This window comes from Pseudonocardia hydrocarbonoxydans, assembly GCF_006539565.1.
Lineage (GTDB): Bacteria > Actinomycetota > Actinomycetes > Mycobacteriales > Pseudonocardiaceae > Pseudonocardia > Pseudonocardia hydrocarbonoxydans.
In genome coordinates this window covers 1-54293 of sequence record NZ_BJNG01000012.1, presented here as the reverse complement: position 1 = coordinate 54293, position 54293 = coordinate 1, and the positions used below count along the sequence as shown (strand labels likewise).

Below are 54293 nucleotides of genomic sequence, written 5' to 3'. Positions count from 1 at the left end.
TCGAACTCCCGCGCCGCCCGCTCCACGTTCTTCCCCCACGACCCGAGCAGCATCGGCGGCACCCGCGACGGGGCGGGGCCGAGGTCGGCGTCGGCGTCGCGCCCGTGGGTGACCAGCTCCCGCACCCGCCCCACGTTCTCCCGGAAGACCCGGAAGCGCGTGGCGTGGTCGCGGCCGAGCGTAGCGAAGTCGACGGCGGTCGACCCGGGGCTGACGCCGAGGGTCAGCCGGTCGCCGCACACGGCCATCAGCGAGAGCACCCGGTGCGCGAGCTCGGCGGGATGGTGCAGCGGGATCTGCACGGTGGCCGTGCCCAGCTCCACGCCCTCGGTGACGGCGGCGGCCACCGCCAGCGTGACGAACGGGTCGGGCACCAGGTAGCCGCGCCCGATGACCTGGTGGATCCACAGGCTCTCGAAGCCCGCCCCGGCCAGGCGCCGCGCCCACTCCGCCGTCGGCGGGGGCGGGCCCGGGGACAGGTGGGCCAGCGTCGCGCCGAGCCTCATGTGGTGCGCTCGGCGGCGAAGCGGGCGTACCAGCGCAGCGCGTCGGGGTCGTCGACGGAGGCGATGTTGGCCGCCTTCTCCAGCGGCCGCCCGCTCAGCAGCTTCTTGATCGGGACCTCCAGCTTCTTGCCGCTCAGCGTGTGCGGCACGGCCGGGGCCTGCACGATCTCGTCCGGGACGTGCCGGTTGGTCAGGCGGGTCCGCAGGGTGGTGACGATCTTCTGCTTCAGCTCGTCGTCGACGGCGTGGCCATCCGCGGGCACGACGAACAGCCCGAGCCAGTACGCGTCGTCGGGCAGCTCCAGGCCGATCACCAGCGTCTCGGTGATCTCCGGCAGGGTGTCCAGCACGTCGTAGAAGTCGCTGCTGCCCAGCCGCACGCCCTGCCGGTTGAGCGTGGAGTCCGACCGGCCGTGGATGGAGATGCTGCCGTCGGCGTGCATCGTCACCCAGTCGCCGTGGCGCCAGACGCCGGGCCAGGTGTCGAAGTAGGACTCGGTGTAGCGGGTGGAGTCGGGGTCGTTCCACAGGTGCACCGGCATCGACGGCATCGGCTGGGTGATCACCAGGTCCCCCACCGCGTCGACGACCGGCTTCCCGTCCTCGTCCCATGCCGCGCAGTCGACGCCCGCCAGCACGCCGCCGATGCGGCCCGCCCGGACCGGGGTGTACTCGTTGGCCCCGACGAACGCGCCCGAGATGTCGGTGCCGCCGCTGGTGGAGTCGATGCGCAGGTCGTCGCCGACGTTCTCCATGATCCAGTGGTAGCCGGCCGGGGGCAGGGCCGAGCCGCTGACCATGACGTGCCGCAGGCGGTTGCGCGGTGGCACGGCCCCGCTGTTCGCCGTCGCCGTGATCACCGCCGCGCCGATGAGCATGACGTCGGCCTCCGTGCGGGCCGCGACCTCCCACACCGCGTCCGCCGGGAAGCCGGGGCTGCCCTCGTACAGGACGATGCCCGCGCCGTGCATCAGCGTGTCGACCTGCATGTTCCACAGCGCCCATCCGGTGGAGGTGAACGCGAACATCCGCTCCCCCGGCCGCATCCCCGCGTAGAGCCCGGCCCACTTGGCGCCCTCGAGGGTGATGCCGCCGTGGCCGTGCACCAGGCCCTTCGGCAGGCCGGTGGTCCCGGAGGTGAACAGCACCCACAGCGGGTGGGAGAACTCGACCTGCTCGAACTCCGCGGGCGCGTCGGTGGCCAGCAGCTCCGACCACGGCGTCGCGCCGTCCGGGGCGGGCCGGTCGAACACGTAGGGCACGTGGACGACGTGGCGCACGGTCGGGAGGTTCGCGCGCAGCTGCGCGACGACGTCGCCGCGGTCGATCTCCCGGCCGTTCCAGTGGTAGCCGTCGGCGGCGATCAGCACCGTGGGCTCCAGCTGCGCGAGCCGGCCGATCGTGCCGTCGGCACCGAAGTCCGGGGAGCAGCACGCCCACACCGCACCGACCGCGGCGGTGGCCAGGCAGGCGATCACGGCGTGCTCGGTGTTGGGCAGGTAGGCACCCACGCGGTCCCCCGGCCGCACCCCCGCCCGGCGCAGCCACCCGGCCGCCGCGGCCACCGAGCGCCGCAGCTCGGCGAAGGTGATCTCCCGCGCGGGCGTGCCGCCCTCCCGCACGCACACCAGCGCCGCGTCGGCGTCGGCGCCGCGACGCAGCAGGTGCTGGGCCCAGTTCAGCCGCGCCCCGGTGAACCAGCGGGTGCGCGGCATCTCCTCGGCGGTGCGCACCTCGGTCCACGGGGCGGAGAACTCCACCCCGAAGTACTCGACGACGGAGAGCCAAAACCGGCCGACGTCCTCCACCGACCAGGCGTGCAGGGCGTCGTGGTCGGGGAAGGGCCGCCCCTCGCGCTCCTCCAGCCGGTCGAGGAAGGCGCGCAGGGCGGAGCCCTCGATGCGGGCCTGCGTCGGGGTCCAGAGCGGGTCGGGCTCGTGCGGCGTCGCACCGGACGGGGTCATGGTCCGAACATAGAGGCGGCGGACGGTGACGAGCACCCGGTCGGCGGTGCCGTTGAGGCTCCGTTGAGATCCACATGAGGTCGGATTGAGGTGGCCGGAGCAGACTGCGTGCCGGTGGTCACAGGAGCCTGTTCCGGCACGCTCCCGCACGCCGTGACCCGGCCAGCCGATCGTCAGCCAGGACCCGCACTGCCCGGAGCCGGGAACGCTCGACGACGAGAACCCGAGGAGGCTTTACCCCATGAAGCTCGCTCTGTACCTGCCGAACTTCCGCGACGAGGTGACGGTCAAGGAGATCGAGGACCTCACCGCGCTCGCCGAGGACCGCGACTTCGACTCCGTGTGGACGCTGGACCGGGTGTTCGTCCCGGAGTCCTCCGACCGCGGTGAGCTGCAGCACCCGTTCGGCATGATGGACGGCCTGCCCAACGGCCTGCCGGTCGTCGCCCGCGGCAAGTGGCTCCAGGGCTACCCGCTGCTCCCCTGGCTCGCGGCGAAGACGTCCAAGATCCGGTTCGGCATGAGCATCACCAACACCCCGTTCCGCGGCCCGGCCGTGCTCGCCACCGAGCTCGCCACCATCGACCAGCTCTCGGGCGGGCGGCTCAACGTCGGGGTCGGCTCCGGCTGGATGCCCGAGGAGTTCGCCGCGTCCAGCGTGCCGCAGCTGTTCCCGCGCCGGCACGCGCACGTGCGCGACACCCTCGAGATCATGAAGGGCATCTGGGAGAACGACGTCTACGAGCACCACAGCGAGTTCGCCGACTTCGAGCCCGGCGGCTTCGGCCACAAGCCGGTGCAGACGCCGCTGCCGATCTTCTTCTCCGGCCTCAAGGACCCGAAGCGCTCGGCCAAGCGCATCGCCAAGTACGGCCTCAACGGCTGGATCGGCATCCAGGACACCCCCGAGGACATCAAGCGCTGGAAGGGCGAGATGGAGCGCGAGCTCAACGAGCTCGGCCGCGGGTTCCCGGAGGGCTTCGAGATGTCGACGATGATCTGGACGGTCATCACCGACGAGCCGCTCGACCAGAGCGACAACGGCAAGGTCACCAACCTGCTGGCGGGCACCGCGCAGCAGATCGAGGACCGGCTCAAGGCCTACAAGGAGGCGGGCCTGACCATGCCGCTGATCTGGCCGCCGTTCCGCGACGTGCCCACCTCGAAGACCATGGACGACCTCAAGCGGATCAACGACGAGATCCTGCCCAAGGTCAACGCCAGCTGAGTCCCGCACCCCCCGGGCCGGGCCCCGCACGCCGTCACGGGTGCGGGGCCCGCTCGCGTCGGGGGGGTCAGCCGGCCGAGGCGGCCCAGCCGGTCCAGGCCGACACCGCGATGGAGACGACCGGCCCGCGCGGGCGGCGGGCCACGTAGGCCGGGTAGCGGGCTGCCAGCGCGTCGACGGCCTCGTCGTCGGTGTCGAGGACCGTCGCGGTGCCGTCGGCGCGGGCCCACCACAGCCGGGACCAGTCGTCGTCGTAGACGTCGACCAGCAGGCACACCGCGGGCTGCGCGGCGATGTTGTCCAGGCGCCGCAGGCGGGTCGTCGTCTTCGGCTTGTCGTCGACGACGAACACGACCCGCTCGCCGAGCACCGCGAAGGTGACCGGCACCAGGTGCGGCACGCCCCGGGCCGAGACGGTGGCGAGGCGGGCCACGCGGGAGGCGGCGAACCGCTCCCGGGCCTGCTCGGCGGACAGCCGCATCAGCCGCGGCCCGGTCGTCGGCTCATCGGGCACCCCCCACCGCGGACGACCTGCCCGCCCCGGGAGGCTACAACGCCGGGCGCTGGTCGCAGGCCCGGCGGGCGCGGTCGTGCAGCCCGGCCAGGACCCGGACCAGCGGGTCGGCCGCGTCCTGGTGCAGCAGCCCGATCCGGGCGGCCTCCACGAGCCGGTCGTCGCACTCGACCGGATCGGGCTCGGGTGCGGCGCGCTCCGCATCGCCGGGCATTCACGGACCCCTTCACCGTCGGCCGACTCGTTCGGGTGATCACACGATAACGCTGCGCTGCACGTCCCGCACACCGGACGGTCCCCGGCCGGACGCCGCGGCGGCGGCGCGGCTACGGTCGGGCCCATGAGTCGTCCGAGCAGCCGCGTCGGCCGGTACGTCCGGATGGTCGCCCAGCCCGGGCAGGGGCCGGCGCTCGCCGACACCCTCCTGCGCGTCGCCGACGGCCTGCGCGACGCCCCCGGCTGCGAGCTGTACATCGTCAACACCTCGCCCGACGAGGCCGACACCGTCTGGGTCACCGAGGTGTGGGCCGACGAGGCGGCGTCGGACCGCGCGCTGTCCGGCGAGCTGGGCGAGGTCGGCATCGGCGACGTGCTGGGGCTGCTGGCCGGGCCGCCGGAGCTGGTGGACCTCACCCCGCTCGGCGGCGCCGGCCTGCCGCGTCAGTAGCGCCGCTGCGCAGGGTTGCCCCCGGGCGATCAGGCGTCCTCGCGCTCCTTCTTGCGCGACGCCTTGAGCGAGCCCGGGTGCGCCTTGGCGGTGGGGTCGCTCCTGGTCTTGATCAGGCTCGCGACCGTGACGACGACCAGCACCACCACGATCACGACCAGGCTGACCGGCGTGGAGATCTCCGGGACGTCCGGGGAGATGTCGACGTGGGCCCAGTGCAGGATCAGCTTGACGCCGATGAACGCCAGGATCACCGCGAGGCCGGCCGAGAGGTACACCAGCCGGTCGAGCAGGCCCTTGACCAGGAAGAACAGCGCCCGCAGGCCGAGCAGCGCGAAGGCGTTGGCCGCGAAGACGATGTAGGGCTCCTCGGTGACGCCGAACACCGCCGGGATGGAGTCGAGGGCGAACAGCAGGTCGATGCTGCCGATCGCGATCAGGACGATGAACAGCGGCGTGACCATCCGCCGCCCGTCGACGCGGACGACCAGCTTCCCCTCGACGTACTCCTCGGTGACCGGCAGCAGCCGGCGCGCGGCCTTGACCACGCCGTTGTCCTCGATGTCGGGGTCCTCGTCGCGGTGCCGGAACAGCTGCACGGCGGTGAAGATCAGCAGCAGCCCGAACAGCAGGAACATGAACGAGAACAGCGACAGCAGCGTGGCACCCAGGGCGATGAAGATCGCCCGCATGATGAGGGCGAGCACGATGCCGAAGGTCAGCACCTTGTGCTGGTGCTCCTCGGGCACCGCGAACGTCGTCATGATGATCACGAAGACGAACAGGTTGTCGACCGAGAGGCTCTTCTCGACGATGTAGCCCGCGAAGTACTGCGTGCCGAAGTCGCTCCCGTAGCTCGCCATGAACCACAGTCCGAACGCGACGGCGACGGCGATGTAGAACACCGACCACGCGGTGGCCTCCCGGAACCCGACCTTGTGCGGTCGCAGCGCGGCCAGGATCAGGTCGAGGGCGAGCAGCCCGACCACGAGCCCGATCGTGACGCCCCAGGTCAGCCCGGTGATCTCCAGCACGGCGCCCTCCTTGGCCGACCCTTTACCGTCGGTGAGATTACCGGGTCGTGGCGAAGACGCCATCAGGGAAGCAGCCGGCGGCGAGCAGCGCCCGCACCAGCACCCCGCCGATGTCGCCGAGACGGGCCGCCCCCTCCGCACCGAGGTGCTCCCAGGGGCCCGCGCCGAGCCGGTCGGTGTCGCTCTCGATGCCCTTCCGCAGGGCCGCTCCGCCCTCGGTGAGCGCCCCGTCGGAGGTGAGCAGGCCGCGGTCGGCGAGCCCGGCGACGGCGCCGTCCCACTGCTCCTGCGACCAGCCCCTGCTGGCCATCGCGAAGGAGGTGACGAACCCGCGACCGGTGGCGGTGTAGGTGACCAGCGCCTCCAGCCCGGACAGCCCGGCCCCGGAGAGCACCGCGATGTGCCCGTCGCCGCGGTGCTCGCGCAGGATGCTCAGCGCGTGCCACAGCACCAGGTGCGGCACGGTCGGCCACTCCAGGTCGAGGTGCCCGGCCGCGAGCGGGCGCCCGTCGACGGCGCAGGACTCGGCCGCCTGCCGGGCCAGCGCGGCGGCCTCGGCGACCTCCAGCGACGCGACGACCTCCTCGCCCAGCATCCGGCGCAGCGCGGCGTCGGCGGCGGCGAAGCGGGCCGCGACCAGGGACTCCGGGCTCGCGAGCGTCCAGGCGTCGGGGATGCTGCGGGCGACCAGCGTCGGGTTGAAGTTGTAGAAGGTGGCTGCCACGACCCCCGGCCCGACCGCGCCCATCGGCGCCGCGCGCCCGGCGAAGTAGCTCATCCGCCCCGGCTTCAGCCCGGCCGCGGTGAGCAGCTGCTCCGTCTCCGGCGCGAAGTAGATCATGGCGTGCAGGGGCTCGAGTGCGCGCGCGAGGCGGCCGGAGTCGCGGATGTCCACCGCCGGACCGTACCGGCAAGATCGACGTGAGTGATCCGCGGCCGAACCGGGTAGTCCGGCGCGGACCGTTTCCCGATCTTCCCCAGGAGGCTCACACCATGGCACTCGACGACTCCGACATCACCACCACCGACGGCTCCGGCACCGAGGGCCCCGCCGACTCCGGCGCGGGCCAGGGCACCCCCGGCGTCAGCGACGGCGGCGCGGACGGCGGCGCCGACTCCGGCGCCGAGGGCCCCGCCGACTCCGGCGCGGGCGAAGGCACCCCCGGCGTCTCCGACGGCGGCGCGGACGGCGGCGCCGACAGCGGTGCGTGAGCACGCCTCCGTCGACGCCGGGCGCCCCTCCGCGGGCCGCCCGGCGTCGGCGCTGTTCCGGGCGACCGGCCTGGAGCCGGCCGCGTTCGCCGACCGGCACTGGGGCCGGGCGCCCCTGCTGACCCGCGCGGCCGACGCCGGGTCCTTCCGCGACCTGCTCGACCTCGACGGCGTCGACGAGCTGCTGTCCCGGCGCGGCCTGCGCACCCCGTTCCTGCGGCTGGCCCGCAACGGCTCCGTCGTCGGCTCGTCGTCGTTCACCGGGCCGGCGGGCGTGGGCGCGGAGATCGGCGACCAGGTGCGCGACGACCGGGTCGCCGCGCTGTTCGCCGACGGCGCCACGGTGGTCCTGCAGGCGCTGCACCGGCTGTGGGCCCCGGTGACCGACTTCGCGACCCGGCTGGGCGCCGAGCTCGGCCATCCCGTGCAGGCCAACGCCTACGTCACCCCGGCGGCCTCGCGCGGCTTCTCCGCCCACTACGACGTGCACGACGTGTTCGTGCTGCAGCTCGCCGGCACCAAGCACTGGACGGTGCACGCCCCCGTCCACGACGACCCGCTGCGCGACCAGCCGTGGAACGACCACGCCGCCGCCGTCGCCGCCAGGGCGCGCGACGCCGAACCCGTGATCGACACCGTCCTGGAGCCGGGCGACGCGCTGTACCTGCCGCGCGGCTGGCTGCACTCGGCCACCGCGCAGGGCGAGGTGTCGGCGCACCTGACCGTCGGCGTGCACGTCGTCACGCGCTTCGCGCTCGTGGAGGCGCTGACGGCGCTGGTGGCGGGTGACCCCGCGCTGCGGGCGTCGCTGCCGCTGGGCCTCGACGTCGCCGATCCCGACGCCCTCGCCCCGAACGTCGACGCCGTGCGCGACGCGCTGGTGGACGCGCTGGGCCGGGTGCCCGTCGCCGACGTCGCGCGGCGCGTGCGGGCGCGGGTGTGGGAGGGCAACCGGCCCGAGCCGGTGCGGCCCGTCGCGGGTGCCGCGTTCGCCGCCGGCCTCGCCGTCGGGGACGCCGTCCGGCTGCGTGCCGGGCTCGGGCACCGCGTCGTCGACCGCGGCGACACGGTCGTGCTGGAGCTCGCCGACCGCGAGATCGCGCTCCCGGCCCGGACCGCTCCCGCGGTGCGCGCGGTGCTCGACGGCGGGACCCACCCGGTCGGTAGCCTGCCGGACATGGACGGGCCCGATCAGGTCGTGCTGGTGCGCCGGCTGCTCGGGGAGGGCGTGCTCGTCCCGGCCACCCCGGGATGACGCGCTGCTCCGACCTCGCCGCCGGGGACGCCCGGGAGGGCACCGCGCCCCCCGGCGAGCGCTGGTTCCTCGTCGAGCACCCGGGGCCGTGGGGGCGGGTCGCGTTCGCGCAGTCCGGCCTCGATCCCGCGGTCGTCACCGCCCTGGACGCCTGGGCGCGCACCGCGCGCGGGCGGGTGCTGCTGATCCGGCGCCCCGGGAGGCGGTCCGCGGGCGGGCCCCGGCGCTGGTTCCGCGTCGACTCCCGGCCCGGGCACGAGTCGGTCCGCACCGGCACCGTCACCGACGACGCCGGCCTCGTCGACGCCCTCTCCGCCCCCGGCACCGCGCATCCGGAGCCGCTGTACCTGGCGTGCGTGCACGGCCGCCACGACACGTGTTGCGCGGTGCGCGGCCGCCCGCTCGCCGCCGCGCTGGCCGCCGTCGAGCCCGACCGCACCTGGGAGTGCTCGCACGTGGGCGGCTGCCGTTTCGCCCCGGCGCTCGTGCTGCTCCCGCACGGTTTCGTCCTCGGCGGGACCTCACCGGCGCAGGGCGTCGCGGCCGCGGCGGGCTACGCCGACGGGGTCGTCGACCCCGCGTTCCTGCGCGGTCGCAGCACCGACCCGCCCGCCGTCCAGGCCGCGCAGCACCACGCCCGGCTGGTCACCGGGGCCCGCGGCGTCGACGCGCTGCGGGTCGTCGCCGTCGACGCCCCGGGCACCGGGCGCTGGCGGGTGCGGATGGCCGGGCCCGACGTCGAGGTCGAGCTGACCGAGCGCCGCGTCGACCCCGGGCGCCCGCTGACCTGCGCCGCCACCGCCCCGGGGTGGATGCGCGAGTTCGACGTGCTCGCCCTGCGGTCCTGAACGGCGCCGTGCGGTGGTCAGCTCAGGTCCGCGCGCACCGCCGCCACCGCCTCGGTGTCCAGCAGGCCGTGCTCGGCGGCGTGCTGCGCGATCTGGATGCTGTCGTCGGCGGCCAGCATCGGCACGCCCAGCGCGGTGATCTCGGCGGCGAGGGCGTCGATCTCGTCGTTGCGGCCCAGGTCGAGGCCGGTGACGCGGCGGATGTAGACCCCGGCCACGCGGTCGGGGAACTCGCGGGCGATGTCGCCGTAGATCTCCGGGTCCTCCTGGCCGCTGTCGCCGATCAGCACCAGCCGCAGCTGCGGGTGCTCGTCGAGCAGGCGGCGCACCAGCGCAGGCTTGTGGGCCTGCGCCCCGATCCGGAACAGGCCCGTGTGCGAGGGCCCCCAGTCGGTGAGCAGCAGCGGCCCCAGCGGGAAGCCGCGCATGGAGACGAACTGCAGCAGCATCTCGTGCAGGTTCCACGGGCTCGTCGACACGTAGAACACCGGCCGCTCCGGCTTGCCCGGCTTCGCGACCAGCGCCCGGTACAGCGCGGCCGCGCCGGGCAACGGGGTGCGCTCCTCGACGTCGGTGAGCAGGGTGGCGCGCAGGAAGTCCAGGCCGCGGGTGAGCCCGGTGTGCAGGATCGTGTCGTCGACGTCGCTGATCACGCCCACGTCGACCGCCGGGTCGACGAGCAGCACCCGCGCGGTGGCGCTCGCGCCGTCGGGGCCGGACAGGCCGATCTCCAGCCACCCCGGCTCCACACCGGAGAGCTCCAGCTCGTGGTCGACGTATCCGTCGCGGTTGGTGCGCACGACGACGTCGCCGCCGGGGGCGTGGATCGTCACCTCCGCGCGCGGCACCTCGACGGTGAGGAAGCGCGCGAGGCTCACCCGCAGGGTCGCGCGGCGCGAGCGCGGCGACGGCGTGGTGTCCCCGATGGCGACGGCCGGGGCGGACGGCTCCACCGCGGCGCGGCGGCCCAGCACCAGCCGCGCCCCGACCCGCGCGCGGGCGGTGGTGCCGTGCCCGATGAACGGGATGATCACCGGGTGCCGGTGGCCGCCGATCCGGGCGCCGGTGGCGATCCCGGCCTCGACGACGTCCTCCAGACGCAGCAGTGCGTAGGTGAACTGTCTGCGCCAACTCCGTGCCGTCACCCCGTCACCGTATCGGCCGCGGTTACGCTCGGCCGTGTGCGAACCGCGCTGCTCGACCTCGACGGCACCCTCGTCGACTCCGCCGCCCTGATCACCGAGCACCTCAGCGCGGCCCTGGCCATGCTCGGGGTCACCCGGACACCGCGCGAACTGCTCCCGCTCGTCGGCCCGCCGTTCGAGACCGCGCTGCCCGCGCTCGGCCTCACCCCGGAGCAGACGACCGCGGCGATCACCGCCTACCGCGCCACCTACGACGCCGTCGCCGCCACCGAGACCCCGCTCTACCCGGGCACCGTCACGCTGCTGGAACGGCTCGGTGGCCTGCGGCTGGCCGTCGCCACGTCGAAGCCGGAGCCGGTGGCGCGGCGCATCGTCGCGGGGGTGGGGATCGAGGCGCACTTCGTTCTCGTCGGCGGGGCGGACCAGCCGAACGGGCGCCTGGGCAAGGCCGCCGTCATCGGGTCGGTGCTCGACCGGCTGGGCCTGGACCCCGCGCGCGAGCCCGTCGTCATGGTCGGCGACCGCCACCACGACGTCGACGGGGCCGCGGAGTTCGGCATCCCGACGCTCGGCGTGTCGTGGGGCTACGCGCAGCCCGGTGAGCTGAGCGGGGCGGCGAAGGTCGTCGGCGGCGTCGACGAGCTGGTCGACGCCCTGACCGGCGACGCGCACTGGTCCACCACCTGACCCCCGCGAGTCGGGACATCCGTGCGCCCGAGTCGGGCCGTCCGTGCGCGGATCAGTCGGCGGGGGTCTGGACCCAGCCGTAGCTGCGGTCGACCGCCCGGCCCCAGTTCGCGTGCTCGCGGCGGCGCAGGTCGGGGTCCATGGCGGGCTCCCAGGCGGCGGCGCGGTGCCAGTTGGAGCGCAGCACCTCGACGTCGGACCAGTGCCCGACCGCGAGCCCGGCCGCGTACGCCGCCCCGAGCGACACCGCCTCCGAGCCCAGCGGCCGCTCCACCGGCACGTCGAGGACGTCGGCGACGAACTGCATGAGCAGGTGGTTGGCCGTCATCCCGCCGTCGACCTTGAGCCGGGTGACGGTGACGCCGGAGTCGAGGTTCATCGCGTCGACGACCTCGCGCGTCTGCCAGCCGGTGGCCTCCAGCACGGCGCGGGCGAGATGGCCGCGGTTGATGAACGAGGTCAGCCCGACCATGACGCCGCGGGCGTCGGGATGCCAGTGCGGCGAGTACAGCCCGGAGAAGGCGGGCACGATGTAGCACCCGCCGTTGTCCTCGACGGTCTCGGCGAGCGTCTCGATCTGCGCGGCGGTGCCGATCATGCCGAGCGAGTCGCGGAACCACTGCACCAGCGAGCCCGTCATCGCGATCGCGCCCTCCAGGGCGTAGACGGGCCGCTCCCCCAGCAGGTAGCCGACGGTCGGGATCAGCCCGTGCGACGACTCGGCGATCCGCTCGCCGGTGTTCATCAGCAGGAACGCGCCGGTGCCGTAGGTGCACTTGGCCTCGCCGGGTGCGAAGCAGGCCTGGCCGACGAGCGCGGCCTGCTGGTCGCCCAGCGCGCCCGCCACCGGCACCCCGGGCAGCACCGCGGTGCACACCCCGTACACCTCGGCGTTGGAACGGATCTCCGGCAGCATCCGGCGCGGCACGTCCAGCACGTCGAGCAGCGGGTCGGACCACTCCCGGGTGCGCAGGTCCATCAGCATGGTGCGGCTGGCGTTGGTGACGTCGGTGACGTGGGCGCCGGTGAGGTTCCAGATCAGCCAGGTCTCCATCGTGCCGAACAGCAGGTCGCCGGCCTCGGCGCCCTCGCGCGCGCCCGGCACGTGGTCGAGGATCCAGCGCAGCCGCGGACCGGCGAAGTAGGTGGCGGGGGCCAGGCCGCACAGCCGCGTGATCATCGGGGCGTGCCCGTCGTCGACGAGGCGGGCGACGATGCCGTCGGTGCGGGTGTCCTGCCAGGTGACGGCCCGCGAGATCGGGACGCCGGTGTGCCGGTTCCACACCACGGTGGTCTCACGCTGGTTGGCGATGCCCAGCCCCACCAGGTCGTCGGGGGTGAGCCCGGCCGAGCGCAGTGCGGCGGGGACGACGCGGCGCACGTTGCGCCAGATCTCCGCGGCGTCGTGCTCGACGAGCCCGGGCGCCGGGTAGTGCTGGCGGTGCTCGCGCTGGGCGACGGCGAGCATCCGGCCGGAGCGGTTGAACAGCAGACAGCGCGTGGAGGTCGTGCCCTGGTCGATCGCGGCGACCACCCGCTCCCCCTCACCGGGCACCCCGGGACTCGGGGCCGGGATCCGGGGGACTCGCGGGGGTGGCCCGCGAGTCCCCCGGATTCCGTGGGCGAGTCCGGGCCGTCACGGCGTGCCCTCGACGAGCGACGCGGAGATCTCCCGGGCCGCGGTCACCAGGTGCACCGCGACGGCCGGGCGCAGCTCGCCGCCGAGCCCGAACAGCTCCTCCACCGGCCCGACGACGGCGATCGCTCCCGCCACCAGCCCCCCGCTGCCCCGCAGCGCCGCGGCCGCGCCGCCGAGACCCGGCTCGCACTCCCCGCTGTCACCGGCCCACCCGCGCCGCCGGGCCACCGCGAGGTGGGCCTCCAGCGCCGCGACCGTGACGCAGGTCCGGCCGGTGTAGCGGGTGAGCACGAGTTCGCGTGGAGGCGGGGTGGCGACGGGGGCGAAGGCGAGCAGGCACTTGCCCACCGCGGTGGCGTGCAGCGGGCGCTCGTCGCCGGTGCGGATCGACTGCGGTGTGCCGTCGGGCCGGAAGACGTGGTGCACCAGGCGCACCGCGGGGCCGTCGGGCACGCCGAGCTCGACGGCGAGCCCGGTGCTGCCGGCCAGCGAGTCGGCCCAGTTCATGGCGCGGGCGCGCAGGTCGTGGCGGTCCCAGCCGCCGCTGCCGAGCTCGCGCAGCGCGCTGCCCAGCACGTAGCGCGCCGACGGGTCCTGCTCGACGAACCCGACCTCGCGCAGCGTGCGGACGATGCCGTGCGCGGTCGGGCGGGGCAGGTCCAGCGCCGCGGCGATCTCGTTGATCCCCAGCGAGCGACCGGTGCTGCCGAGCAGCCGCAGCATCGCTGCGGCCCGCTCGATCGACTGGATGGATCCCGGCATCACCGTGACCCTATCGAGTGTGACGTGCGTCCGAACGGCGGTTCGACAATGTCGAACACCGGACGTTGACCGGCACCGGACGGGTTCCTAGCGTCGGCGTACGGCCTGCTGTGGGGGCGGCCGACGAGAGAGGACTTCACCGATGAAGAACTCGTACCTCGGGGAGCTGAGTGCCGAGTTCCTGGGCACCATGATCCTCATCCTGTTCGGCGTCGGGGTGGTGGCGCAGGTCGTCACCACCCCCGACGGCAGCCTCGGCGACCACGACTCGATCGCGTGGGCCTGGGGCATCGGCGTCACGCTGGGTGTCTACGTGGCCGCCCGGCTCTCCGGCGCCCACATCAACCCGGCGGTGACGATCGCGCTGGCCGCGTTCAAGGGTTTCCCCTGGCGCAAGGTGCTGCCGTACGCCCTGGCGCAGACCGCCGGCGCGTTCGTGGCGGCGCTGATCGTGCGGTTCGTCTACTCCGACCTGATCCTGTCGGTCGACCCCGGTCTCACCGACACCCAGGGCATCTTCTCGACGCTGCCCGGCAACGGGTCGGGGCCGGCCACCATCCCGACCGCCTTCTTCGACCAGATCGTCGGCACCGCGATCCTCGTGTTCGTGGTCTTCGCGTTGACGACGGCGGCCAACAACCCGCCGCTGGCGAACCTGGGTCCGGTGGTCGTCGGGCTGCTGGTCGTCGGCATCGGCATGGCCTGGGGCGCCAACGCCGGCTACGCGATCAACCCGGCCCGCGACTTCGGTCCGCGGCTGGCCTCGTTCCTCACCGGATACCAGACGGCGTGGGTGGACCAGAACGGCACCCCGTACTGGTGGTTGCCGATCGTGGCCCCGATCATCGGCGGCCTGATCGGCGGGGCGCTGTTCAAGTTCATGATCGAGGGGTTCCTGCCGCCCGAGGTGGAGAGCCTGACCGTCTCCGAGCCGACCGTGCCAGAGCCCCGCGGCGCGGCGTCCGACACCAACCAGAACGCGTAGAGGGAGAGCTCAATGGCCGAGTTCGTCGGAGCCGTCGACCAGGGCACCACCAGCAGCAGATTCATGATCTTCGACCACGGCGGCAACGAGGTCGGCCGCCACCAGCTCGAGCACGAGCAGATCCTGCCGCAGGCCGGATGGGTCGAGCACAACCCCGTCGAGATCTGGGAGCGCACCTCCGCGGTCATCCAGACCGGGCTCAACAAGACCGGGCTGTCCGCGTCGGACCTGGCCGCGCTGGGCATCACCAACCAGCGCGAGACCACCGTGGTCTGGGACAAGCGCAACGGACGCCCGCTCTACAACGCGATCGTCTGGCAGGACACCCGTACCGACCGGATCGCCACCGCGCTGGACAAGGACGGGCGCGGCGACGTCATCCGGCAGAAGGCGGGCCTGCCCCCGGCCACGTACTTCTCCGGCGGCAAGATCCAGTGGATCCTGGAGAACGTCGACGGGGCGCGCGAGGCCGCCGAAAGCGGCAACGCGCTGTTCGGCAACACCGACACGTGGCTGATCTGGCAGCTCACCGGTGGCGTGAACGGCGGGGTGCACGTCACCGACCCGACCAACGCCAGCCGCACCATGCTGATGAACCTGGAGACCCTCGACTGGGACGACGAGCTCCTCGGCTTCTTCGGCGTGCCCCGCCAGATGCTGCCGAAGATCGAGCCCAGCTCCTGCCCCGGCGGCTACGGCACGACCCTCACCAACGGCCCGTTCGGCGGCGAGGTGCCGATCACCGGCGACCTCGGCGACCAGCAGGCCGCCACCGTCGGCCAGGTGTGCTTCGCGCCCGGCGAGGCCAAGAACACCTACGGCACCGGCAACTTCATGCTGCTCAACACCGGTACCGAACTGGTGCGCAGCAAGGCGGGGCTGCTCACGACCGTCGGCTACAAGTTCGGCGACGAGCCGGTCGTCTACTGCCTGGAGGGTTCGATCGCCGTCACCGGGTCGGCGATCCAGTGGCTGCGCGACCAGCTCGGCATCATCTCCGGGGCCTCGGAGAGCGAGACCCTGGCCCGCCAGGTCGAGGACAACGGCGGCGTCTACTCCGTGCCCGCGTTCTCCGGGCTGTTCGCGCCCTACTGGCGATCCGACGCCCGCGGCGCGATCGTCGGCCTGTCGCGCTACAACACCAACGCCCACCTGGCCCGGGCCGCGCTGGAGGCGATCTGCTACCAGAGCCGCGACGTCGCCGAGGCCATGGAGAAGGACTCGGGGGTGCACCTGGAGACGCTCAAGGTCGACGGCGGCATCACCGCCAACGAGCTGTGCATGCAGATCCAGGCCGACGTGCTCGGCGTGCCGGTGAGCCGGCCCGTCGTCGCGGAGACCACGGCGCTGGGCGCGGCGTACGCGGCGGGGCTCGCGGTGGGATTCTGGAAGAACACCGACGAGCTGCGTTCCAACTGGAACGAGTCGAAGCGCTGGACGCCGGAGTGGTCGGCCGAGCAGCGTGACGCCGGTTACGAGCAGTGGAAGAAGGCGGTCACCCGGACGTTGGACTGGGTGGACGTGGGCTGAGTCGGCCCATCCACGGACGAACGGACGAAGGGAATCACCATGAGATCGGTCGCGCTCTCTCCGCAGGCCCGCGAGGCCGCGCTGGAGGCGATGGCGTCGACCGAACTCGACGTGCTGGTCGTCGGGGGCGGTGTCGTGGGCGCGGGAGCCGCCCTCGACGCCGCCACCCGGGGGCTGACCGTCGGGCTCCTCGAGGCCCGCGACTTCGCGTCGGGGACCTCGAGCAGGTCGAGCAAGCTCATCCACGGCGGCCTGCGCTACCTGGAGATGCTGGACTTCCGCCTGGTCGCCGAGGCCCTGTCGGAGCGCGGGCTGCTGATCGAGCGGCTCGCCCCGCACCTGATCCGGCCGGTGCCGTTCCTGTACCCGCTCAAGCACCGCGGCTGGGAACGGCTCTACGCCGGTGCGGGCGTGGCGCTCTACGACACCCTCGCCAAGGCCTCGGGCAACGGCGCCGGCCTGCCGCTGCACCGCCACCTGACCCGCCGCGGCGCGCGGAAGATCGTGCCGTCGCTGCGCAAGGACGCTCTGGTCGGCGCGCTGCAGTACTACGACGCGCAGGTCGACGACGCGCGGCACACCATGTTCATCGCCCGCACCGCGGCGGCGTACGGGGCCCACGTCGCCACCCGCTCGCGGGTGGTCGGGCTGCTGCGCGAGGGCGAGCGCGTCACCGGGGCGGAGGTGCACGACCTGGAGTCGGGCGCCACGTTCAAGGTGCACGCCAAGCAGGTCATCAACGCCACCGGCGTCTGGACCGACGACACCCAGTCGATGGTCGGCGAGCGCGGGCAGTTCAAGGTGCGCGCGAGCAAGGGCATCCACCTGGTCGTGCCGCGCGACCGGATCCGCGGCGACTCCGGGCTGATCCTGCGCACCGAGAAGTCGGTGCTGTTCGTCATCCCGTGGGGGCGGCACTGGATCATCGGCACCACCGACACCGACTGGGACCTCGACAAGGCCCACCCCGCCGCGTCGGCCGCCGACATCGACTACCTGCTCGACCACGTCAACGACGTGCTGGAGCAGCCGCTCACCCACGCCGACGTCGAGGGCGTCTACGCGGGGCTGCGGCCGCTGCTGTCGGGCGAGTCCGACGCCACGTCCAAGCTGTCGCGCGAGCACGCCGTGGCGCACACCGCGCCGGGGCTCGTCGTCGTCGCCGGGGGGAAGTACACGACCTACCGGATCATGGCCAAGGACGCCGTCGACGCCGCGGTGCACGCACTCGACCAGAAGGTGCCGCCATCGGTCACCGACCGGGTGCCGCTGCTGGGGGCGGAGGGCTTCTCGGCGCTGAAGAACTCCCGCTACGTCCTGGCCGCGCGCTACGGGCTGCACGAGGCCCGGATCGCCCACCTGCTCACCCGCTACGGGTCGCTGATCCACGAGGTGCTCGACCTCGTCGTCGCCGACCCGACGCTCGGGCACGAGCTCGCCGGGGCGCCGGACTACCTGCGCGCCGAGGCCGTCTACGCGGCCTCGCACGAGGGGGCCCGGCACCTGGAGGACGTGCTCGCCCGCCGCACCCGGATCTCCATTGAGACCTTCGACCGCGGCACCGGGTGCGTCGACGAGGTCGCCGCGCTGATCGCCCCGGTGCTGGGGTGGAGCGAGGACCAGGTGGCGCGGGAGGTCGAGCACTACCGCAAGCGCGTCGACGCCGAGCGGGAGAGCCAGAAGATGCCCGACGACGAGACGGCCGACTCCGCCCGGATGGGGGCCCCGGAGGTCGTCCCGCTGCGCTGAAGCGGCGGGTACGTACGGTGGGGGGCGTGGCCGATCTGATCACCCTCGACGACATCACCGCCGCCGCCGACGCCATCGCCGGGCACGTGCTGCGCACCCCGACCGTCGCCTCGCCCGGGCTCGCCGCGCTGCTGGGCGTGCCGGTGTCGCTGAAGCTGGAGCTGCTGCAGCGCACCGGGTCGTTCAAGCCGCGCGGGGCGTTCCGCAAGCTGCTCGGGCTGTCCTCCGCCGAGCGGGCGGCGGGTGTCGTGGCGGTCAGCGGGGGCAACCACGCGCTGGCCGTGGCCGACGCCGCCGGCTCGCTGGGCGTCGGGGCCACGGTCGTCATGCCCTCGTCGGTGCCGGGGTGGGTCGTGGCGCGGTGCCGCGACGCCGGGGCCGAGGTCCGGCTCACCGAGGACGTGACCGCCGCCTTCGCGCTGCTGGACGAGCTCGTCGCGGGCGGCATGACGCTGCTGCACCCCTTCGACGACCCGGTGGTGGTCGCCGCGCAGGGCACCGTGGGCCTCGAGTTCGCCGCCGACGCGCCGGAGGTCACCGACGTGCTGGTCAGCGTCGGCGGGGGCGCGCTGCTCTCCGGCGTCGCGACCGCCTTCGCGGGCGCCCGCGTGTGGGGCGTGGAGACCGAGGGGGCCGACGCCATGTCGCGGGCGCTGGCCGGGGGCGCCCCGGTGCCGATCACCCCCACCTCGATCGTCACGACGCTGAGCGCCCCGCACGTCACGCCGCTGACCCTGGAGCACGTGCGCGCCCGCGTCGAGGACGTCCTGGTGGTGTCCGACGCCGACGCCGTGCGCGGCACGCTCACCCTGGCCGAGCGGGCGAAGGTGTGGGCGGAGCCGGCGGCCGGCTGCCTGGTACCGGCGGCGTCGCAGGTCCTCGACCGCGTCGGCGCGGACGCCCGTCTGGGCCTGGTGGTGTGCGGCGGCAACAGCACCATCGCCGACGTGGCCGCCTGGACCGGGCGCTTCGCCGCCACCCCCTTCCCGCCCCGGGTCCCCGCCCCTGCGTGACGGGACTGCAGGGCCTGAGGGACTGCAGCGGCGCGCGGCGGTGTTGTGGCGGGTGTGCGTACCGACGTCGTGGTGATCGGGGCCGGGCAGGCCGGGCTGTCGGCCGCGTCCGGGCTGGCCCGGGCCGGGGCCGACTTCGTGGTGCTCGACGGCGAGGACGGCCCGGGCGGCGCGTGGCGGCACCGCTGGCCGACGCTGCGGGTGGACGGCGCCCACCGCATCCACGACCTGCCCGGGCTGCCCATCGCCCCGGCCGACGTGACCCGGCCCGCCGCCGAGGTCGTGCCGGAGTACTTCGCCGCCTACGAGCGCGAGTCCGGTCTGTCCGTCCGGCGGCCGGTGCACGTGCGCGGGGTGTACGACGACGCCCCGGACCTGCGGGTGGACACCGACCGCGGCACCTGGACGACCCGCGCCCTGATCAACGCCACCGGCACCTGGACCCGCCCGTTCGTGCCCCGCCACCCCGGCACCTTCGACGGTCGGCAGCTGCACGTGGCCGGGTACCGCGGGCCGGCGGAGTTCGCCGGGAAGCGGGTCGTGGTCGTCGGCGGCGGGACCTCGGCGGTGCAGCTGCTGATCGAGATCGCCACCGTCGCCGCCGACACGGCGTGGGTCACCCGGCGCCCGCCGGTGTTCTCCGAGGAGGCCTTCGACGGCCGCGCCGCCGTGGCCCGGGTCGAGGAGCGGGTGCGGGCCGGGCTCGCGCCCGGCAGCGTGGTGTCGGTGACCGGCCTGCTCCGCACCCCGGCGGTACGGGCCGCCCAGGAGGCCGGGGTGCTGGTGCGGCGGCCGATGTTCGACCGGCTGGTGCCCACCGGGGTGGCCTGGGCGGACGGGTCGGAGTACGCCGCCGACGTGATCCTGTGGGCCACCGGCTGGCGCGCCGCCCTGGGCCATCTCGCCCCGCTGCGCCTGCGCGGGCCGGGCGGCGGGATCGCGATGGACGGCACCCGGGTGGTGGCCGACCCCCGCGTGCACCTGGTCGGCTACGGCCCCAGCGCCAGCACGATCGGTGCGAACCGCGCCGGGCGGGCGGCGGCGCGGGAGGTGCTCCGGTCGCTGCCCGTCACGCCGGCAGCTGCGCCGTGTCCATCCACATGACCTCCCAGTTGTGCCCGTCGAGGTCGTGGAAGCTGTTGCCGTACATGAAGCCGTGGTCCTGCGGCCCGTCCTGCGCCGGGGTGCCCCCGTTCGCGATCGCGGTGCCCACCAGCTCGTCGACCTCCTCGCGGCTCTCGGCGGACAGCGCGAAGATCGCCTCGACCGAGGTGCGGGCGTCGACGATGGTCTTGTCGGTGAACTCGCCGAACCGCTTCTTCACCAGCAGCATCACCGAGGTGTGCTCGTTGACGATCATGCGGGAGGCGTTCGCGTCGGTGAAGGTCGGGTCGAAGGTGAAGCCGAGCGCGGTGAAGAAGGCGACGGAGGCGTCGAGGTCCTCGACGGGGAGGTTGACGAACAGCGTGCGGGACACGGTCGCTCCAGGGGGACTCGGTGCGGTGCGGACACCCCTCTGACGACACGCCCCGCCGGAACTGATCGGTGTCCGGCCCGGATCCTCCGCGACGCCGCGATCCCGCCCACGCCGTGCTGCCGTGCCGTCAGCCGGCCACCGTCCCCACCACCAGGCTGACGACCGTGGCCGCGCTGCCACCGATGTTCAGCGTCGCCACCGTCTCCGCGCCCTCCACCTGCGTCTCCCCCGCCCGGCCGGTGACCTGACGCGCGGCGTCGTGCAGCATCCGCACCCCGGTGGCGCCCACGGGGTGTCCGGCCCCGATCAGCCCGCCGGAGGGGTTGACGGGCAGCGCGCCGCCGCGGGCGATGCGCCCGTCGTCGATCGCCCTCGCGGCGGGGATCCCCAGGTGCTCCAGCGCGACGTACTCGGTGATGGTGAAGCAGTCGTGCAGCTCGATCGCGTCCAGCTCCTCGGGGCCCGCGATCCCGGCCCGGCCGTACGCCTCGGTGATCGCGGTGCGCAGGTGCGGGAACAGGTACGCGGCCCCGCGGCTCGCGTCGAGCTTGTCCTGCAGCCCGAGCGAGCCGGTGCGGTGGCCCCAGCCACGGATCACCGCGGGGGTGCGGCCGGTGCGCCGCGACCACTCCTGGGCGTACCGGCGACCGGCCAGCACGACCGCCGCCGCACCGTCGGTGATCCGGCCGCAGTCGGCCGCGCGCATCCGGCCCACCACCGGCGGGTTGGCCGCGTCGTCGGCCGCGGTCACGACGTCGGTCCAGCCGCGGGTCTGGGCCAGCGGGTTGGCCCGGGCGTTCTCCCGGTTGATCTCGGCGATGCGGCGGAGGTGGTCGCGGTCGAGCCCGTCGCGCTCGTCGACCTCCTCGGCGATGCGCTCGAACAGCGTGGGCCAGGGCAGCCCGTCCGGGAACTCCTCGCGCCCCACCCACGCCGCGCAGCCGAGGTGGTCGGCCGCCTGCCGCCCGCCGACGTTGCGCATGAGCTCCACACCCGTCACGAGCGCGACGTCGTAGCGGCCCGCCTCGATCTCGGCCGTCGCGGCCAGCACCGCGACGCTCCCCGACGCGCACGCGGCCTCGTGCCTGCTGGTCGGCAGCGCCGACCAGGCCGGGTCCAGCGTGGTGAGCAGCGCGCCGAGATGGGCCTGGCCGGTGAACAGCTCGGCGGCGAGGTTCCCGACGTGCGCGGTGCCGACGTCGGCCGCGGCCACGTCGGCGTCGGCCAGCGCGGTCGTGACGGCGTCGGCCAGCATGGCGCGCAGCGGCTCGTCGCTCGTCCTGGTCCAGTGGACGGCGAAGTCGGTCTGCGCACCGCCGAGCACGAACACCTGCTCTGTCATGCCCGCACGATCCTCCCTAGCCGTCCGTCCGCACCTCGGCGCCGTCCTGCCCCCACCGGGTGTGGAAGCTGCCCTCGGCGTCGGTGCGCCGGTAGGTGTGGGCGCCGAAGAAGTCGCGCAGTCCCTGGATGAGGTTGGCCGGGCCGCGCTCGCGACGGTAGCCGTCGTAGTAGCTCAGCGAGCTGGCGAACGCCGGGATCGCCACCCCCTGCTGCGTCGCGGTGACGACCACCCGCCGCCAGGCGTCCTGCGCGTCGGCCACGGCCTGGGTGAAGTAGGGCACCATCAGCAGGTTGTCCAGGTCGGGGTGCTCGGCGTAGGCGTCGCGGATGCGGTTGAGGAACTGCGCCCGGATGATGCAGCCGCCGCGCCAGATGGTGGCCATGGCGCCCAGGTCGAGGTCCCAGTCGTTGGCCTTCGACGCCGCGCGCATCTGGGCGAACCCCTGCGCGTAGGCCACGACCTTGCTGGCGTAGAGCGCCTGGCGGATGTCGTCGACCAGCCCGTCCGGACCGTCGCCCGGGGTGGGGCCGGCCAGCGTGGTGGAGGCGGCCCGGCGCTCGTCGCGCAGTGCCGAGAGGCCGCGGGCGAACACGGCCTCGGTGATGCCGGTGAGCGGCACGCCGAGCCCGAGGGCGTCGACGGCGGTCCAGGTGCCGGTGCCCTTCTGCTCGGCCTGGTCGACGATGACGTCGACCAGCGGGCCGCCCGTCTTCTCGTCGGTCTTGGCGAGCACCTTCGCGGTGATCTCGATGAGGAACGACTCCAGGTCGCCGGTGTTCCACTCCTCGAAGATCTTCGCGATGGCCGGGGCGTCCAGCCCGCCGACGTGGGTGAGCAGGTCGTAGGCCTCGGCGATGAGCTGGATGTCGGCGTACTCGATGCCGTTGTGCACCATCTTCACGTAGTGCCCGGCCCCGCCCGGCCCGACGTGCGTGCAGCACGGCGTGCCGTCGACGACCGCCGCGATCGAGGTCAGGATCTCCTCGACCTCGGCGTAGGCCGACGGGTCGCCGCCGGGCATGATGCTCGGCCCGAGCAGCGCGCCCTCCTCCCCGCCGGACACGCCGATCCCCATGAACCGCAGGCCGTTCGCCGCGCACTCCTCGGTGCGGCGCACGGTGTCGGGGAAGTGCGAGTTGCCCGCGTCGATGATGATGTCGCCCTCGTCGAGCAGCGGCGTCAGCTCCTCGATCACGGCGTCGACGGGCCGGCCCGCCTTGACCATCACGATGATCCGCCGCGGCGTCTCCAGGGAGGCGACGAAGTCCTCCAGCGACTCGGCGGGGGTGAACGGGCCCTCCTCGCCGTAGGCGGCCATGAACTCCGTGGTCTTCGCGGTGGTGCGGTTGTGCACGGCGGTCGGGACCCCGCGCCGCGCGATGTTGCGGGCCAGGTTCGCGCCCATCACGGCCAGCCCGGTCACCCCGATACGGCTCGTCGCCTCAGTCATGCCCGGACCGTACCCAGATCCCCCCGCAGCGCACACCCGCCCTACAGCTCGGCCGCGGCCGGCACGATCTCCCGGCCGATCAGCTCCAGCCGCCCCGGCTCCCACACCCGCGGCACCCAGCCGTGCGCCAGGGTCACACCCAGCCCGGAGAGCGTGCGCAGCTGCGCCAGCAGGGCGTCGACGTGCTCGCCGTCCTCGCCGGTGTCGAGCGGGAACATCACCGTCTTCTCGATCTCGTCGTAGTCGCGGCCGACGTCGGCGCAGTGCCCGCGCAGGACGTCGAGCTTGCGCCCCAGCTCGGGCCCGGGGAACAGGTTGCAGGCGTCGGCGTACTGCGCGACCAGCCGCAGGGTCTTCTTCTCCCCGCCGCCCCCGATGAGGACGGGCGGGCGCCGCAGCGGCTGCGGCACGTTCAGCGTCGCGCCGAGGCGGTAGTGGGTGCCCTCGTACGGGCCGTCGTCGGTGCCCCACATCTGGCGGCAGATCTGCAGGGTCTCCTCCAGTCGCTCGAACCGCTCGGACGTGCCGGGGAACGGCAGGCCCAGCCCGGTGGCCTCCTCGTCGTTCCAGGCGGCCCCGATGCCCAGCCAGGCCCGGCCCTGCGACAGCACGTCCAGGGTCGAGACGAGCTTGGCGAGCATCCCCGGCTCCCGGTAGGTGACGGCCGTGACCCAGGCCAGCAGCTGGACGCGCGAGGTGCGCGCCGCGAGGAAGCCCAGCGTCGTGTACGCCTCCAGCATGTCGTTCTCGTTCGGACCCAGCGGGCGGATCTGCCACAGGTGGTCCATCACGCTGACGCGCGTGACGCCGGCCTCCTCGGCGGCCACGACGATGCGCGTGAGGTCGTCGGCGAGCCCCGTCGGCCCGCTCGGGTAGGTGAAGTCCGCGACGTGCAGACCGATCTCCACGGTGTTCCCTCTCCCGCGGCCGCCACGCGCGGCCGCCTGCTCCCGACGCTAGCGCCGTCGCGGCGCCGGCGCCCGTCCCCGGCCCGGGAGCGGGAAGCGGGGGACTCGCGGGCGGGAAGAGGGGGACTCGCGGGCGGGGAACGGGGGACTCGCGGAAGGGGTGTTCCGGTATCCGGCACGGCGGGGCCCGGGGGCGGGTGGGCGCACGTAGCGTCGGGCCGGTCGTCCACTGCGGGGAGGGTGCGGGTGTCGGAGTACGAGGTCGTGCTGTTGAGGCACGGCGAGACGGTCGGCTACGACGGCGACCTCGGGCTCACGCCGCTGGGCGAGGAGCAGGCCCGCGAGCGGGGGGCCGAGCTGGCCAAGGAGATCCGCCCCGGCACCACGGTCCGGATGCCGCACGCCCGCACCGCCCGGGCGATCGCGACGGCCGTGGGGCTGCGGGCGGCGCTGGTCGACGCCGGGATCGAGCCGGAGCCGCTGTACCCCGACCCGTGGTTCGACAACCTGCGCCACTCGCTGCACGGGCAGGGCGTCGACACCTCGGCCGCCGTCACCGAGCGGCTGACGCTCACCGGCGACCTGCCCGACTGGGCCCGCGAGTACGACCGCTTCGACTCCGACTACCGCTCGGTGGCCGCGGCGGGCGGGCCCATCGAGTACTGGCTGCGCAACCCGACGCTGTACTTCGAGCCGCCGCACGTGGCCGCGCACCGGCTGTGGCGCGGGATCGCCGAGGCCGCCGACCCCGCCGTCGACGACCTGCTGGTCGTCGCCGCCACCCACTCGGCGCCGATGCGCGCGTTCGTGGCCACGACCTGGGGCGAGGACCCCGGCGAGCCGCACAACCTGGAGGACATCCGGGTGCGGGTGCGGCCCGGCGGCGGCGCCACCGTCACCTTCCGGGACCGCTCGACGGAGATGACGGTGCCGCCGCACCTGCCGCCGTGGATCGACCGCGCGTGGTTCGAGTCCTACGGCCGCTGATCAGATGTTCATGTCCTGCGGCGGATGCCCGGGCGGGACGGTGCCGGCCCCGGAGGGCCCGTCGGCCGTCACCGGACCGTCGAGGTCGAGGGTGTAGGCCGTCATCGACAGGGAGCCGTAGGCGTAGCCGTCGACCAGCACGTCGGTGCCGTGCCCGGCCGCCGCACCGAGCCCGGCGAGGTAGAGCAGCGGGATGAAGTGGTCGGGGGTGGGCACCGCCGCGGCGAAGTCCCGGGAGCCGATGATCCCGGGCAGCGCGTCCGGGGTGGCGGTCATGGTGGCGCGGGCGGCGTCGTCGAAGCGGTGCGCCCAGTCGAAGCCCTGGTCGGCGCGGCGCGGGTCCATGCCGCCGAGGTTGTGCACCACGTTGCCGCTGCCGACGACGAGCACGCCGCTCTCGCGCAGCGGGGCCAGCTTCGCCCCGAGGGCCAGGTGCTCGTCGAAGGACCGGGTGGCGTTGATGGACAGCTGCAGCACCGGCACGTCGGCGTCGGGGAACATGTGGGTGAGCACCGACCAGGTGCCGTGGTCGATCCCCCAGCTGTCCAGGTCCTGGCCCACCCACGTCGGCTTGGCGATCTCCTCGATCTCCGCGGCGACGTCGGGCGCTCCCGGGGCCGGGTAGTCGACGGCGAACAGCGGGTCGGGGAACCCGTAGAAGTCGTGGATGGTGCGCGGCCGGGGCATCGCGGTGACGGCGGTGGCGTTGAGGTACCAGTGCGCCGAGATCACCAGGACCGCGCGCGGCCGGGGCAGCGCCTCTCCCAGAGCGCGCCAGGCCCGCGTGTAGCGGTTGGACTCGATCGCGTTCATCGGGCTGCCGTGCCCGATGAACGCCGCCGGCATGGGGGTCACCTCATCCAGGGTAGGCGATCCGCAGCACCGCGAGCACGAGCGCGAGCACGCCGAGCACCAGCGGCGGCACGAAGGTCTCCCGGCGCCGGACGTGCACGACCACGGCACCGGCCATCGTCAGCGCGAGCCCGATCGCGGCGGCGGGGACCAGCCACGTCGCCACGCCGAACAGGGCCGGCAGGACCAGGCCGAGCGCACCGAGCACCTCCAGCGCGCCGATGGTCTTCACCGCGGGGTCGGAGAAGTCCTCGGCCCAGCCCATCCCGGCTCCGACCAGCGCGGGCCGGGGGCGGGCGAGCTTCATCCCGCCGGCCGCGAGGAAGGCCAGTGCGAGGACGACCTGCAGGATCCAGGCGACGACGATCATGGGTACGCTCCCGGGTGAGGCATTGACTTGAGTGCTCAATAACGTAGCGCACAAGTGATGAACATTGAAGTAGACGGGTGGACGACGACCGGTGATCGCGATCCTGCTGGCCCTGGGCACGGCGTTCGGCTACGGCGTGGCGAACTACCTGGCCCCGGTCCTCGGCAGGCGGATGCCGCTCGGGGCGGTGCTGCTGGGCAGCCAGGTCGCCGGGCTCGCCGTCTCGGTGCTGCTCACCCTCGGCGCCGACCTGACGATGGACGCGCGCGGCCTGGCGCTCGCCGTCGCCGCGGGGGTGGCCAACGCCGGGGCGCTGGCCTGCTTCTACCGCGCGGCGCGGACCGGCAACCTCAGCATCGTCTCCCCCGTCGCCGCGGGCGGCGCGGTCGTGCCCGTGCTGGTCGGGCTCCTCGCGGGCGACCGGCCCGGCCCGTGGCAGCTCGCCGGCATCCCGCTGGTGCTGGCCGGGATCGTGCTGGCCGCGCGCCGCTCGGCGGCCGGCGGGGTGTCGGGCACCGAGGGCCTGGGCTGGGCACTGGGCGCCGCCGCGCTGTTCGGCACGTTCCTCGCCACCTACGCCGGGGCCGCGGCCGACTCCTCGGCGGGCGCGCTGGTGTGGTCTCGGGTCGCGCTCGTGGTGAGCACCGGCGTGGCGGTCCTGGTGCTGCGCGCCCCGGTCCGGGTCGGGCCACGCGACGGGGCGCTGGTGCTCGCGCCCGGCCTGCTGCTCGCCCTGGGCACGTTCGCGTTCGGCGAGGCCACCCGGATCGGGCTGCTCAGCGTCGTCTCGGTGATCGCCACCCTCAACCCCGTGGTGACGGTCGTGCTCGCGTTCGTGCTGCTGCGCGAACGCCCGGCGACGGTGCAGCGCGTCGGCGCCGGGCTGGCGCTGGCCGGGATCGTGCTGCTCGCCGCAGGTTGATGCTGCGCGCGATCATGTCGCGTGCAACCATGCGCACATGCCGATCACCGGTTACTCCCATGTCCGCCTGACCGTCACCGACATCGCCCGGTCCCGCGCCTTCTACGACGAGGTCTTCGGCTTCGACGTCGCCTTCGAGGTGCCCGCCGACGCCGACGCCGCCACCCGCGAGAAGCTGTGGTTCGTCTTCGACGGCGTGATCTACCAGGTCCCCGGCGGTCTGCTCGGCCTGCGCCCCACGGCGCCCGCGGGCGACCGGTTCGACGAGAACCGCGTCGGGCTCGACCACCTGAGCCTCGGCGTCGACTCCCGCGCCGACCTCGACGCCGTCGTCGCGAAGCTGGACGCGCTCGGCGTGGCGCACGAGCCCGTCAAGGACATCGGGATGGGGTTCCTGCTGGAGTTCCGCGACCCCGACGGGATCGCGCTGGAGCTGATGGCGCCCGCGGAGGGCTAGAACGCCGGCCACGGGATCGCCGGGCCGTACCCCGAGGGTTCGGGGAAACGCGGCTCGGCGATCAGGGCGTCGACGCGCGAGGACAGCGTGCGCACCTCGCGCCGCGTGACGTGCTCGCCCAGCACGTCGGCGAACGTGCCGTCGAGCTCGGTGCGCAGCTTCTCCAGCGCCTCGACGACCTCGCCCGGCAGCGGCTCGCCGACCCAGCCCCACAGCACCGTGCGCAGCTTGTCCTCCACGTGCAGCGTCAGGCCGTGGTCGACGCCGTAGAGGTGCCCGTCGGTGCCCGCGAGGACGTGCCCGCCCTTGCGGTCGGCGTTGTTGACGACGACGTCGAACGCGGCCATCCGCTTCAGCGCCGGGGTGTCGGCGTGGGCGAGGACGGCGGGCTCACCCCGGTCGCCGCGGGCGCGCAGCACGCCGATCCAGCCCGCGGGCACCTTCTTCGGGGAGCAGACGTCGACCAGCTCGCGCTCGTCGTCGGTGTCGACCCAGGCCTGCACCATCCCCGGGCCGAAGGGGCCCTCGCGCAGCAGCGTGGGCGGTACGACGTGCAGCCCCGCCGCCTCGGAGACCAGGAACGCGCCGTACTCGCGCCCGGCCAGCGTGCCGTCCGGGAAGTCCCACAGCGGGCGCTCCCCGCGGACGGGCTTGTACACGCACCTGATCTCGACGCCGTCGGCGCCGACCGTGCCGAACAGCGTGGCGTTCGAGGCGTCGACGAGACGGCCGGTGATCTCGATGCGACCGTGGCGGAGCAGGTCGGGCACCACCGGGTCGCGGACCGATGCGATCGTCACCGGCGGGTGGCCTCAGTCCTCGACGGGGGTGCGCCGGCGGTAGCCGTTGAGTCGCACGCAGACGTGGCCCTGCGGGTCGAGCGCCTCGGCGCACAGCGGGCACGGCGGGCGGCCCGCGGAGACGACCTTCTCCGCGCGGTCGGCGAAGGCCTGCGCCTGCGTCGGGGACAGGAACACGCGCAGGGCGTCGGGGCCCTCCTCGGTGTCGTCGAGGACGACCGACTCGTCGATCTCCTCCTCGCTCACCGCGAGCAGCTCCACGACGACGGACTGGGAGTCGGCGTCCCAGCCCAGGCCCATCGTGCCGACCCGGAACTCCTCCTCCAGCGGCACGGCCAGCGGGTCGAGGTCGGTGCCGTCGCCCGCGGCACCCGGCCGGTCGTCGCCGAACCGACGCGCCACCTCCTCGAGGAGGGCGGCGATGCGTTCGGCGAGCACCGACACCTGCTGCTTCTCCAGGAGCACGCTGACGGTGCGTGAGTCCTCGATGGCCTGCAGGTAGAAGGAGCGGTCGCCGGGCTCGCCGACGGTCCCGGCGACGAAGCGCTCGGGCTGGCGGAAGACGTGGATGACGCGTGACATGGCTCGTCCAGAGTAGCCCGGCGCGTCGCGCACGGCACGCCGCACGTCAGGTGGTACCGCCCACCACCGCGTCGGAGCTGCGCGCGGACGCGGCCCGGCGGCGCCGTTTCGGCGCGGGCGGCACCAGCCCGGCGACGTCGCCGCCCAGGTCGTTGACGCGCGCGACGAACGGGCGCGTCTCGGTGTAGTGCACGACGCTGATCGAGCAGGTGTCGACCATGATCCGCTGGAAGTTGTCGAGATGGGTGGCCAGCGCGTCGGCCAGCACCGCCTTGATGACGTCACCGTGGCTGCACGCCACCCACACCGCCTGCGGGCCGTGCGCGGCGGCGATCCGGGCGCCGTGGCGGCGCACCGCCGCCACCGCCCTGGCCTGCATCGCCGCGAGCCCCTCGCCCTCGGGGAACACCGCCGCGGACGGGTGGCTCTGCACCACCTTCCACAGGGGCTCCTTGCCCAGCTTCTTGAGCTCCGAGCCCGTCCAGGTGCCGTAGTCGACCTCGGCGAGATCGGGCTCGGTGACCGGCGTCAGCTCCCGGTCGGCGGCCAGCGGGGCGACGGTCTGCTCGCAGCGCAGCATCGGCGAGCAGACGATCTCGGCGATCGGCACGCCGTTGAGCCGCCCGACGACCTTCTCGGCCTGGCCCCGGCCGGTCTCGTCGAGCTCCACGCCGGGGGTGCGGCCGGCCAGCACACCGGCGACGTTCGCCGAGGAACGCCCGTGCCGAAGCAGGATCAGGGTGGTCACCGCCCGACCCTACGTCGCGGCGAGCCGGCCGGTGGCGAGCCCGGCGAGCAGCAGCAGGCCCAGCCCGACCCGGTACCAGACGAACACGTACACGCTGTGGCCCTCGACGTAGCGCAGCAGCCAGGCGATCGTGGCGTACCCGACGACGAACGCGATCACCGTCGCCACGATCATCTGCAGCACGCTGGGCCCGTCGTTCGCGAAGACGTCGGGGAGCTGGAACAGGCCCGCCGCGAACACCGACGGGATGGCCAGCAGGAACGAGTAGCGCACGATCGCGGGGCGCGTCATGCCCAGGAACAGGCCCGCGGTGATCGTGCCGCCGGAGCGGGAGACGCCCGGGACCAGCGCCATGGCCTGGGCGAACCCGAGCAGGATCCCGTCGCGCGGGGTGATCTTGCGCAGCTCGATCTGCTGGCGCCCGATCCGCTCGGCGAGCCCGAGCAGCAGCCCGAACACGATCAGCGTGGTGGCCACCAGCCACAGGTTGCGCCCGACGGTCTGGATCTGGTCCTCGAACAGCAGGCCGAGCACGGCGATCGGGATGGTGCCGATGATCACCAACCAGGCGATCTTGTAGTCGTCGGTGATGCGCACCATCGGCGTGGAGAAGCCGCGCCACCACACCGCGATCAGGTGGCCGATGTCCTTGGCGAAGTAGACGACCACGGCGGCCTCGGTGCCCAGCTGCGTCACCGCGGTGAACGCCGCGCCCGCGTCGCGACCGAAGAAGACCTCACTGGTGATCCGCAGGTGGGCCGAGGAGGAGATCGGGAGGAACTCCGTCAGGCCCTGCACCAGACCGAGTACGAGAACTTCGAGCCACGTCACGTGGAGCGACCGTACTGGGGGTGATGATCGCGCCCGCCGTAGGCTCCCCGGCGTGCAGAAGCGACGGGTCGGGAGCAGCGGTCTGGAGGTCTCCCGCATCGGCCTGGGCACGCTGACGTGGGGTGCCGACACCGACGTCGACGCGGCGACCGCGCAGCTCACGGCGTTCGTCGACGCCGGCGGCTCGCTGGTGGAGACCGCCGACGGCTACGGCGACGGCCTCGCCCAGGAGACGCTCGGCGCGGTGCTGGCCGCGTCCGTGCCGCGCGAGTACCTGGTGATCGCGGGCCGCGCGTCGCAGCCCGGTGGCCCGCTCGGCGACGGCTCCGCCCGCGGTGCGCTGCTGGCCGGCCTCGACGCCACCCTGACCCGCCTGGGCGTCGACCACCTCGACCTGTGGCAGTTCCCCGCCTGGGATCCGGACGTGCCGCTGGACGAGACGCTCTCGGCCGTGCAGGTCGCGGTGCTCGCCGGCAAGGTGCGCTACGCCGGGCTGGTCGCGCCGCGGGGCTGGCAGCTGGCCACGGTCGCCGAGCGGGGCCGGGCGCTGGGCGCGCTCACGGTGCCGGTGTCGGCGCAGGTCGAGTACTCGCTGCTGGCCCGCGATGTCGAGGCGGAGCTGGTCCCGGCCGCGCTGCACCACGGCGTCGGGCTGCTGGCCTGGGCCCCGCTCGGCCGCGGGGTGCTCACCGGAAAGTACGCCGACGGCACCCCGGCCGACTCCCGCGGCGCCTCGGCCACCCTCGCCCCCTACGTCGAGGAGCGGCGCACCGAGCGCTCGGCCCGCATCGTCCAGGCCGTCCTCACCGCCGCCGACGGCCTCGGCACCTCGCCGCTGGCCGTCGCGCTGGCGTGGGTGCGCGACCTGCCCGGCGTCGCCTCGGCCGTGGTGGGGGCCCGCGACGCCGCGCAGCTCGCCGCGTCGATGGCGACCGACGCGGTGACGCTGCCCGCGGAGATCCGCGCGGCGCTCGACGACGTGAGCGGCTGAGACCCGAAGCGGACAACCCTGGCACCGGGTGGCGCCCGCGCCTATCGTGTGTGGCCACCCGCCGTTCACCGCGGCGACACACGGACGAGTTTCGGAGGTGCCGGTGGCCCGCAGCACAACCACCGCCGACGTCGAGGGGGACGCGGTCGACGGGGAGTGGGAGTACCGCCCGATCGACATCCCGGGTGACGTGTCCCGGGTGACCGCGGCGGTACGGCTCGCGATCCAGGCCGAGTTCGGCGGCTGGGAGCTGTCCCGGGTCCGGCTCTACCCCGGCGGCGTCCGCAAGGTCACGCTGCGCCGCCGCCGCAGCAACCGGATGCTGCCCGAGATCTCCTTCTAGGGCACCCCGCCTCTAAGGGACCAGCACCACCTTCCCGGTGGTGCCGCGGGACCCCAGAAGCCGCAGGGCCTCGGGTGCCTGGTCGAGCGGCAGCTCGGCGCTCACCAGCGGGTCGATGGCGCGCCGCGCCCACAGGTCCTCGACGACGGCCTGCCACTCGTCGATCCGCGGCGGGTCCATGGTGCGGTAGAAGCCCCAGTGCACGCCCACGACCTCGTAGTTCTTGACGAGCACGTGGTTGGTGGGGGCCTCGGCGATGCGCCCGCCCGCGAACCCGATCACCAGGATCCGGCCCTCGAAGGCGACGATGCGGCGCGAGAGGTCGAAGATGTCGCCGCCGACCGGGTCGAAGACGACGTCGGCGCCGCGCCCTCCGGTGAGCTCCTTGACCCGCGCCACGACGTCCTCGGCCGCGTAGTCGACCACCTCGTCGGCGCCGAGCCCGCGCACCACGTCGCACTTGGCCGCACCGCCCGCGGTGCCGATCACCCGGGCGCCCAGCGCCTTCCCGATCTGCACCGCGGCGCTGCCCACACCACCCGCGGCGGCGTGCACCAGCAGCGTCTCCCCCGCCTGCAGCCGCCCGCGCCGCACCAGCGCGCACACGCCCGTCTGGTAGGTGACGAACAGGCCCGCGGCCTGCCCGGCCGTCATGCCGTCGGGCCAGGGGAAGGTGGACGCGGCGTCGAGGACGGCCAGCTCCGCGTAGCCGCCGCGCCCCATCGGCGGGGTGCCGAGCACACGATCGCCGACGGCGGCGCGGGCCCCCTCCCCCGCCGCGACGACCTCGCCGGCGATCTCCAGCCCGGGGGTGAACGGCAGCTCGGGCTTCTCCTGGTAACGGCCCTGGCAGACCAGGATGTCGGGGAAGTTGCAGGCCACGGCGTGCACCCGGACCAGCACCTGGCCGGGCCCGGGCTCGGGGTCGGGCAGCTCGCCGAACTCCAGCACGTCGGACGGCTCGCCCAGCCGGGCGACGCTCCAGCCCTTCATCGGTGGTCCTCCCACGACACGGCGGGCGGCGCGCCCGCCCCCTTCGGCCCGGGCACGCCCCGGAACCCGTACGGCGCGGCCTCGCGGCCCGGCTGCACGAACCAGCACTCGCCGGCCTCGGCGCGGTCGAGGACCTCCTCCAGCGCGTCCGCGACGTCGTCGGCCGTGAGCAGCGGGAAGTCGCCGAACTGCTCCTTGGCGTGCGCGATCAGCGGGGTGTCGGCGAAGCCGGGACACAGCGCGGCGACGCGGATGCCGTCGGCCGCGAGCGTGGGCGCGACGGAGCGGACGTACCCGACGACGGCGTGCTTGGTGAGCGTGTAGATCGGGTCGCCCGGCATCGGCACCAGCCCGGCCAGCGACGACGTCGCGACGATCGTGCCGCCGCCCGCGCGGCGCAGCGCGGGCACGGCGGCGGCCAGCCCGAACACGACGTGGTCGACGTTGACGCCCATGATCGCGCGGTAGGCCTCGACGTCGAGGTGCTCGATGCCCGACTGCCCCGCCGTGGTGCCGGCGTTGAGGAACACGATGTCCAGCCCGCCGAAGTGGTCCTCGACCTCCTCGACGACGCGGGTCATCGTGGCCGCGTCGGTGACGTCGGCGGGCACGGCGAGCCCGCCGATCTCGTCCACCAGCTCGCGGGCCCGGGCCGCGTCGCGGTCGACGACCGCCACCCCGACCCCCGACGCGGTGAGCCGCCGCGCGGCCGCCGCACCGATGCCCGACGCGCCGCCGGTGACCAGCGCGCTCTTCCCGTCCAGATCCATCACGAGCTCCTCAGGAAGGTATCGAGCACCCGGGTGCCGAACTGCAGGGCGTCGACGGGCACGCGCTCGTCGATGCCGTGGAACAGGGAGGCGAAGTCGAGGTCGGGCGGCAGCCGCAGCGGCGCGAAGCCGAAGCAGGCCATCCCCAGCTCGGCGAACGCCTTGGCGTCGGTACCGCCGGAGAGCATGTAGGGCACGGTCTCTGCCGTGGGGTCCTCGGTGCGCAGCGCGGCGGCCATCGCGTCGGTGAGCGGGCCGGCGAACTCCGTCTCCACCGGCGGCAGGTCGGTGACCCAGCTGCGCGTGACGTGGGGCCCGAGCAGCTCGTCGACCTCGCGCAGGAACGCCTCCTGGCGCCCGGGCAGCACCCGGCAGTCGACGACCGCCTCCGCCGTGGACGGGATGACGTTGGCCTTGTAGCCGGCGTTGAGCATCGTGGGGTTGGCGGTGTCGCGGATGGTGGCCCCGACGATCCGCGACAGCGGCCCGAGCTTGGCCAGCGAGCCCTCCAGGTCGTCCTCGGGGAACTCCAGGCCGGTGAGCTCGCTCATCCGCTCCAGGAACGCCCGGACCGTGTCGGTGAGGGTGAGCGGGAAGGTGTGGTTGCCCAGCCGCGCGACGGCCTCGGCGACGTGGGTGACGGCGTTGTCGTCGTGCAGGAACGACCCGTGCCCCGGCTTGCCGCGGGCGTGCAGCCGCATCCAGGCGATGCCCTTCTCGGCGGCCTCGATCAGGTAGACGCGGCGGTCCTCGGCCAGGGTGAGCGAGAACCCGCCGACCTCTCCGACCGCCTCGGTGCAGCCCTCGAACAGGTCCGGCCGGTTCTTCGTCAGCCAGTGCGCGCCGTACGCCCCGCCCGCCTCCTCGTCGGCGAGGAACGCGAACACGATGTCGCGCGGCGGCACCACCCCCGCGCGCTTGAAGCGGCGGGCGACGGCGATCGTCATCGCCACCATGTCCTTCATGTCGACGGCCCCGCGGCCCCACACGTAGCCGTCCTGCACCGCCCCGGAGAACGGGTGCACCGACCACTCGGACGCATCGGCCGGCACCACGTCGAGATGGCCGTGCACCAGCAGCGCCCCGCGCGAGGGGTCGGACCCCGGCAGCCGGGCGAACACGTTGTCGCGACGGGGGGCGCCGGACTCGACCATCTCGATCTCGTAGCCGACCTCCGTCAGCTTCGCCGCGACGTACTCGGCGGCCTCCCGCTCGCCGGTGACCGTGTCGGGGTCGCCGGTGTTGGTCGTGTCGATCCGGATGAGCTCGGAGCACAGGTCGACGACCTCGTCGACGGCGCTGGTGTCGTCGGCCGGACGGTCCTGGGGGCGGGTCACGCGGCCTTCCTACCATCGCTGCCCGACCGGGGCGTCCCGTGCGCCGCCCCGTACACACCGCCGTGGGGCCGTCGGTTATTGTCTTCCCAGTGCGCGGCCACGGTCGCGAACGGTCCGAGTGGCGGAATGGCAGACGCGCTAGCTTGAGGTGCTAGTGCCCTTCAACGGGCGTGGGGGTTCAAGTCCCCCCTCGGACACTGGATTACCCCACGGCGGGTTGGCAGCTCAGGCAGGCGTGAAGATCCATTTCGTCCCGTCGTGCGTGATCAGCGATCGCAACCTTCGTAGTGTGGCCACGGTACCTGCAGCGTCCCCCGGATCGGATGCAAGCCGGTCAGCAAGCTCGTGGATGAGGCGGCCCTCGCGCACGTAGACGGTCTTCGGCTGGCCCGGAGCCGGCGGGCAGGCGCTGCTGTGGCCGTGGCGACAGCGATACCCGGCTCGATCATGGACCCAATGGGAGTCCAGACGCCGGCCACACACCGCGCATTGCACCAAACCCGACAGCAGGTACCGACGCGTCTCGCCGTCGAGGGTGGGTCGGGCGGCGCGGACCTGCTGCGCAGCCAGGAAGTCCGCTTCGCTGACCAGGGCCGGGTGGGCCGTCGCCGCCGACACCACCGACCCTCTCGCCGGAGCCGATCCGATCGTTTCCCCGTGCACTTCGTGCTGCCGATCCCATACCTGGCGACCGGTGTACCGCGGGTTCGCCAGGATCACCGCGACCGTGCGGAGCCGCCACGCCCCGCCCGTGCGGTGCCGATTCCGCTCCGGATCCGCGTCCGACGGACTCGGCACGCCTTGCTTGGTGAGTTCCCGGGCGATGCTGGCCACGCTGCGAGACAGCCCGCCAATCGCTGCGCGAACATCCAGCGGACGTGCGGCGCCGTCTCCGGATCCGGGTCCAGGCGCTGCAGCCGCCGTCCCCACCCGGCGTGTGTTCGGTTCGGGTGTGGCCCGGCGTCCACGAGCTGGTACCCGTACCCCGTAGGGCGGCCGACCGCCCAGATATCGGCCCTGCTCGCGGGCCTGCGTCCGCATGGCGGCCAGCACTCGGTGACGTGACCGGAGAACCTCCCGCTGCGACTGCGCGCCCAGCACCGTGACAAGGGCTTGGTGCATCGGATCGTCGAGGTCGACCGGGCCGCCCGCCTCGGGCAACCACACCTGAACCCCCAGGCGGCCCAGCAACACCGACACTCGGGCGAACTGGTCGCCGCAGAACGCCCGCTCGTACTCGCCGACGATGACCGCGTCGAAGCGCCGGCCCGCCGACGACAGCTCGCTCAGCAGGGGGCGTCATGCCGTGCTCGGACAGCACCGCACAGATCGGCTCGACCCCGAACCGATGGCGAAACGCGTGGATGTAGACCAGGATTACTTGAGTCGGCGGTCCCCGGGTTCCGCAGTTCGTGGGCAGACGTGGGGGCTGAGTTCGTGGGTTGACCTGCGGGAACGGGCGTGTGGCGACGAGGGTGGCGTGTGTCCACGCCCGCTCGGAGGCCGGGTGGGAGCGTTTGTGCTGCTCAGGCGGGGTGCAGGGTGGTGATCCGGGGTGGCGGGGTGAGTCCGCAGGCCCGAAGAATGCTCGACTGGGCGGTGGTGGGCTCGGTGGTCTGGACGACTGTGCCGGCCGGTCCGGTCAGCGTGATCGCGTGCAGTCGGCCGAGTTCGCGGTTGATCTGGCGCCAGGTCTGGCCGGTGCGGCGCTCGGCGACCCGGATCAGCAGCAGGGCGAGCCAGCAGAGCAGGACGTGGGCGCGGATGCGGGGCTCGAGCCGGTGGAACACCGGGCGCAGCTCGATGGTCGACTTGAGGTCGCGGAACCCGCGCTCGACCACGGTCACCACTCGGCCCAGCCGCCAGCCGCGCAGCCCGTCGCGGACCTCGGGGAGGATGGCCTGGTCGCTTGTGTTGCCCGGCCAGCACCAGCACCGGACCGGGATGCCCTCGCGGGTGACCGCGAGCCCGATGATGATCTGGGGCAGGTCGCGGCGGTGGTCCTTGGAGTGCCCGTAGCGGCGGAACCCCGGCGTCGCGTTCTCGCCGTCGGGGTCTTCGGTGTCGCGTTCGAAGTAGGTGCTGGTGGTGTCGAAGAACAGCAGGTCGACCTCGAGGTTGAGCAGGTCCGCGACGGCGAAGAACACCGCCTCCTGCACGCTCGCGTCGGTGTCGGCCTCCACGAGCAGGTCCATCGCCCGGTAGGCGTGGTCTTCATCCATGCCATCGAGGCCGGGGATGGCCACGTCGTGGCTGGCCCATTCGGCGGCGGCCAGCGTCGAGGACGGGTCGATCGCCCGGTTGGCCACCAGCGCGAACAGCACCCGCTCCACATCGGTGCTGAACCGGCGCCCGCCCAGGACCTTCCGCAGCGCGGTGTCGACCTCCAGGGTCGTCCACAGCCCGTGCAGCAGCCACGCCGCCCCGGCCGGTCGCGAGGAGATCAGCCGCAGCCCGTCGGTGGCCGCGTCGGTGCCGGTCACCGCCGCGGCGTCGGTGCCGGCATCGGTGTCGGGTTCGCCGAGGTAGCGGTTGATCGAGCGCACCAGCCGGCGCAGCCCGTCGCGGTCAAGCCGGTCCTCCCGGCCCAGGTTGAGCAGCACGTTCGTCTTCGTCGTGCCGTCCACCCGCTGGTTGTGGGCCAGAGCGAGGTAGCGCACGACCGAGCCGTTCAGGTTCTTCCGCTCGGTCGTCCGCAACTACATGACCGCACCCGACCACACTCCGGCCAGGTCACGCAAGCATCGATCCGCCGAAACGTGTGCCCACGCTTTCGGGCACTTCAGCGGAGCCGCGACCCGCTGACCAGGCACGACACCGACCAGACCCCGCTCATGTGCCCATCAACTGCGGAACGCGGGTCGAGGTGCGCCCGTAGAAGGCGAACCTGATCCCCGGCGGGCGGTGGTGCTCGGGTTCGGCCGGTTCCGGCTTGCGCCGCTTCCGCGCTACCCACTCCTCGAGCAGGTCCACTCCGGCCGGCTGCTGCGTGATGTCCATCCGCTCAGCAGAACCGGCCGGTACGGTGCTCAACTTGGGGAGGGCGGTGGACGCTGCCTCGTCGTGCTCGGGTCCGTGAAGCCCAGGCTGCGGTACCCGGGAGCGCGTTTGCGCAGCGAGGACGCGAGGACCGCGGTCTCGACGTCGTGGTAGTCGTGTACCTCGACGGTGTGCTTGCCGGGCGCGGAGCGCAGTACTCGGCCGACGTACTGGACCAGCCGGCCCTTGAACGCGATCGGCGCAGCCAGGAACAGCGTGTCCAGGGCGGGACAGTCGAAGCCCTCGCCGACATACGGGCCGGTCGCGACGACGAGCAGCGGCCCGTCACCCGGCTGGAGCCGATCCAGGGCCTCGCGACGCTGCCTGGCCCCCATCCCGCCGCGCAGCCCCACCGGGTCGTGCCCGGCGGCCCGCAGGAGGTCCACGAGCAGCGTGACGTGCGCGGTCCACTGCGTCAGGACCAGACAGTTCCGCCCGCGGGCCGAAGCGTTCAGAACGTCGGTGAGCACCTGCTGGTTGCGCGCCTCGTCCGCGACGAGATCGCGGTAGACCGCGGCGATCCCGCCCGGAGCCGAAGGATCAGCTTCGCCGCGGTAGACGAACCCCGTCGGGTGGACGGTTAGGACGCGATCCGGCACGCCGCCGGCGGCCGCAGCTTCGAGGGTGCCCGGCTCCGGAGGGCTCATCGTGTGCCGGACCGGGCCGAGCTGCAGGGCGATCAGGTCGTCGAGCTCGTCGCGCCGGTACGGGGTCGCGGTCAGGCCGAGCCAACGCCGGGCCGGGATCTGCCGTACGGCGTTCTCGAACGCCGCGGCCGGGATGTGATGGCACTCGTCGACCACGACGAAGCCGTAGCCCGCGGTCAGCTCCCCCACGTCGTCACGCCGGGACAACGTCTGCAGGGTGACCACGTCGACCGTGCCGCGCAGCTTCGTCCGGCCACCGCCGAGCTGGCCCGCGGTGACGCCGAGGTGCTCGGCCAGCCGGGCCCGCCACTGGTCGGCGAGGGTCTTGCGGTCGACCAGGACCAGCGTCGAGGTGGCGTGTCGGGCGATCAACGCACACGCGATCACGGTCTTGCCCGCGCCGGGCGGGGCGACGAGCACGCCGTGGTCGTGATCGGCGAGGTCGGCGACGGCGGCGGCCTGGTCGTCGCGCAACGTCGCGCCGAGCACGAACCGTTGCGGGGTCCCGTCCGCGCGCTGGTCCTCGATCTCCAGTGTGCTACCGGCCTCGGTCACGGTGCTGGCCAGCAGGTCGGCCAGTCCGCGCGGGAGTACCAGGCGGCCGTCGCGCGTCTCGTCGAACGAGTACAGGAACCGCGGGACGCCCCAGGTCGAGAAGCGACGCCGCTGCCGGTCGTAGAAGGCGGGGTTCGGCATCGACGCCGCGTGCTTGAGCGTCGCGAGCAACGCCGGGGTCAACTCGGCCATGTCGACCGACGCCCCCGCGGCGAGCCGCAGGTTCACCACCGGCGCCGGACGCGGTTGGATACCTGATGCCGTGGCCGGCACGAGCCCTGTGACGCCGACACCCACGGCCGGCGGGGCCACCTGCTTGACAAGCCGCTCCACGTCCCCCGGGGACAGGCGATGCACCGAGGCCAAGTAGGACCACTGGTCGGTGTGCGGTTCCAGCGTGGCCAGCTCGAGGAACACCGTCGCCCCGTGCCGGCGGGAACGGCCCTGCAGCGGCGCGGCGATCAGGTTGCCGATCCCGCCCGTTGCCGGGAGCACGTCCTGGGAGGGGAACAGCCGGTCGTAGGCCGTCAGGTTCATCCGCCCCCGCAACGCGATCGCCTCCCGCAGCAAGCCGGACCCGAGCCTCCGCGCAGTCGCAGCGGGCACCGGGCCGGTGAAGAAGATCCAGACATGCGCGCCGATCCCCGACCGCGACACCTCCAAAGCCGCCGGAACCCCGACCGCCCGTGCCGCCTTCACGTAGGCGAGCGCATCGAGCATCGCGGACGGGCCGTCGAAGTCCGCCGCGAGCCAGTGGCAGCTGTCGCCGGACAGCAGCGGATAGAGGCCGAGATGAATCTCGCCCTTCAGGTGCGCTTCGACGACCCGGTCCGTCAGGCGCAGGTAGGGCCGGTTCGTGCCCTTGCGCCACCCGCCCTCGACGGCAGGTGACCAGCCCGAACGACCCGTCCGCGCGCTGTCCCACCGGATCGCGTACACGTCGGTGCGGGCGGCGAACAGCGTGCGGAAGAACCGAACCTTGTCCGGCGCGGACGACGACGCGGCCACCGGACCGGGCCGATCGAGGAACAGTCCCGTCTGCGCGGCGGCAGGCGGGCGGGCCTGCTCGGCCGTCAGGTCCAGTAGCCGCCGCAGCCGTGCGTTCTCCGCGCGCAGCGCAGCCACCTCGGCCTCGGACGGGGAGGACGGCGGGCCCGTCACAGCTCGGCTCATCCGGGCCGCCGACTGCGACGGACACGAGAGTCGTCGCGGGCCATCGCGCTCCACACCGTGCCGTCGACCCTCGGCCCGCGCACCGGTGAACCCGCGGACGTCACTGCGAGAGGCACCTCTCCAGCTTCGCGCGACGCGGGATCGAAGGATTCGTCCTCGCGTGGCTGCACACCGTCCGCCATCGACGAAGGCCGACGACCGGACGACGTCCGACGGCGGATCACCCGGCCCAGCGCCGATACGCCTCGATCCACCGCGCGCCCCGCGGAGGCAGCGTCGGCAGCGGGACGTCCACCACCGGGATCGCCTGTCGGATCCCGCCGCGCGAGCAGCGGGCGACGATGTGCCCACGACCGGTCAGATCGAGGTCCTCGACGGTGACCACGACTCCGAGGACTGTCGTCCGGAAAGGGACGGCGAGCTCGTCGACCATCACGGTGTAGAGGCCGAGGACCTGTTCGTCCTCGTCGTAGCAGTCGACGGTAGCCTCCGCGATCAGCTCGTCGAGCTCGGCCACGCTGAGTCCGCCCACGGTCGGAGGGTAGCGACTACGGAGCGGTGCCCAGCGAAGCGGCGCGCGCACCCGCCTGGGTATCGTCGCCGCCCGCGGAAGGTCGCCACGGGATCGACCGCACAGGGCGAGTCACGGCAGGTGGAGGATCCATGCCAGCACGAACACCGGCGTTGAACGCCCTGACCGCGACGGAGAAGGGTGAGCTGCTCGACGCGTTGCTCACCGCGCGACCCGACCTGCGAGGACAAGCCGAGGAACTCGCGACACGGCGGCTCTCGACGGTGGACCCGATCGGGGTCGCCGACGGCGTGGAGTCAACCCTGCGTTTCGTGGCGATCGACGGCCTCAACGACCGGGCGGGATACCAACCCGGTATCGGCTACGTGCACCCGGTGGAGGCCGCCGCCGAGATCCTCGACGAGCTGCTGCAGCCTTTCCTCGACGATCTGCAGCGGCACGCCCGGCTGGGCATGACCGCCGCCGCGACGGAGATGGCGGTGGGCATCATGCACGGTCTGCACCGATGCCGCGACGGCGGCTCGGAGTCCCTGCTGGAGTACTCACCCGACTTCGCCGACGAGCGAGCAGCCGAGGTCATTCGGCGGTGCCGCGCCCTTGCGGTGGACCTCCCCGTCGACGACCTCGTCGATGCCCTGACCGGCTGGGAAACGCTCTTCGGCGATGGACGGTCGACGTCATGAGTGAGGCAGGCTGGTCCCCCGCCGGCACCTACCAGTACGCCACAGCGGCCCTCTCGGTGTTCTGGCCCGAGGAGCAGTTCCACATCCTGGTAACGCGCTGGCCGCACCTGGCCGCTCACGTGGGCGCGACATGGGACGAGCACCGCTGCCGTGTCGAACGGCACTGCGCGATCCTGGAGCAGCAGGGACTGCCAGTCCAACAGCTGCCCGGTGACGCGGATGGTTTCGCGGCCTTCATGACCGCGAGGAAGGCCACGACACCCCGTGAAGACGATCTCAACGCCTACCCGGACCTACGCACCGTCACGATCCCGATGACGGCATGGCCGCCAGCACGACCGGCACCGTGCTGGTGCGGCTCAGGACGCAAGTACAAGCAGTGCTGCCGCCGCCTCGGGCTCGGAGCCTGGACTGCGGTGCCGTGAACTGACATCGCAGCCATGTCGAGCGCCGCCGTCGCACCTCTGCGCTGCCCGCCCTGGCTCGAACCCGACGACACCCCGCTGCGCATGCGACAGCGGACCCCGTCAGCTCCCGACTCCGAGTAGCCTCGTAGCGGCCCGGAAGGAGATGCCATGTCGATCAACCCTTACCGGACCCCACTGCTCACCGCACGAGAGACTGCGCGGCATCTTCGGATGCCGGAGAGCACCCTCAACGTATGGCTCTCCGTCGGGTCGGACGAACCCCTGGTGCACGCCGTCCGACCGGAACGACGCGGATGGCCCCGCGTCCCCTTCGTCGGCATCGTCGAAGCCCACGTCCTGCGCGCTCTGCGCGCCGGCGGTCTGCCGATGGACGAGATCCGCAAGGCAGCAGCGATCGTGCGCGCCGAGTTCGCCGACCCCTACGCCCTGGCCAAACGTCGGATCGCCACCGACGGCGTCGCCGTCTTCGTCCGCCTGGCCGACGAGTCCATGATCCGCGCCCGCGACCACCAACACGCCATCAAGGACGTTCTCGAGCACCACCTCCGCGACATCGACTGGGACGACACAGGCACCGCCGTCCGACTCCGGCTCCACCACTACCCAGCAAGCGCCGAGGTCGTCATCGACCCCCGCTTCGGCTGGGGCTCCCCGGTACTCACCGCCAACAAGGTGAAAGTGGAGGATGTCGTCGCACTCTGGCGCACCGGCGAACCGATCAGCGCGGTCGCCGAGGAATACGACCTGACGGAGACCGTCGTCGAGAATGTCCTCCGACAAGCTGCCTGAGTTCTTCCTCGACCGCAGCCTCGGGAAGACCTCGGCCAGCAGGCTGCGCGCGGCCGGGCACATCGTCCACCTCATCGCCGACTTCTACCCGCGCGATGCTCAAGAGATCGGCGATGCCGAATGGATCGCCGAGGCTGCCGGCGCGGTTGGACCCTACTCACCAAGGACCGGCGCATCCGCTACCGCACCGACGAACTCAACGCCCTGACCAGCGGCCACCTGTTCTGCCTCGCCGACGGCAACGCCACCCTCGACCAGATCGCCCAGCGCTTCCTCGACGCCATGCCCACCATCCATCGCGCCGTCCGAAACACCGAGGTCGGCTTCTGGCACGTCCATGACCGCGGCCGCATCACCAAGATGTGGCCCTGAACGCACAACATGCACGAAACTTCCGCCCACCATGTTACTCTGCGGCGTCGTACCGAATTCGTATTCCACAGGCTTACGCTTCAGTTTCCGCCATGCGACAGTCATCCACATGAACCCTCGAAGCGGGGCAGAATTGCCACAGAATGGTGTCCGAGTCCCCCTCGGACACCCCTCCCGCGTGGCATCCCTGCTCCGCTCTGCGTTCCCCGTGTCGCGGCATCGACGGGCCCGGCCGCTCTCGACCCGGAGGAGCCAGGTGACCGGCCGAGGTCCGTCACCGCAGGCCGGATGACGACGGTCGGGCGTGTGGGACGGTGCGACCATGACGGCGGCCACCCACGACGAGCGCCACGCCCTGCTCGAGGAGCTCGACCTGTTGCGGACCCGTCGGCGCGAGCTCACCGACGACCTCCTGTCCGAGGAGGACCCACAGCACGACTTCGGCGACCAGGGCACGACTCTCGCGCTCCGTGACGAGATCGACTGGATCGACCGGCGCGTCCGCGACCTCGTGCACAGCCTCTGGAAGGTGGGACGGCCCGACGGGGACACCTCCGAGCGGGTCGGCCTGTACAGCACGGTCACGCTCCGCTTCCCGGACGGATCGTCGGACACCGTGCAGCTCACCCGGTTCCCCGACGAGGACGCGCCGGTCGTGACACCCGACAGCCCCCTCGGTCGGGCGCTGCTGGGGACGCGGCCGGGCGACGAGATCACGTGGGAGGCCCCGGCCGCGTCTCTCCGCGCGCGCGTGGAGTCGATCCGGCGCCCGGCGTAGCCGCCACCCGGATCGGCGGGCACCGGGGCCGACCGCCGCCGACACCCGGTGTGACGAACCGCGGAACGGGGGGGACACCACCCACCCGAAACGACTATCGTTGTCAACTATGACGCGAGTGGGTGTGGTGTCGGTGACGTTCCGGTCACTGCCGGTGGTGGAGGTGGCGGCCCTGGCCGCCGGTTGCGGCCTGGAGCTGGTCGAGTGGGGCGGGGACGTGCACGTCCCCGCGGGGGACCTGCGGGCGGCCGGGCTGGCGCGCCGGCAGTGCGCCGACCGCGGGCTGGCCGTCGGCGGCTACAGCAGCTACCACAAGGCGGGGCAGGACGATCCCGCCGCCGTCGCGGAGCTGGTGCGCACGGCGGTCGAGCTGGGCGCACCCCGGCTGCGGGTCTGGGCGGGGGTGCACGGCAGCGCGCAGGCGTCCCCGGAACGGCGCCGGGCCGTCGTCGACGCGCTGCGGGCCGCGGCGGACGAGGCCGCGGCGGCCGGGCTGGGGCTGACCGTGGAGCACCACGTCGACTCGCTCACCGACACCCTCGCGTCAGCGCTCGCGCTGCACGCCGAGGTCGCGCACCCCGCGCTGGTCACGCACTGGCAGCCGCGCGAGCTGCCGGACACCGACGAGTGCGTCACCGAGGTGCGCGCGCTGGCGCCGCAGGTCGTGCACGCCTTCTCCTGGGGCGCCGACGGGTTCACCGAGCGGCTGCCGCTGGCGCGGCGGACCGACCTGTGGCGGCCCGTGCTCGCGGAGCTCGCCGAGCAGGGCGGCACCGCCGAGGTGCTGCTGGAGTTCGTGCCCGACGACGATCCGGCGGCGCTGCGCCGCGACGCCGCGGACCTGCTCGGCTGGCGCGACGCGCCGGCGCCGGCCGGGGCGGGTGCGCGATGAGGGCCGCGGTCACGATGAGGGCGGCCACCACCGCCGCCGCCGCGGCGCTGGCGGCCGCCCTGCTCGCCGGCTGCGGTGCCGCGGCCCCGGACGCCCCCGGGCCGTCGGCGGCTCCGGAGATCGACCGCACCGTGGCGCCGCTGGAACCGGCCCTGTCGGTCACCGACCCGGCGGGGACGACGGTGACCGTGCCGGCCCCTCCGGAGCGGATCGTGTGCCTGTCCGGGCTGTGCGACGACATCGTCGTCGAGCTGGGGCTCACCCCCGCCGGCACCAGCACGCCGGCGCTGCTGGCGAACCCGGCGCTGCTCGGCGACGCCGCGGCGGGGGTGCCGACGGTGGCGGGCAGCTTCGGCAGCGAGGACGTCGAGTCGATCGCCGCGCTCGACCCCGACCTGGTGATCGGGCTCAGCGGGGTGCACGAGGGGCTGCGGTCCGCGGTCGAGGGCTTCGCGCCGCTGTGGCTGGCCGAGCCCGCCACGTGGGAGGAGTCGGTCGGGTACCTGCGGGCGCTCGGGGCGCTCACCGGCCGCGTCGAGCAGGCCACGGCCGCCGAGGGGGCGTTCCGCGACCGGCTCGCCGACGCCGTCGCCACCGCGCGGGAGACCGGCCGGGCCGACCGCACCGTCGTGCTGATGTACGGCAGCGCCGACTCGATCGGGGTCGACACCTCCGCCTCGCTCAAGGGCCACCTGCTCGGACAGCTCTTCGACTACCCCTTCGAGGCGAAGGGCACCGATCTCGCCACCGCCGCCACCTTCAGCGTCGAGGAGCTGCTGGCCCGGCAACCGGACGTGGCGCTGGTGTACTCGCTGCTGTTCTCCCCCGACGACGAGACGCTGTCGGCCCAGCTCGCCGACAACCCGGTGTGGGCGCAGATCCCGGCGGTGCGGGACGCGCAGGTGTTCGAGGTGGAGCCGCGGCTGTGGGGCAGCGGACGCGGCACCCGCAGCCTCACCGCGGTGATCGACGAGGCGCTGGCCCTGGTCCCCGGGGCGTGACGACCGGGTCGCCCGGCACGTCCCGCACCCGTCCGCCGGTCGTCCTGCTGACGGGGGTGCTCGCCGTCGCCACGCTGGTCGTGGCGGCGCTGTCGCTGGGCACGCCGCTCGTGGCGCCGCAGCGGCTGCCCGCCGTGCTGGTGGCGGGCGACGGGCTCGACCACGTCGTCGTGACGCAGCTGCGGGCCCCGCGCCTCGTGCTCGGAGTGCTCGCCGGGGCCGCGCTGGGGGTGGCCGGGCTGCTGCTGAGCGAGTCGCTGCGCAACCCGCTGGCCGTCCCGGAGCTGCTCGGGGTGTCCAGCGGGGCCGCGGCGGCGGTGACGATCACGGTGGTGTTCGGGCTGGCCGTGCCGTACGCGCCGCTGCTCCCCGCCCTCGCCGGGGCGGCGCTCGGCGCGGTGCTCACCGTGGTGGCGGTGCGCGGGGCGCTGGGGCCCAGCGCGGTGCTCCTCGTCGGCGCTGGGGTCGGCGCCGCGCTGCAGGCGGTGCTGCTGGCCGCCGCGGCGCTGTCGGAGTCGACCGACCAGGGCGTGCTCGTGCGCTACCTGCTCGGCTCGCTCACCGGCACGACCTGGACGACGGTCGCCACGGTGCTGCCCGGGCTGGTCGTGGGGGGTACCGCGGCCGTGCTCGCACTGCCCGCCCTGGCCGTGCTGCGGCTGGGGACCGAGGCCGCCTCGGTCCTGGGCGTGCCGGCGGCGCGGGCCAGGGTGGCGGTGCTGGCGGTGGCCTGCGTGCTCACCGCCGCGGTGGTCGGGGTGTGCGGGCCGGTGGCCTGGGTGGGCTTCCTCGCCCCGCAGCTGGCGGCGCGGCTGGCGCCGGGCGCCGGGCTGCCGGGTCGCGCGCTGCGCACCGCCGGGCTGGGTGCGCTGGTCGTCGTGGCCGCCGACCTCGCGGCCCGCACGGTGCTGTACCCGGTGGAGCTGCCGGTGGGCGGGCTGACGGCGGTGGTCGCGGTCGGGCTCGGCGCCGTGCTCCTCGGTCGGCGGGGCACGGCGTGAGGACGGCGCTCGTCGGGCTGCTCGCCGCCGTCGCGGTCGCCGGGCTGGCCGGGGTGCAGCTGCTGGTCGGCTCCACGCTCGACGCGGGCACCGCGCTGGCCGCGCTGGCCGGCCGCGCCGACGCGCTCACCACCGCGATCGTGCTGGACCTGCGCGCCCCGCGCGTCCTGATCGGGCTGGCCGCCGGGGCGTGCCTGGGCGTCGCCGGGGCCGTGCTGCAGGGCGTGCTGCGCAATCCGATGGCGGCGCCGGAGGTCACCGGGGTCGGCTCCGGCGCGATGCTCGGCTCGGTGGTCGCCACCGTCGTCGGCGGGGACGTCGCCTCCCCGGCCGGCACCGCGGCCGTCGCCCTGGCGGGCGGCACGCTCGGCGGCGCGGCGCTGTGGGCACTGGCCGCCCGGTCCGGCGGCGACCCGATGCGCCTGGTGGTGCTCGGCGTACTGGTGTCGGCGGTGCTCGGCGGCACCACACTGGTACTGCTCACCGCCCGCCCGCAGCTGACCGGCTCGATGACGCGCTGGCTGGTCGGCAGCCTCAACGGGCGCGGCTGGGAGCACTGGGCCGCGCTGTGGCCCGCGCTGGCCGTGAGCCTGGTGGCCGGGTTGCTGCTCGCCGGGGTGCTCGGGCTGCTCTCCGTGGACGACGACCACGCCCGCGCGCTCGGGCTGGCGGTCAGCCGGTGGCGCAGCGTCGTGCTGCTGGTGGCCGTCGTCGCGACGGCGGCGTCGGTGGCGGCGGCCGGGCTGCTGGCGTTCGTGGGCCTGCTCGCCCCGCACGCGGCCCGCGCGGTGGCCGGGTCCGACCACCGGGTGCTGCTGCCGCTGGCCGCGCTGACGGGTGCGGGCACCGTCGCGGCGGCCGACGTCGCCGCCCAGCTGCTCACCGCGGCGGTACCGGGCGACGCGGGGCGGATCGGCGTGCCGGCCGGGGCCGTGACGGCGGTGTTCGGCGCGGCGGTGCTGATCGGGATCGTGCGACGCAGGTCGCGGGCCACGGTGGAGGGAACCGGATGACGACGCCACTGCGGGCGGACGGGGTGCGGGTGCGGTTCGGGACGCGCACGGTGCTCGACCGGGTGGACCTCGCCGTCGCACCCGGCGAGTGGCTGGCGCTGGTGGGGCGCAACGGATGCGGCAAGACCACGCTGCTGCGCGTGCTGGCCGGGTTGCACCGCCCCGACGCCGGGCGGGCCCTGCTCGACGGCAGGCCCGTCCTCGACCTCCCGCGCCGGCAGGTGGCGCGCGGGCTCGCCGTGCTCCCGCAGGCGCTGCCGGCGGTGGGCGCGCTCACCGTGCGCCGGCTCGTCGCGCAAGGCCGCTACGCCGTGCGCGGCCCGCTGGGCATGCTGGGTGGCGGCGTCGACGACGCCGTCGAGACCGCCCTCGACGACTGCGGGGTGCGCCGGTTCGGCGACGCGCCGGTCGACCGACTGTCGGGCGGCGAGCGCCAGCGGGTGCGCCTGGCACTGGCACTGGCCCAGGACGCGCCGGTGCTGCTGCTCGACGAGCCGACCACCTTCCTCGACGTGCGCCACCAGCTGGAGGTGCTCGATCTGGTGCGCCGGCTGGCGGCGGAGCGGTCGCTCACCGTGGTGTCGGTGCTGCACGACCTGGCGCACGCCGCCCGCTGCGCCGACCGGGTCGTGGCGCTGCGCGAGGGGCGGGTGCACGCCGACGGCCCGCCGGCCGAGGTGATCGACGAGCGGCTGCTGCGCGAGGTGTTCGGCGTCGTCGGGAGGGTGCACGCCGACCGGTCGGGCGGCCGGCTCGGTGTCTCCTACGACGAGCCGGCCGCGCCCCCGTGACGCCCCTGATCAGGACGGGCCGGGCCGGGGCGCCGCCGACGCCGGCCCCCCGGCGGTCGCGCGGGCGGCACGGGCCGCCGCGCGCAGCGGCGATGTCGCCCACGCCACGACCACGCCCAGGCCGAGCACCGCCACACCGGCGGCCAGGCCGCCGCGCGGACCGAGATCGGTGACGGCCACGACGCCGGCGAGCCCCGCCCCCAGCGGCATCCCCAGGCCCCAGGACAGCATCCGCGCTGTGGTGTTGACCCGCGCCTGCCGGTCCGGCGGGCACACCTGCTGGCGGTAGGTGATCGCGTTGAGCACCACCGTCGCGTGCGCGACACCCCAGCAGGCGGCGGCGAGCAGCCCGGACACCCAGTGCCCGGCCGCCACGACGGCCGACCCGCAGGCCAGCGCGACCGGCAGCGCACCGAGCGCCAGCCGCGCCCCGCCCACCCGCCGCGCCAGTGCCGGGACGATCCGGGAGGCCACGATCCCGCCCGCGCCGTACATCGCGAAGAACAGCGCGATCCGCGGGTCGCCGTCGGGCGGCACGCCGAGCACGCGGTCGGCCCACGGCACGAGCATCGCCGCCCACGCCCCGCCCGCCACCGCGTTGGCCGTGCCGACGAGGGTCAGCGTGCGCACGACCGGCTGGCCCGCGAGGAAGCGCAGGCCCTCGCCGATCGCCACGGGGATCGCGACGACCGTGCGCCGGGCCCCCTCCGGCACGGGCACCGACAAGGGCCCGCCGATCCCCCGCACCAGCACGGCCGCGGCCAGGGCCGTGACGACGTTGAGGCCGATCAGGGGGGCCGGCGCGGTCACGGCCACGGCCAGCCCGGCCAGGGCCGGCACGACGAGCTCGACGGCCGTGGTCGCCCCGAACACCGTGGAGTACGCCTGCGTGATGCGGTCCGGCCCGACCAGCGTGGGCAGCGCGCCGAAGTTCGCGGCGTCGAAGAACACGAACGCCGTCTGCACGACCACGGCCACGACGAGCACCTGCGGCGCCCCCAGCACGCCCAGCCACCAGGCGAGCGGGACGCTGCCCAGCGCGACCGCGGCGACGACGTCGGCGGTGATCATCATCGTGCGCCGGTCCCAGCGGTCGGCCAGCGCGCCGGCGAGCAGTCCGAACAGCAGGTAGGGCAGCGCCTCGGCGGCCGCCACGGCCGCGGTCCACGCCGGCGAGCCGGTGAGCTGGTACACGAGCACCGGCATCGCCACGAGCGAGACGAGGGTGCCGGCGACGGCCACGACGCGGGCGGCGAGGTACCGCCGGAAATCGCTCATCAGGCGCACCCTAGACGACAATGATTGTCGATAGGCAACCCGTGACGCCGTGTGCTGGGTCACGGGAGCATCACTATTGACAACGGTTATCACTTAGTGATGGCTGGAGAGGCCGAGCACGGAAGGAGGTGATCTAGAGGATGAAGGACGTTTTCACGCAGGTCGAGATGGAGCGCGCGCTGCCGCACAACTCCGCCAGCCACAGCAACGCGCTGGTCGAGAACCCCTTCGACGTCGACCAGGAGTCGATCGTCGAGGACGGCGAGTGACCGGGAGATGAGTGCACCGCACGGGGCCGGGGCGCGGCCGAGTCCCGGTCGCCGAGAGGGGATGAGGACATGACCGACCGGCTGCGGCCCGGCGCCGCGCTGTTCGACGTGCCCGGGCGCGGCCCGGTGCTGCGGGACGCCGGGGGCGGCCTGCTCGACGTGGCCCTGCCGGCGGCCCGGCTCGACGGCCTGCGCGCATGGTGGGACGGTGCGCCCGGCCCGGCGCCCGACGAGCTGGCGGCGTTCGCCGATGCCGGGCACCTCGGCGACCCGGTGCGCTGGCCGGAGCACCGCCGGCACGTGCTCGTCCTGGGCGGCGGCCCGCTCGCGGACGCGGCGTGCACGGCGCTGTCCGCCGCGGGCGCGCGGCCCGATCCCGTCGCCGGGCCGGTGGGCGTCGACGACGTGCTCGCCCGCGGTGTGGCCGCGGTCTGCGCGCTGCACGCCGGTCCCGCCCCGGGCTGGTGGGCCGATCTCGACGGCCTCGCGGCGGCCGGCGTCGCCTGGCAGCGGGTCTCGGTCGAGGGGCGCCACGCCCTCCTCGAACCCGTCGCGGCCGCCCCGGCGATGTCGGGCACGCGCACGTGCGCGCCCGGCGGCTGGCCGCCGCCGGCTCGGGAGCGGTCAGCCTGCGCGCGTACTGGTCCGCGACGCCGGACGCCTCGTCGGCACCCGCCGACCGGGCCCTGCTCGGCGCCCTCGCCGCGCGTGACCTGCGCACCTGGGCCGGCGACGCCCCACCCGTGGCGACCGGTTCGCTGGTGCCCGAGGCGCTGCCGCCGCGCCGGCGCCTGCGCGTCGTCGACCTGGAGACCGGGGCGATCGCCGACCACCCGGTGCTGCCCGTACCCGCCTCGGCCCCGTGAGCACCGATCTCACGGTCCCGGCCCGGGACGGCTGCGCCCTGGCCGCCACCCTGACCCGCCCGGCCGGTCGCGGACCGTGGCCCGCCGTCGTCGTCCGCACGCCGTACGACCGCGGCCGGCTGGCCGGCGAGGCGCACGGGTGGGCGGCACGCGGGTTCGCCTGCCTGGTGCTCGACGTCCGCGGCCGGTACGGCTCGGGCGGCCGGTTCCGCCCGTACACCCACGAGGAGGACGACGGTGCGGACGTGCTCGACCACGCCCGCACCGCGCCGTGGTGCGACGGCCGCGTGCTGCTCGCCGGGGCCTCCTACGGGGCGCACTGCGCGGTCCGCACGGCACTGGCCCGGCCCGGTGACGTCGCCGGCGTGCTGGTGGCCGTGCCGGCGCTCGGGGCCGGGGAGACGGTGCGCGAGCCCGGCGGCGCCGCCCGGCTCGCCTGCCGCGCGGGGTGGTGGGCCGAGCACGGCGGGCGGCGCCGGTCCGCACCGGCCCGGCCCGTGGACCCCACGACGCTGCCGCTGCCGGACCTGCTGCGGCCCCGGCCGCCGGGATGGGCGGCCCTGTGGCGTGCCCCGCGCCGCGACCCGGCGCTGTGGCCGCGGCTGGTGACCGCGCGCCCGCCGCTGCTGGCCGTGGGCGGCACCGCCGACCCGTTCGCCGCCGACACCCGGGAACTCGCCCGGGCCTGGGGCGGCCCGGCCCGGCTGCTGCTCGGCCCCTGGGGGCACGGGCTCGACGCGCCGCATCCCGGCCGCGCGCTCGCCGGGCGCCGGGTCGGGGAGGTCTACGCCCGCTGGGCCCGCGCCGTGCTCGACGACGGCGCCGGCGGGCACCGCGAGCTGCTCGCCGTCGACGCCGACGGCGGGTGGCGCCACCCGCGGCCCCACCGCCGGCGCATCGAGCTGCGGCTCGCGGACGCCGCGTTCACCGCCGACCCGGCCGACCCGTTCCCGTCGGCGCCGGGCGGCGACCACCCCGGCCGCGCGCTGTTGGAGACCGTCGCCCCGGTGCGGGGGGAGCTGCACGGCAGCGTCGGCGTCGAGCTCGACGTGACCTCCGAGGCCCCCGACGCCGACTGGTACGCCCGTGTCTGGTGGGCGACCCCCACCCGGCGCGGCGTGATCGGCACCGCCGTCCGCCGCACCACCCCGCGCGGACCGGTCCGGCTGGACACCCCGCCGGTCGGGCTCGTGCTGCCGCCGGACGCGCGCCTGGTCGTCGAGGTGGCCGGGCACCACTTCCCCGCCCACGCCCGCAACCCGCACACCGGCGCCGACCACGCGGACGCCCGCACGCTGCGCCCCGACCGGCGCTCGGTGCGGGCCGCCGCGCTGCACCTGCCCCTCGCCGCCCCCGCCGCAGGCACCGTCCCCGCCTCCGCCGTCCCCGCCTCCGTCATCGAGGAGACCGCCGCATGACGTCCGTCCTGCCCACGTCCGCGCTCGTCGACCCCCTGCTGGGGATCGTGCGCCGGCTCGTCGACGGCGCCCCGGTGCCCGGCGCCCCCCGCGCCTACACCTCCGTCACCGCGGAGGTCGCCGACGCCCGCCGGCTCGGCGCGTGGCCCGCCGACCGCGTCAGCCTCGGCACCACCTTCGGCGACGTGGCGGGCGCGCGCGCCGCCGCCGTCGGCGAGGCGGTGGAGCGCTACTGCGGCAACCGCGTCCCGCCCGGCCTGCGGTACGCGACGGCGGCGGAGCTGCGGGCCGAGGGCCGGGCCCATCTCGGCCCCGCCGACCTGCCGTTCTTCGCCCCGTGGCAGCACGCCGAGCCCGGCTGGCCGTTCCGGCCCTTCACCGAGGACCTGCGGATCGCCTGGGTGGTGGGCTGCGAGGACGGTGCCGGGGAGTGCCTGGTGCCCGCGTCCTGGGTGCACCTCAACCACCACTCCGGCGCCCGGCGGCGCGAGCCGCGGCTGCACGCCCTGAACTACGCCGGCATCGCCACCGGCACCGACGCCGACGACGCGCTGCGCCGCGGCCTGCTGGAGCTGGTGGAGCGCGACGCGCTGGAGCTGTGGTGGCACCTGGGCGGGCCGAGCCGCGGGATCCCCGTCGACGCCGTACCCGGGCTCACCGCGGCCCTGGCCGGCACGCGGCTGTCCGTGCACCTGGTCGAGCTGCCCACCGAGCTGCCGGTGGCCTGCACGGCCGCGGTCGTGGTCGACCCCGAGACCGGCATCGTCGGCGGCGGCGGGGCCGCCCGGTTCGACCCCGCGGAGGCGGCCACCAAGGCGGTGCTCGAAGCCGTGCACACCTGGGTGTTCACCCGGGGGCTCCTGGACGCCGACGGCTGGGTGTTCGCGGCGATCCGGGCCGGGGTGCTGGCCGAGGGCCTCTACCTGCCCCACCGGGCCGACCGCCGCCACCTCGACGACGCCGGCCCGCGCTTCGCCGCCGTGCGCGACCTCGGCGCCCAGGTGCAGGTGTGGATGGACCCCCGCGTGCAGGAGGCGCACCTGGGCCGGTTCACCGCACCGCCCGAGCAGGCTGCGCTGCCCGACGGGCCGGTGGGCGACCTGGCGGCGCTGCGCGCGGCACTGGCCCGGTCCGGTTCCCGCGTGGTGCACGTCGACCTCACCACCCCCGACGTCGCGGAGACCCCGCTGCGGGTGGTGCGCGCGTGCGCGACCGGGCTCGTGCCCAACGCCCCGGCCGCGTTCCGCTACGTCGGGCTGCCCCGCTGGCGCGGCGCCGCCGCCACCCGCGGCTGGGCCACGGACGCCGACCCGGCCACCGGTCCGGACGGGCTCACCCTCGTCCCGCCCACCTTCCTGTAGATGCCGCACGCCACCGACGACCCGGTGCGCGCCGCGCTGTGCGCGGCGTGGAGCGGGGCGGTGCCCGATCCCCCCGGCGCGACACCCCCACCGCCGTCGCTGCCCCCGCGCGGGCCCGCCCACCCGCTCCCCCGGTTCCCCGACCGCGGCCTCGGCGGGCTGCTCGATCTGGCCGCGGCCGCCGACCCGCGGCGCCGGGCCGACGGGGTGCAGCTGCGCCGGGCGCCGTCGGCGGGCGGGCGCTACCCCGTGGACGTGCACGTCGCCGCGGGGCGGAACCTGCTCGCCCACGACCCGATCGCCCACGCCCTCGACGGCCCGCCCCCCGACGCCGGCCCGGGCACGCGCCTGCTGCTCTCGCTCACCGCGCGGCGCACCGTGTGGCGCTACGGACCGCGCTCGCTGCCGGTGCTGCTGCTCGACCTCGGCCACGCCGTGGCCGCCCTGCTCGCCGCGGCCGCCGCCGGCGGCCGGCCGGCCCGGGCCACGGTCGGGGACACGGCGGG

General features: G+C 74.3%; 60 protein-coding genes and 1 tRNA gene (1 of these 61 running past the window's edge). 32 read left to right on the top strand and 29 right to left on the bottom strand.

The annotated features are described in order from the left end of the window. Positions 1-506: the 5' portion of an LLM class flavin-dependent oxidoreductase gene (locus tag PHY01_RS06305; protein ID WP_141277581.1), read on the bottom strand. Its footprint begins 235 nt before the window's first position; only the first 506 of its 741 coding nucleotides appear in the window; its start codon is at positions 504-506; its stop codon lies beyond the left edge, outside the window. After that, positions 503-2470 carry an acetoacetate--CoA ligase gene (locus PHY01_RS06300; RefSeq protein WP_141277580.1) on the bottom strand — a complete coding sequence of 656 codons (1968 nt, stop codon included), beginning with the start codon at positions 2468-2470 and terminating at the stop codon, positions 503-505. The genes PHY01_RS06305 and PHY01_RS06300 overlap by 4 nt, the downstream gene beginning before the upstream one ends. 241 nt (positions 2471-2711) lie before the next feature. On the opposite strand from PHY01_RS06300, the gene PHY01_RS06295 reads away from it, so the two are divergent. After that, positions 2712-3698, top strand: a complete 987-nt coding sequence (locus PHY01_RS06295) for an LLM class flavin-dependent oxidoreductase (RefSeq protein ID WP_141277579.1) — start codon at positions 2712-2714, stop codon at positions 3696-3698. Positions 3699-3765: 67 nt separating this feature from the next. On the opposite strand, the gene PHY01_RS06290 is transcribed toward PHY01_RS06295, so the two are convergent. Continuing rightward, complete coding sequence (locus PHY01_RS06290; RefSeq protein WP_141277643.1) at positions 3766-4179, bottom strand: TIGR03668 family PPOX class F420-dependent oxidoreductase; 414 nt, start codon at positions 4177-4179, stop codon at positions 3766-3768. Between the two features lie 67 nt (positions 4180-4246). Next, positions 4247-4426, bottom strand: coding sequence for a hypothetical protein (locus tag PHY01_RS26835; protein ID WP_174824087.1), 180 nt, complete (start codon positions 4424-4426; stop codon positions 4247-4249). 126 nt (positions 4427-4552) lie between these two features. On the opposite strand from PHY01_RS26835, the gene PHY01_RS06280 reads away from it, so the two are divergent. Further along, positions 4553-4879: a putative quinol monooxygenase gene (locus PHY01_RS06280; protein WP_174824086.1), complete on the top strand. Its 327-nt coding sequence runs from the start codon at positions 4553-4555 to the stop codon at positions 4877-4879. A gap of 29 nt (positions 4880-4908) precedes the next feature. On the opposite strand, the gene PHY01_RS06275 is transcribed toward PHY01_RS06280, so the two are convergent. Beyond that, positions 4909-5913: a TerC/Alx family metal homeostasis membrane protein gene (locus PHY01_RS06275; protein ID WP_141277578.1), complete on the bottom strand. Its 1005-nt coding sequence runs from the start codon at positions 5911-5913 to the stop codon at positions 4909-4911. Between the two features lie 37 nt (positions 5914-5950). After that, positions 5951-6808, bottom strand: coding sequence for an SCO6745 family protein (locus PHY01_RS06270; protein WP_373865357.1), 858 nt, complete (start codon positions 6806-6808; stop codon positions 5951-5953). A gap of 98 nt (positions 6809-6906) precedes the next feature. On the opposite strand from PHY01_RS06270, the gene PHY01_RS06265 reads away from it, so the two are divergent. From PHY01_RS06265 to PHY01_RS06255, 3 genes are read left to right on the top strand one after another with little or no spacing between them, the layout of a single operon-like run. Then, complete coding sequence (locus PHY01_RS06265; RefSeq protein WP_141277577.1) at positions 6907-7125, top strand: hypothetical protein; 219 nt, start codon at positions 6907-6909, stop codon at positions 7123-7125. Beyond that, positions 7118-8380 (top strand): cupin domain-containing protein, encoded by a 1263-nt coding sequence (locus PHY01_RS06260; protein WP_246085734.1) that lies wholly within the window; start codon positions 7118-7120, stop codon positions 8378-8380. The genes PHY01_RS06265 and PHY01_RS06260 overlap by 8 nt, the downstream gene beginning before the upstream one ends. Beyond that, the gene (locus PHY01_RS06255) at positions 8377-9228 is read left to right on the top strand and encodes a ferredoxin family protein (RefSeq protein WP_141277576.1); all 852 of its coding nucleotides are present in this window, start codon (positions 8377-8379) and stop codon (positions 9226-9228) included. Before PHY01_RS06260 ends, PHY01_RS06255 begins: the two co-directional genes overlap by 4 nt. Before the next feature lie 17 nt (positions 9229-9245). Here PHY01_RS06255 and PHY01_RS26245 read toward each other — a convergent pair whose 3' ends face one another. Next, positions 9246-10373, bottom strand: coding sequence for an App1 family protein phosphatidate phosphatase (locus tag PHY01_RS26245; protein WP_170183663.1), 1128 nt, complete (start codon positions 10371-10373; stop codon positions 9246-9248). 36 nt (positions 10374-10409) lie between these two features. On the opposite strand from PHY01_RS26245, the gene PHY01_RS26240 reads away from it, so the two are divergent. Beyond that, positions 10410-11060, top strand: coding sequence for an HAD-IA family hydrolase (locus tag PHY01_RS26240; protein ID WP_170183662.1), 651 nt, complete (start codon positions 10410-10412; stop codon positions 11058-11060). Positions 11061-11112: 52 nt separating this feature from the next. On the opposite strand, the gene glpK (PHY01_RS06240) is transcribed toward PHY01_RS26240, so the two are convergent. Next, complete coding sequence (glpK, locus tag PHY01_RS06240) at positions 11113-12615, bottom strand: glycerol kinase GlpK (RefSeq protein ID WP_141277573.1); 1503 nt, start codon at positions 12613-12615, stop codon at positions 11113-11115. 81 nt (positions 12616-12696) lie between these two features. After that, a complete protein-coding gene (locus PHY01_RS06235; protein ID WP_141277572.1) occupies positions 12697-13461 on the bottom strand; it encodes an IclR family transcriptional regulator in 765 nt (254 codons plus the stop codon). Between the two features lie 142 nt (positions 13462-13603). Here PHY01_RS06235 and PHY01_RS06230 point away from each other — a divergent pair, with 142 nt between their 5' ends. The 5 genes from PHY01_RS06230 to PHY01_RS06210 are packed head-to-tail and all read left to right on the top strand — an operon-like array spanning position 13604 to position 19842. Continuing rightward, the gene (locus tag PHY01_RS06230) at positions 13604-14446 is read left to right on the top strand and encodes an MIP/aquaporin family protein (protein WP_141277571.1); all 843 of its coding nucleotides are present in this window, start codon (positions 13604-13606) and stop codon (positions 14444-14446) included. Positions 14447-14458: 12 nt separating this feature from the next. Beyond that, positions 14459-15976 carry a glycerol kinase GlpK gene (gene glpK / locus PHY01_RS06225; protein ID WP_141277570.1) on the top strand — a complete coding sequence of 506 codons (1518 nt, stop codon included), beginning with the start codon at positions 14459-14461 and terminating at the stop codon, positions 15974-15976. Between the two features lie 39 nt (positions 15977-16015). Then, entirely contained in the window at positions 16016-17725 is a 1710-nt protein-coding gene (locus PHY01_RS06220) for a glycerol-3-phosphate dehydrogenase/oxidase (RefSeq protein ID WP_141277569.1), read from the top strand. Between the two features lie 26 nt (positions 17726-17751). Further along, positions 17752-18738 (top strand): threonine/serine dehydratase family protein, encoded by a 987-nt coding sequence (locus PHY01_RS06215; protein WP_246085733.1) that lies wholly within the window; start codon positions 17752-17754, stop codon positions 18736-18738. 54 nt (positions 18739-18792) lie between these two features. Continuing rightward, entirely contained in the window at positions 18793-19842 is a 1050-nt protein-coding gene (locus tag PHY01_RS06210) for a flavin-containing monooxygenase (protein ID WP_218030030.1), read from the top strand. Here PHY01_RS06210 and PHY01_RS06205 read toward each other — a convergent pair. The 4 genes from PHY01_RS06205 to PHY01_RS06190 all read right to left on the bottom strand — a co-directional run bounded on the left by PHY01_RS06205 (position 19808) and on the right by PHY01_RS06190 (position 23918). Continuing rightward, positions 19808-20215: a VOC family protein gene (locus tag PHY01_RS06205; protein ID WP_141277567.1), complete on the bottom strand. Its 408-nt coding sequence runs from the start codon at positions 20213-20215 to the stop codon at positions 19808-19810. The two genes, PHY01_RS06210 and PHY01_RS06205, sit on opposite strands and share 35 nt — an antisense overlap. A 127-nt stretch (positions 20216-20342) precedes the next feature. Further along, positions 20343-21557: an acetyl-CoA acetyltransferase gene (locus PHY01_RS06200; RefSeq protein WP_141277566.1), complete on the bottom strand. Its 1215-nt coding sequence runs from the start codon at positions 21555-21557 to the stop codon at positions 20343-20345. 16 nt (positions 21558-21573) lie between these two features. After that, the gene (gnd, locus tag PHY01_RS06195; RefSeq protein ID WP_141277565.1) at positions 21574-23010 is read right to left on the bottom strand and encodes an NADP-dependent phosphogluconate dehydrogenase; all 1437 of its coding nucleotides are present in this window, start codon (positions 23008-23010) and stop codon (positions 21574-21576) included. Between the two features lie 41 nt (positions 23011-23051). Next, positions 23052-23918, bottom strand: coding sequence for an LLM class F420-dependent oxidoreductase (locus tag PHY01_RS06190; RefSeq protein ID WP_141277564.1), 867 nt, complete (start codon positions 23916-23918; stop codon positions 23052-23054). Positions 23919-24164: 246 nt separating this feature from the next. Here PHY01_RS06190 and PHY01_RS06185 point away from each other — a divergent pair, with 246 nt between their 5' ends. Next, positions 24165-24905, top strand: a complete 741-nt coding sequence (locus PHY01_RS06185) for a hypothetical protein (RefSeq protein WP_141277563.1) — start codon at positions 24165-24167, stop codon at positions 24903-24905. On the opposite strand, the gene ygiD is transcribed toward PHY01_RS06185, so the two are convergent. Next, the gene (gene ygiD, locus PHY01_RS06180; protein WP_141277638.1) at positions 24906-25751 is read right to left on the bottom strand and encodes a 4,5-DOPA-extradiol-dioxygenase; all 846 of its coding nucleotides are present in this window, start codon (positions 25749-25751) and stop codon (positions 24906-24908) included. Positions 25752-25761: 10 nt separating this feature from the next. Beyond that, complete coding sequence (locus PHY01_RS06175; RefSeq protein WP_141277562.1) at positions 25762-26127, bottom strand: DoxX family protein; 366 nt, start codon at positions 26125-26127, stop codon at positions 25762-25764. A gap of 91 nt (positions 26128-26218) precedes the next feature. On the opposite strand from PHY01_RS06175, the gene PHY01_RS06170 reads away from it, so the two are divergent. Together PHY01_RS06170 and PHY01_RS06165 are read left to right on the top strand one after the other, a co-directional pair. Continuing rightward, positions 26219-27049 carry an EamA family transporter gene (locus PHY01_RS06170; protein WP_141277561.1) on the top strand — a complete coding sequence of 277 codons (831 nt, stop codon included), beginning with the start codon at positions 26219-26221 and terminating at the stop codon, positions 27047-27049. Between the two features lie 37 nt (positions 27050-27086). Further along, entirely contained in the window at positions 27087-27506 is a 420-nt protein-coding gene (locus tag PHY01_RS06165; protein WP_141277560.1) for a VOC family protein, read from the top strand. Here the strand turns inward: PHY01_RS06165 and PHY01_RS06160 are convergent. Genes PHY01_RS06160 through PHY01_RS06145 form a run of 4 tightly spaced genes read right to left on the bottom strand, consistent with a single transcriptional unit; the run spans position 27503 to position 30467 of the window. Continuing rightward, positions 27503-28306, bottom strand: a complete 804-nt coding sequence (locus PHY01_RS06160) for an SCO1664 family protein (RefSeq protein WP_246085732.1) — start codon at positions 28304-28306, stop codon at positions 27503-27505. The two genes, PHY01_RS06165 and PHY01_RS06160, sit on opposite strands and share 4 nt — an antisense overlap. A gap of 12 nt (positions 28307-28318) precedes the next feature. Then, complete coding sequence (locus tag PHY01_RS06155; protein ID WP_141277559.1) at positions 28319-28888, bottom strand: DUF3090 domain-containing protein; 570 nt, start codon at positions 28886-28888, stop codon at positions 28319-28321. 46 nt (positions 28889-28934) lie between these two features. Beyond that, on the bottom strand, positions 28935-29636 hold the full coding sequence (locus PHY01_RS06150; protein ID WP_141277558.1) for a histidine phosphatase family protein: 702 nt from the start codon (positions 29634-29636) through the stop codon (positions 28935-28937). Positions 29637-29645: 9 nt separating this feature from the next. Beyond that, positions 29646-30467: an undecaprenyl-diphosphate phosphatase gene (locus PHY01_RS06145; RefSeq protein WP_141277557.1), complete on the bottom strand. Its 822-nt coding sequence runs from the start codon at positions 30465-30467 to the stop codon at positions 29646-29648. A 52-nt stretch (positions 30468-30519) separates the two neighbouring features. Here PHY01_RS06145 and PHY01_RS06140 point away from each other — a divergent pair, with 52 nt between their 5' ends. After that, positions 30520-31458, top strand: coding sequence for an aldo/keto reductase (locus PHY01_RS06140; RefSeq protein WP_141277556.1), 939 nt, complete (start codon positions 30520-30522; stop codon positions 31456-31458). A gap of 103 nt (positions 31459-31561) precedes the next feature. Next, complete coding sequence (locus PHY01_RS06135) at positions 31562-31801, top strand: DUF5703 family protein (protein WP_141277555.1); 240 nt, start codon at positions 31562-31564, stop codon at positions 31799-31801. Between the two features lie 12 nt (positions 31802-31813). Here the strand turns inward: PHY01_RS06135 and PHY01_RS06130 are convergent, their stop codons facing one another. From PHY01_RS06130 to PHY01_RS06120, 3 genes are read right to left on the bottom strand one after another with little or no spacing between them, the layout of a single operon-like run. After that, a complete protein-coding gene (locus PHY01_RS06130; RefSeq protein ID WP_141277554.1) occupies positions 31814-32794 on the bottom strand; it encodes an NADPH:quinone oxidoreductase family protein in 981 nt (326 codons plus the stop codon). Then, the gene (locus PHY01_RS06125; protein ID WP_141277553.1) at positions 32791-33564 is read right to left on the bottom strand and encodes an SDR family oxidoreductase; all 774 of its coding nucleotides are present in this window, start codon (positions 33562-33564) and stop codon (positions 32791-32793) included. Before PHY01_RS06125 ends, PHY01_RS06130 begins: the two co-directional genes overlap by 4 nt. Continuing rightward, positions 33564-34901 carry a M20/M25/M40 family metallo-hydrolase gene (locus PHY01_RS06120; protein WP_141277552.1) on the bottom strand — a complete coding sequence of 446 codons (1338 nt, stop codon included), beginning with the start codon at positions 34899-34901 and terminating at the stop codon, positions 33564-33566. The genes PHY01_RS06125 and PHY01_RS06120 overlap by 1 nt, the downstream gene beginning before the upstream one ends. A 112-nt stretch (positions 34902-35013) precedes the next feature. Between PHY01_RS06120 and PHY01_RS06115 the strand changes: the two genes are divergently transcribed. Continuing rightward, positions 35014-35098, top strand: a tRNA-Leu gene (locus PHY01_RS06115). Positions 35099-35126: 28 nt separating this feature from the next. Here PHY01_RS06115 and PHY01_RS27430 read toward each other — a convergent pair. The 5 genes from PHY01_RS27430 to PHY01_RS06095 form a co-directional block, all read right to left on the bottom strand. Continuing rightward, entirely contained in the window at positions 35127-35735 is a 609-nt protein-coding gene (locus PHY01_RS27430; RefSeq protein WP_246085731.1) for a recombinase family protein, read from the bottom strand. Between the two features lie 692 nt (positions 35736-36427). Continuing rightward, positions 36428-37600 carry an IS1634 family transposase gene (locus tag PHY01_RS28350; RefSeq protein WP_141277551.1) on the bottom strand — a complete coding sequence of 391 codons (1173 nt, stop codon included), beginning with the start codon at positions 37598-37600 and terminating at the stop codon, positions 36428-36430. Between the two features lie 133 nt (positions 37601-37733). Further along, complete coding sequence (locus PHY01_RS26235) at positions 37734-37901, bottom strand: hypothetical protein (RefSeq protein ID WP_170183661.1); 168 nt, start codon at positions 37899-37901, stop codon at positions 37734-37736. Positions 37902-37930: 29 nt separating this feature from the next. Further along, on the bottom strand, positions 37931-40303 hold the full coding sequence (locus PHY01_RS06100) for a DEAD/DEAH box helicase (RefSeq protein ID WP_218030029.1): 2373 nt from the start codon (positions 40301-40303) through the stop codon (positions 37931-37933). A gap of 232 nt (positions 40304-40535) precedes the next feature. Further along, positions 40536-40832 carry a hypothetical protein gene (locus tag PHY01_RS06095; protein WP_218030028.1) on the bottom strand — a complete coding sequence of 99 codons (297 nt, stop codon included), beginning with the start codon at positions 40830-40832 and terminating at the stop codon, positions 40536-40538. A gap of 167 nt (positions 40833-40999) precedes the next feature. Here PHY01_RS06095 and PHY01_RS26230 point away from each other — a divergent pair, with 167 nt between their 5' ends. The 4 genes from PHY01_RS26230 (at position 41000) to PHY01_RS28165 (ending at position 42955) form a co-directional block, all read left to right on the top strand. Further along, a complete protein-coding gene (locus PHY01_RS26230) occupies positions 41000-41530 on the top strand; it encodes a hypothetical protein (protein ID WP_170183660.1) in 531 nt (176 codons plus the stop codon). Continuing rightward, positions 41527-41955, top strand: coding sequence for a YecA family protein (locus tag PHY01_RS06090; RefSeq protein WP_170183659.1), 429 nt, complete (start codon positions 41527-41529; stop codon positions 41953-41955). Before PHY01_RS26230 ends, PHY01_RS06090 begins: the two co-directional genes overlap by 4 nt. Before the next feature lie 150 nt (positions 41956-42105). Next, positions 42106-42747: a DUF433 domain-containing protein gene (locus PHY01_RS06085; RefSeq protein ID WP_141277547.1), complete on the top strand. Its 642-nt coding sequence runs from the start codon at positions 42106-42108 to the stop codon at positions 42745-42747. Then, positions 42725-42955: a PIN-like domain-containing protein gene (locus PHY01_RS28165; protein WP_170183658.1), complete on the top strand. Its 231-nt coding sequence runs from the start codon at positions 42725-42727 to the stop codon at positions 42953-42955. Before PHY01_RS06085 ends, PHY01_RS28165 begins: the two co-directional genes overlap by 23 nt. On the opposite strand, the gene PHY01_RS28160 is transcribed toward PHY01_RS28165, so the two are convergent. Then, positions 42901-43224: a hypothetical protein gene (locus PHY01_RS28160; RefSeq protein ID WP_170183657.1), complete on the bottom strand. Its 324-nt coding sequence runs from the start codon at positions 43222-43224 to the stop codon at positions 42901-42903. The two genes, PHY01_RS28165 and PHY01_RS28160, sit on opposite strands and share 55 nt — an antisense overlap. Positions 43225-43441: 217 nt before the next feature. Here PHY01_RS28160 and PHY01_RS06075 point away from each other — a divergent pair, with 217 nt between their 5' ends. From PHY01_RS06075 to PHY01_RS06050, 6 genes are all read left to right on the top strand, one after another. Continuing rightward, a complete protein-coding gene (locus tag PHY01_RS06075) occupies positions 43442-43897 on the top strand; it encodes a GreA/GreB family elongation factor (RefSeq protein ID WP_141277545.1) in 456 nt (151 codons plus the stop codon). A gap of 109 nt (positions 43898-44006) precedes the next feature. Continuing rightward, positions 44007-44789, top strand: coding sequence for a sugar phosphate isomerase/epimerase family protein (locus PHY01_RS06070; RefSeq protein WP_141277544.1), 783 nt, complete (start codon positions 44007-44009; stop codon positions 44787-44789). After that, the gene (locus PHY01_RS06065) at positions 44786-45790 is read left to right on the top strand and encodes an ABC transporter substrate-binding protein (protein WP_246085730.1); all 1005 of its coding nucleotides are present in this window, start codon (positions 44786-44788) and stop codon (positions 45788-45790) included. The genes PHY01_RS06070 and PHY01_RS06065 overlap by 4 nt, the downstream gene beginning before the upstream one ends. Next, on the top strand, positions 45787-46791 hold the full coding sequence (locus PHY01_RS06060) for an iron chelate uptake ABC transporter family permease subunit (protein WP_246085729.1): 1005 nt from the start codon (positions 45787-45789) through the stop codon (positions 46789-46791). The genes PHY01_RS06065 and PHY01_RS06060 overlap by 4 nt, the downstream gene beginning before the upstream one ends. Next, entirely contained in the window at positions 46788-47804 is a 1017-nt protein-coding gene (locus PHY01_RS06055; protein ID WP_141277543.1) for a FecCD family ABC transporter permease, read from the top strand. The genes PHY01_RS06060 and PHY01_RS06055 overlap by 4 nt, the downstream gene beginning before the upstream one ends. Then, positions 47801-48595: an ABC transporter ATP-binding protein gene (locus tag PHY01_RS06050; RefSeq protein WP_141277542.1), complete on the top strand. Its 795-nt coding sequence runs from the start codon at positions 47801-47803 to the stop codon at positions 48593-48595. The genes PHY01_RS06055 and PHY01_RS06050 overlap by 4 nt, the downstream gene beginning before the upstream one ends. Before the next feature lie 9 nt (positions 48596-48604). On the opposite strand, the gene PHY01_RS06045 is transcribed toward PHY01_RS06050, so the two are convergent. Beyond that, positions 48605-49873: an MFS transporter gene (locus tag PHY01_RS06045; RefSeq protein WP_141277541.1), complete on the bottom strand. Its 1269-nt coding sequence runs from the start codon at positions 49871-49873 to the stop codon at positions 48605-48607. A 140-nt stretch (positions 49874-50013) separates the two neighbouring features. Between PHY01_RS06045 and amiA the strand changes: the two genes are divergently transcribed. The 5 genes from amiA to PHY01_RS06025 form a co-directional block, all read left to right on the top strand. Continuing rightward, positions 50014-50142 carry a streptamidine family RiPP gene (amiA, locus tag PHY01_RS27420; RefSeq protein WP_246085728.1) on the top strand — a complete coding sequence of 43 codons (129 nt, stop codon included), beginning with the start codon at positions 50014-50016 and terminating at the stop codon, positions 50140-50142. Positions 50143-50726: 584 nt separating this feature from the next. Continuing rightward, positions 50727-51008, top strand: a complete 282-nt coding sequence (locus tag PHY01_RS27415; protein ID WP_246085727.1) for a hypothetical protein — start codon at positions 50727-50729, stop codon at positions 51006-51008. After that, complete coding sequence (locus PHY01_RS27895) at positions 51005-52426, top strand: CocE/NonD family hydrolase (protein ID WP_141277540.1); 1422 nt, start codon at positions 51005-51007, stop codon at positions 52424-52426. The genes PHY01_RS27415 and PHY01_RS27895 overlap by 4 nt, the downstream gene beginning before the upstream one ends. Further along, a complete protein-coding gene (locus tag PHY01_RS06030) occupies positions 52423-53787 on the top strand; it encodes a YcaO-like family protein (protein WP_141277539.1) in 1365 nt (454 codons plus the stop codon). The genes PHY01_RS27895 and PHY01_RS06030 overlap by 4 nt, the downstream gene beginning before the upstream one ends. After that, positions 53788-54293 (top strand): nitroreductase family protein (locus PHY01_RS06025; RefSeq protein WP_373865356.1); only part of this gene is annotated, 506 nt, incomplete at its 3' end. It lies immediately after the preceding gene.

Excerpts from the sequence above, each read along its gene's own strand:
- PHY01_RS06300 (WP_141277580.1), bottom strand. The coding sequence starts at position 2,470 with ATGACCCCGTCCGGTGCGACGCCGCACGAGCCCGACCCGCTCTGGACC.
- PHY01_RS06295 (WP_141277579.1), top strand. The coding sequence starts at position 2,712 with ATGAAGCTCGCTCTGTACCTGCCGAACTTCCGCGACGAGGTGACGGTC.
- PHY01_RS06290 (WP_141277643.1), bottom strand. The coding sequence starts at position 4,179 with ATGCGGCTGTCCGCCGAGCAGGCCCGGGAGCGGTTCGCCGCCTCCCGC.
- PHY01_RS26835 (WP_174824087.1), bottom strand. The coding sequence starts at position 4,426 with ATGCCCGGCGATGCGGAGCGCGCCGCACCCGAGCCCGATCCGGTCGAG.
- PHY01_RS06280 (WP_174824086.1), top strand. The coding sequence starts at position 4,553 with ATGAGTCGTCCGAGCAGCCGCGTCGGCCGGTACGTCCGGATGGTCGCC.
- PHY01_RS06265 (WP_141277577.1), top strand. The coding sequence starts at position 6,907 with ATGGCACTCGACGACTCCGACATCACCACCACCGACGGCTCCGGCACC.
- PHY01_RS06255 (WP_141277576.1), top strand. The coding sequence starts at position 8,377 with ATGACGCGCTGCTCCGACCTCGCCGCCGGGGACGCCCGGGAGGGCACC.
- PHY01_RS06235 (WP_141277572.1), bottom strand. The coding sequence starts at position 13,461 with ATGCCGGGATCCATCCAGTCGATCGAGCGGGCCGCAGCGATGCTGCGG.
- PHY01_RS06230 (WP_141277571.1), top strand. The coding sequence starts at position 13,604 with ATGAAGAACTCGTACCTCGGGGAGCTGAGTGCCGAGTTCCTGGGCACC.
- glpK (WP_141277570.1), top strand. The coding sequence starts at position 14,459 with ATGGCCGAGTTCGTCGGAGCCGTCGACCAGGGCACCACCAGCAGCAGA.
- PHY01_RS06220 (WP_141277569.1), top strand. The coding sequence starts at position 16,016 with ATGAGATCGGTCGCGCTCTCTCCGCAGGCCCGCGAGGCCGCGCTGGAG.
- PHY01_RS06200 (WP_141277566.1), bottom strand. The coding sequence starts at position 21,557 with ATGACAGAGCAGGTGTTCGTGCTCGGCGGTGCGCAGACCGACTTCGCC.
- gnd (WP_141277565.1), bottom strand. The coding sequence starts at position 23,010 with ATGACTGAGGCGACGAGCCGTATCGGGGTGACCGGGCTGGCCGTGATG.
- ygiD (WP_141277638.1), bottom strand. The coding sequence starts at position 25,751 with ATGCCGGCGGCGTTCATCGGGCACGGCAGCCCGATGAACGCGATCGAG.
- PHY01_RS06175 (WP_141277562.1), bottom strand. The coding sequence starts at position 26,127 with ATGATCGTCGTCGCCTGGATCCTGCAGGTCGTCCTCGCACTGGCCTTC.
- PHY01_RS06165 (WP_141277560.1), top strand. The coding sequence starts at position 27,087 with ATGCCGATCACCGGTTACTCCCATGTCCGCCTGACCGTCACCGACATC.
- PHY01_RS06155 (WP_141277559.1), bottom strand. The coding sequence starts at position 28,888 with ATGTCACGCGTCATCCACGTCTTCCGCCAGCCCGAGCGCTTCGTCGCC.
- PHY01_RS06130 (WP_141277554.1), bottom strand. The coding sequence starts at position 32,794 with ATGAAGGGCTGGAGCGTCGCCCGGCTGGGCGAGCCGTCCGACGTGCTG.
- PHY01_RS06125 (WP_141277553.1), bottom strand. The coding sequence starts at position 33,564 with ATGGATCTGGACGGGAAGAGCGCGCTGGTCACCGGCGGCGCGTCGGGC.
- PHY01_RS26235 (WP_170183661.1), bottom strand. The coding sequence starts at position 37,901 with ATGGACATCACGCAGCAGCCGGCCGGAGTGGACCTGCTCGAGGAGTGG.
- PHY01_RS06090 (WP_170183659.1), top strand. The coding sequence starts at position 41,527 with ATGAGTGAGGCAGGCTGGTCCCCCGCCGGCACCTACCAGTACGCCACA.
- PHY01_RS06085 (WP_141277547.1), top strand. The coding sequence starts at position 42,106 with ATGTCGATCAACCCTTACCGGACCCCACTGCTCACCGCACGAGAGACT.
- PHY01_RS28165 (WP_170183658.1), top strand. The coding sequence starts at position 42,725 with ATGTCCTCCGACAAGCTGCCTGAGTTCTTCCTCGACCGCAGCCTCGGG.
- PHY01_RS28160 (WP_170183657.1), bottom strand. The coding sequence starts at position 43,224 with ATGACTGTCGCATGGCGGAAACTGAAGCGTAAGCCTGTGGAATACGAA.
- PHY01_RS06075 (WP_141277545.1), top strand. The coding sequence starts at position 43,442 with ATGACGGCGGCCACCCACGACGAGCGCCACGCCCTGCTCGAGGAGCTC.
- PHY01_RS06070 (WP_141277544.1), top strand. The coding sequence starts at position 44,007 with ATGACGCGAGTGGGTGTGGTGTCGGTGACGTTCCGGTCACTGCCGGTG.
- PHY01_RS06065 (WP_246085730.1), top strand. The coding sequence starts at position 44,786 with ATGAGGGCCGCGGTCACGATGAGGGCGGCCACCACCGCCGCCGCCGCG.
- PHY01_RS06050 (WP_141277542.1), top strand. The coding sequence starts at position 47,801 with ATGACGACGCCACTGCGGGCGGACGGGGTGCGGGTGCGGTTCGGGACG.
- PHY01_RS06045 (WP_141277541.1), bottom strand. The coding sequence starts at position 49,873 with ATGAGCGATTTCCGGCGGTACCTCGCCGCCCGCGTCGTGGCCGTCGCC.
- amiA (WP_246085728.1), top strand. The coding sequence starts at position 50,014 with ATGAAGGACGTTTTCACGCAGGTCGAGATGGAGCGCGCGCTGCCGCAC.
- PHY01_RS06030 (WP_141277539.1), top strand. The coding sequence starts at position 52,423 with ATGACGTCCGTCCTGCCCACGTCCGCGCTCGTCGACCCCCTGCTGGGG.